At 68.5% G+C, this 56,299-nt stretch carries 49 protein-coding genes and 1 pseudogene (2 of these 50 only partly in view); 27 read left to right on the top strand and 23 right to left on the bottom strand.

Going from position 1 to position 56,299, the window contains the following annotated elements; all coding sequences use genetic code 11:
- The 8 genes from J2739_RS25900 to J2739_RS25865 form a co-directional block, all read left to right on the top strand.
- Positions 1-2,197 carry the 3' portion of a helix-turn-helix transcriptional regulator gene (locus J2739_RS25900; RefSeq protein WP_309907071.1) on the top strand. The gene continues 476 nt to the left of window position 1, outside the view, so 2,197 of the gene's 2,673 nt are visible here — the last part of the coding sequence; the start codon falls outside the window, past its left edge; it ends in the stop codon at positions 2,195-2,197.
- A gap of 69 nt (positions 2,198-2,266) precedes the next feature.
- Positions 2,267-4,912: a helix-turn-helix transcriptional regulator gene (locus tag J2739_RS25895; RefSeq protein WP_309907069.1), complete on the top strand. Its 2,646-nt coding sequence runs from the start codon at positions 2,267-2,269 to the stop codon at positions 4,910-4,912.
- Positions 4,913-4,975: 63 nt separating this feature from the next.
- Positions 4,976-7,621, top strand: a complete 2,646-nt coding sequence (locus J2739_RS25890; protein WP_309907067.1) for a helix-turn-helix transcriptional regulator — start codon at positions 4,976-4,978, stop codon at positions 7,619-7,621.
- A 115-nt stretch (positions 7,622-7,736) separates the two neighbouring features.
- A complete protein-coding gene (locus J2739_RS25885) occupies positions 7,737-10,112 on the top strand; it encodes an acylase (RefSeq protein WP_309907065.1) in 2,376 nt (791 codons plus the stop codon).
- A 93-nt stretch (positions 10,113-10,205) separates the two neighbouring features.
- Positions 10,206-10,820: a histidine phosphatase family protein gene (locus tag J2739_RS25880; protein WP_309907064.1), complete on the top strand. Its 615-nt coding sequence runs from the start codon at positions 10,206-10,208 to the stop codon at positions 10,818-10,820.
- Between the two features lie 42 nt (positions 10,821-10,862).
- Complete coding sequence (locus J2739_RS25875; RefSeq protein WP_309907062.1) at positions 10,863-11,834, top strand: DnaJ C-terminal domain-containing protein; 972 nt, start codon at positions 10,863-10,865, stop codon at positions 11,832-11,834.
- A gap of 4 nt (positions 11,835-11,838) precedes the next feature.
- Positions 11,839-12,162 carry a chaperone modulator CbpM gene (locus tag J2739_RS25870; RefSeq protein WP_309907060.1) on the top strand — a complete coding sequence of 108 codons (324 nt, stop codon included), beginning with the start codon at positions 11,839-11,841 and terminating at the stop codon, positions 12,160-12,162.
- A gap of 1 nt (position 12,163) precedes the next feature.
- A complete protein-coding gene (locus J2739_RS25865) occupies positions 12,164-12,901 on the top strand; it encodes a hypothetical protein (RefSeq protein WP_309907058.1) in 738 nt (245 codons plus the stop codon).
- Between the two features lie 85 nt (positions 12,902-12,986).
- Here the strand turns inward: J2739_RS25865 and J2739_RS25860 are convergent, their stop codons facing one another.
- The 5 genes from J2739_RS25860 to J2739_RS25840 form a co-directional block, all read right to left on the bottom strand.
- Positions 12,987-14,852, bottom strand: coding sequence for an ATP-dependent metallopeptidase FtsH/Yme1/Tma family protein (locus J2739_RS25860; RefSeq protein WP_309907056.1), 1,866 nt, complete (start codon positions 14,850-14,852; stop codon positions 12,987-12,989).
- A 214-nt stretch (positions 14,853-15,066) separates the two neighbouring features.
- A complete protein-coding gene (gene mmsB, locus J2739_RS25855; RefSeq protein ID WP_309907054.1) occupies positions 15,067-15,963 on the bottom strand; it encodes a 3-hydroxyisobutyrate dehydrogenase in 897 nt (298 codons plus the stop codon).
- A gap of 51 nt (positions 15,964-16,014) precedes the next feature.
- A complete protein-coding gene (locus J2739_RS25850) occupies positions 16,015-17,130 on the bottom strand; it encodes an enoyl-CoA hydratase/isomerase family protein (RefSeq protein ID WP_309907052.1) in 1,116 nt (371 codons plus the stop codon).
- A 78-nt stretch (positions 17,131-17,208) separates the two neighbouring features.
- Positions 17,209-18,363, bottom strand: coding sequence for an acyl-CoA dehydrogenase family protein (locus tag J2739_RS25845; protein ID WP_309907050.1), 1,155 nt, complete (start codon positions 18,361-18,363; stop codon positions 17,209-17,211).
- Positions 18,364-18,373: 10 nt separating this feature from the next.
- Positions 18,374-19,894 carry a CoA-acylating methylmalonate-semialdehyde dehydrogenase gene (locus J2739_RS25840; RefSeq protein ID WP_309907048.1) on the bottom strand — a complete coding sequence of 507 codons (1,521 nt, stop codon included), beginning with the start codon at positions 19,892-19,894 and terminating at the stop codon, positions 18,374-18,376.
- 115 nt (positions 19,895-20,009) lie between these two features.
- Between J2739_RS25840 and J2739_RS25835 the strand changes: the two genes are divergently transcribed.
- The gene (locus J2739_RS25835; RefSeq protein ID WP_309907046.1) at positions 20,010-20,906 is read left to right on the top strand and encodes a LysR family transcriptional regulator; all 897 of its coding nucleotides are present in this window, start codon (positions 20,010-20,012) and stop codon (positions 20,904-20,906) included.
- Between the two features lie 55 nt (positions 20,907-20,961).
- Here the strand turns inward: J2739_RS25835 and J2739_RS25830 are convergent, their stop codons facing one another.
- On the bottom strand, positions 20,962-23,601 hold the full coding sequence (locus J2739_RS25830) for a winged helix-turn-helix domain-containing protein (RefSeq protein ID WP_309907044.1): 2,640 nt from the start codon (positions 23,599-23,601) through the stop codon (positions 20,962-20,964).
- Positions 23,602-23,894: 293 nt separating this feature from the next.
- Between J2739_RS25830 and J2739_RS25825 the strand changes: the two genes are divergently transcribed.
- Complete coding sequence (locus J2739_RS25825; RefSeq protein ID WP_309907041.1) at positions 23,895-24,134, top strand: cupin domain-containing protein; 240 nt, start codon at positions 23,895-23,897, stop codon at positions 24,132-24,134.
- Positions 24,135-24,287: 153 nt separating this feature from the next.
- Complete coding sequence (locus J2739_RS25820; protein ID WP_309907039.1) at positions 24,288-24,530, top strand: hypothetical protein; 243 nt, start codon at positions 24,288-24,290, stop codon at positions 24,528-24,530.
- Positions 24,531-24,533: 3 nt separating this feature from the next.
- Here the strand turns inward: J2739_RS25820 and J2739_RS25815 are convergent, their stop codons facing one another.
- From J2739_RS25815 to J2739_RS25805, 3 genes are all read right to left on the bottom strand, one after another.
- Positions 24,534-25,913, bottom strand: a complete 1,380-nt coding sequence (locus tag J2739_RS25815; protein ID WP_309907037.1) for a CoA transferase — start codon at positions 25,911-25,913, stop codon at positions 24,534-24,536.
- A gap of 78 nt (positions 25,914-25,991) precedes the next feature.
- Positions 25,992-26,630: a 3-oxoacid CoA-transferase subunit B gene (locus J2739_RS25810; RefSeq protein WP_106560682.1), complete on the bottom strand. Its 639-nt coding sequence runs from the start codon at positions 26,628-26,630 to the stop codon at positions 25,992-25,994.
- Between the two features lie 91 nt (positions 26,631-26,721).
- A complete protein-coding gene (locus tag J2739_RS25805) occupies positions 26,722-27,528 on the bottom strand; it encodes a CoA transferase subunit A (protein ID WP_309907035.1) in 807 nt (268 codons plus the stop codon).
- 74 nt (positions 27,529-27,602) lie between these two features.
- On the opposite strand from J2739_RS25805, the gene J2739_RS25800 reads away from it, so the two are divergent.
- Together J2739_RS25800 and J2739_RS25795 are read left to right on the top strand one after the other, a co-directional pair.
- A complete protein-coding gene (locus J2739_RS25800; RefSeq protein WP_309907033.1) occupies positions 27,603-28,190 on the top strand; it encodes a LuxR C-terminal-related transcriptional regulator in 588 nt (195 codons plus the stop codon).
- Between the two features lie 459 nt (positions 28,191-28,649).
- Positions 28,650-30,281, top strand: coding sequence for a hypothetical protein (locus tag J2739_RS25795; protein ID WP_309907032.1), 1,632 nt, complete (start codon positions 28,650-28,652; stop codon positions 30,279-30,281).
- 138 nt (positions 30,282-30,419) lie between these two features.
- Here J2739_RS25795 and J2739_RS25790 read toward each other — a convergent pair whose 3' ends face one another.
- Positions 30,420-31,139, bottom strand: coding sequence for a nitroreductase (locus tag J2739_RS25790; RefSeq protein ID WP_309907030.1), 720 nt, complete (start codon positions 31,137-31,139; stop codon positions 30,420-30,422).
- 55 nt (positions 31,140-31,194) lie between these two features.
- Complete coding sequence (locus tag J2739_RS25785; RefSeq protein WP_309907028.1) at positions 31,195-32,187, bottom strand: LysR family transcriptional regulator; 993 nt, start codon at positions 32,185-32,187, stop codon at positions 31,195-31,197.
- Between the two features lie 98 nt (positions 32,188-32,285).
- On the opposite strand from J2739_RS25785, the gene J2739_RS25780 reads away from it, so the two are divergent.
- On the top strand, positions 32,286-33,278 hold the full coding sequence (locus tag J2739_RS25780) for a tripartite tricarboxylate transporter substrate-binding protein (RefSeq protein ID WP_309907026.1): 993 nt from the start codon (positions 32,286-32,288) through the stop codon (positions 33,276-33,278).
- An 11-nt stretch (positions 33,279-33,289) separates the two neighbouring features.
- Positions 33,290-33,820, top strand: a complete 531-nt coding sequence (locus tag J2739_RS25775; RefSeq protein WP_405053952.1) for a 4-hydroxylaminobenzoate lyase — start codon at positions 33,290-33,292, stop codon at positions 33,818-33,820.
- A gap of 67 nt (positions 33,821-33,887) precedes the next feature.
- On the opposite strand, the gene alkB is transcribed toward J2739_RS25775, so the two are convergent.
- From alkB to ada, 3 genes are read right to left on the bottom strand one after another with little or no spacing between them, the layout of a single operon-like run.
- Positions 33,888-34,544, bottom strand: coding sequence for a DNA oxidative demethylase AlkB (alkB, locus tag J2739_RS25770; RefSeq protein ID WP_309907024.1), 657 nt, complete (start codon positions 34,542-34,544; stop codon positions 33,888-33,890).
- Positions 34,545-34,549: 5 nt separating this feature from the next.
- Positions 34,550-35,233, bottom strand: coding sequence for a 2OG-Fe(II) oxygenase (locus J2739_RS25765; protein WP_309907022.1), 684 nt, complete (start codon positions 35,231-35,233; stop codon positions 34,550-34,552).
- Positions 35,230-36,309 (bottom strand): bifunctional DNA-binding transcriptional regulator/O6-methylguanine-DNA methyltransferase Ada, encoded by a 1,080-nt coding sequence (gene ada / locus J2739_RS25760; RefSeq protein WP_405053954.1) that lies wholly within the window; start codon positions 36,307-36,309, stop codon positions 35,230-35,232. The genes J2739_RS25765 and ada overlap by 4 nt, the downstream gene beginning before the upstream one ends.
- 181 nt (positions 36,310-36,490) lie before the next feature.
- Here ada and J2739_RS25755 point away from each other — a divergent pair, with 181 nt between their 5' ends.
- The gene (locus J2739_RS25755; protein WP_309907080.1) at positions 36,491-38,089 is read left to right on the top strand and encodes an OpgD/OpgG family glucan biosynthesis protein; all 1,599 of its coding nucleotides are present in this window, start codon (positions 36,491-36,493) and stop codon (positions 38,087-38,089) included.
- 12 nt (positions 38,090-38,101) lie between these two features.
- Here the strand turns inward: J2739_RS25755 and J2739_RS25750 are convergent, their stop codons facing one another.
- A complete protein-coding gene (locus tag J2739_RS25750) occupies positions 38,102-38,521 on the bottom strand; it encodes an FKBP-type peptidyl-prolyl cis-trans isomerase (RefSeq protein ID WP_309907018.1) in 420 nt (139 codons plus the stop codon).
- Positions 38,522-38,625: 104 nt separating this feature from the next.
- On the opposite strand from J2739_RS25750, the gene eat reads away from it, so the two are divergent.
- The 4 genes from eat (at position 38,626) to J2739_RS25730 (ending at position 42,924) form a co-directional block, all read left to right on the top strand.
- Positions 38,626-39,996, top strand: coding sequence for an ethanolamine permease (eat, locus tag J2739_RS25745; protein WP_309907016.1), 1,371 nt, complete (start codon positions 38,626-38,628; stop codon positions 39,994-39,996).
- Between the two features lie 16 nt (positions 39,997-40,012).
- Positions 40,013-41,404 carry an ethanolamine ammonia-lyase subunit EutB gene (locus J2739_RS25740; RefSeq protein WP_309907014.1) on the top strand — a complete coding sequence of 464 codons (1,392 nt, stop codon included), beginning with the start codon at positions 40,013-40,015 and terminating at the stop codon, positions 41,402-41,404.
- 118 nt (positions 41,405-41,522) lie between these two features.
- Entirely contained in the window at positions 41,523-42,314 is a 792-nt protein-coding gene (eutC, locus tag J2739_RS25735) for an ethanolamine ammonia-lyase subunit EutC (protein ID WP_309907012.1), read from the top strand.
- A gap of 28 nt (positions 42,315-42,342) precedes the next feature.
- On the top strand, positions 42,343-42,924 hold the full coding sequence (locus tag J2739_RS25730) for a peroxidase-related enzyme (protein WP_309907010.1): 582 nt from the start codon (positions 42,343-42,345) through the stop codon (positions 42,922-42,924).
- 14 nt (positions 42,925-42,938) lie between these two features.
- Here the strand turns inward: J2739_RS25730 and J2739_RS25725 are convergent, their stop codons facing one another.
- Together J2739_RS25725 and J2739_RS27950 are read right to left on the bottom strand one after the other, a co-directional pair.
- A complete protein-coding gene (locus J2739_RS25725) occupies positions 42,939-44,732 on the bottom strand; it encodes a phosphoethanolamine transferase (protein ID WP_309907079.1) in 1,794 nt (597 codons plus the stop codon).
- Between the two features lie 51 nt (positions 44,733-44,783).
- Positions 44,784-45,248, bottom strand: a pseudogene (locus tag J2739_RS27950) (phosphatase PAP2 family protein); the annotation flags it as partial.
- A 244-nt stretch (positions 45,249-45,492) separates the two neighbouring features.
- Between J2739_RS27950 and J2739_RS25720 the strand changes: the two are divergent.
- Both J2739_RS25720 and J2739_RS25715 read left to right on the top strand, forming a co-directional pair.
- The gene (locus J2739_RS25720) at positions 45,493-46,170 is read left to right on the top strand and encodes a response regulator (RefSeq protein WP_309907008.1); all 678 of its coding nucleotides are present in this window, start codon (positions 45,493-45,495) and stop codon (positions 46,168-46,170) included.
- Complete coding sequence (locus J2739_RS25715) at positions 46,167-47,534, top strand: sensor histidine kinase (RefSeq protein WP_309907006.1); 1,368 nt, start codon at positions 46,167-46,169, stop codon at positions 47,532-47,534. Before J2739_RS25720 ends, J2739_RS25715 begins: the two co-directional genes overlap by 4 nt.
- A gap of 57 nt (positions 47,535-47,591) precedes the next feature.
- On the opposite strand, the gene J2739_RS25710 is transcribed toward J2739_RS25715, so the two are convergent.
- Together J2739_RS25710 and J2739_RS25705 are read right to left on the bottom strand one after the other, a co-directional pair.
- Positions 47,592-48,500, bottom strand: a complete 909-nt coding sequence (locus J2739_RS25710) for a DMT family transporter (protein ID WP_309907004.1) — start codon at positions 48,498-48,500, stop codon at positions 47,592-47,594.
- A gap of 80 nt (positions 48,501-48,580) precedes the next feature.
- Positions 48,581-49,363, bottom strand: coding sequence for an SDR family oxidoreductase (locus J2739_RS25705; protein WP_309907002.1), 783 nt, complete (start codon positions 49,361-49,363; stop codon positions 48,581-48,583).
- A 119-nt stretch (positions 49,364-49,482) separates the two neighbouring features.
- On the opposite strand from J2739_RS25705, the gene J2739_RS25700 reads away from it, so the two are divergent.
- The gene (locus J2739_RS25700; protein WP_309907000.1) at positions 49,483-51,177 is read left to right on the top strand and encodes an electron transfer flavoprotein-ubiquinone oxidoreductase; all 1,695 of its coding nucleotides are present in this window, start codon (positions 49,483-49,485) and stop codon (positions 51,175-51,177) included.
- Positions 51,178-51,240: 63 nt separating this feature from the next.
- Here J2739_RS25700 and J2739_RS25695 read toward each other — a convergent pair whose 3' ends face one another.
- Entirely contained in the window at positions 51,241-52,482 is a 1,242-nt protein-coding gene (locus tag J2739_RS25695; protein WP_309906998.1) for a D-alanyl-D-alanine carboxypeptidase family protein, read from the bottom strand.
- Between the two features lie 160 nt (positions 52,483-52,642).
- Here J2739_RS25695 and J2739_RS25690 point away from each other — a divergent pair, with 160 nt between their 5' ends.
- Genes J2739_RS25690 through J2739_RS25680 form a run of 3 tightly spaced genes read left to right on the top strand, consistent with a single transcriptional unit; the run spans position 52,643 to position 53,834 of the window.
- Complete coding sequence (locus J2739_RS25690) at positions 52,643-52,918, top strand: PepSY domain-containing protein (protein WP_309906996.1); 276 nt, start codon at positions 52,643-52,645, stop codon at positions 52,916-52,918.
- A gap of 5 nt (positions 52,919-52,923) precedes the next feature.
- Complete coding sequence (locus J2739_RS25685) at positions 52,924-53,502, top strand: cytochrome b/b6 domain-containing protein (RefSeq protein ID WP_309906994.1); 579 nt, start codon at positions 52,924-52,926, stop codon at positions 53,500-53,502.
- Positions 53,484-53,834: a glyoxalase superfamily protein gene (locus J2739_RS25680; RefSeq protein ID WP_309906992.1), complete on the top strand. Its 351-nt coding sequence runs from the start codon at positions 53,484-53,486 to the stop codon at positions 53,832-53,834. The genes J2739_RS25685 and J2739_RS25680 overlap by 19 nt, the downstream gene beginning before the upstream one ends.
- Before the next feature lie 113 nt (positions 53,835-53,947).
- Here the strand turns inward: J2739_RS25680 and J2739_RS25675 are convergent, their stop codons facing one another.
- From J2739_RS25675 to J2739_RS25665, 3 genes are all read right to left on the bottom strand, one after another.
- Positions 53,948-54,265 carry a hypothetical protein gene (locus J2739_RS25675; protein WP_309906991.1) on the bottom strand — a complete coding sequence of 106 codons (318 nt, stop codon included), beginning with the start codon at positions 54,263-54,265 and terminating at the stop codon, positions 53,948-53,950.
- A gap of 88 nt (positions 54,266-54,353) precedes the next feature.
- Complete coding sequence (locus J2739_RS25670) at positions 54,354-54,710, bottom strand: DUF2917 domain-containing protein (RefSeq protein ID WP_309906989.1); 357 nt, start codon at positions 54,708-54,710, stop codon at positions 54,354-54,356.
- A gap of 234 nt (positions 54,711-54,944) precedes the next feature.
- On the bottom strand, positions 54,945-56,132 hold the full coding sequence (locus J2739_RS25665) for a helix-turn-helix transcriptional regulator (RefSeq protein WP_309906986.1): 1,188 nt from the start codon (positions 56,130-56,132) through the stop codon (positions 54,945-54,947).
- A 76-nt stretch (positions 56,133-56,208) separates the two neighbouring features.
- Between J2739_RS25665 and J2739_RS25660 the strand changes: the two genes are divergently transcribed.
- Positions 56,209-56,299, top strand: partial view of a hypothetical protein gene (locus J2739_RS25660; RefSeq protein WP_309906985.1) — the 5' portion only. Its footprint extends 347 nt past the window's final position; 91 of the gene's 438 nt are visible here — the first part of the coding sequence; the start codon lies at positions 56,209-56,211; the stop codon falls past the right edge of the window.

The following is a 56,299-nucleotide window of genomic DNA, read 5'->3' as shown; positions in this document are numbered from 1 at the left end:
GCAGAACTGGACGCTCGTGATCGCATCGCGCGTGGAGCCTCCGCTGGCCCTGGGTCGCTGGCGTGCGCGGCGTGAAGTGGCAGAGTTCGACGAGACAGCGCTCGGCTTCTCCAGGAAGGAAGTGCAGGCGCTGTGGCGCCATGCCACCGGAAGGGAGGACCCCGAGCAGGCGCAGCGCCTGCACGACCGCACGCAGGGCTGGGCCGCCGGGCTTTGCCTCAGCCTCGAGACATCCGAAAGAGCGGCGGCCAAGGCGCCCACAGGCGTGTGGCACAACCGGCGCCATCTCTTCGAATATCTGGCCAGCGAAGTCTTCGAAGACTTGCCGAGTGAACTGCAAGAGTTTCTTCTGCGCTGCTCGCCGCTTTCCGAGCTCACGGTCGCGCGCTGCGTACAGATCAGCGGCAATCCGCGCGCGGCCCGGCTGCTGGAGAACATCGAGCGCCGCCGGCTGTTCATCTCCGTGCTCGACAGCGACGAGCTGACGCTGCGACTGCACGACCTCTTCCGCGACTTCCTGGAGGAGCGCCTGCGCCGGCGCCATCCGGACGAAGTACCGGCGCTGCTGCGCCGTGCGGCCCAAGGCGAGGCAGATCCCGTGCGGCGCACGCACATTTACCTGCGCGCAGGCGCCTGGGACGAGGCGCAGCAAAGCCTGGCCGGCGCGACGGCAGACATGCTGGCCGACGACAAGCGCTCCCAGGTGCTTCGTGTGATCGAGCAGTTCCCTCCCGAGATTCAGGCGCACTCGCCCCTGCTTGCCTATGCCCGCGGCCTGTGCACCTGGCCGCTCTACCGGTACGGCGTAGTCCGCTCGGCCATGGCCGATGCCGCGGCCGGCTTCGATGCGCTGGGGCGGCACGAGGACGCGCAACGCGCACGGGCGACTGAGGCATTGGCCCTGCTGTTCTGCGAACAGATGGAAGATGCGCGGCGCCTGAGCCGGGCGGTCCGCGCCCAGCCCATGGACCACGAAGCCGAGGTGCTCAGCGAACTGTTCGACTTCTGGTACGAGGGCCACCACGGCCCTCTGAACGGACCGGCTGACCACCTTGGGCGGGTGATCGACTTGCTCATGCAGGGGGGCAGCGTCGAACTGTGGTCTCGCTGCATCACTCGCGTTGCCCTGTTCATCAGCCGCCCGGGCGTGACCACGCAGCTTCAGCGCATGGTCAACGGCGCCAGGGCCATTGCAGGCGACGGGCATTGGTCCCTGCAGATCGCGGCGAACGTCACCGAAGCCTGGCTCCATCTTTGGCAGGGCAGGATCGCCGAGCTGGAAGCCACGTTCCAGAGCGTCGAGGAAGATTCCCAGTGGCTGGGCCAGTCTGCTGGCTTGCGCATCCGGCTGCTGGCAGTCAAGGTCCTGTACCAGGCGGCCTGCGGCAACACGGACGCCGTGCACGCGACCCGCGACGCCATCGTGGCCCATGTTTCGTTGCTGAACCGCTCCGAAAGTCTGCCCCTGCTTTATTACGTCGCGCTCGTCATGGCATCCGCTGCGATTGAGGACTGGCCGACCGTGCGCATGTACTTGCCGGAGCTCCATCTCCAGCTCGGGCGTGAGACCCCCAGCATGCAGGGCCTCATTCGCGCCTTCGAGGCGCAGCTGGCCTTGCACGAAGGGCGGCTCGGCGAGGCACTGGCGGCGCTTCGCGAGCTGACGGCCGAATCGGCCTCGCTCGACACGATGTACCTCGATGCCACCGTCCGGACCCAGCTCGCCCTTGCCGAGCTCGCCCAGGGCTCGCCAGCAGCCGCCTGGGAATCGCTGGAACCCTTGATCGAACGCGTCGTGACCAGCGGCAATGTCGGCCAGGTGCTGGTGGTCGGCGTGCGGGTCCTGAGCAGGCTGTCGCTCGCCGCATGGGACGGTGCCGCGTCGAGCGAAGGGCTGGCGGTGTTGCGCCAATGGGTCGAGACTGCGCGGCAGCTCGAGGCCGGAACGCACGAGCGGCCGGAGGTGCCGGCCGCCAACGATGCGGGCCTCAGCGGCCGGGAACTCGAAGTCCTCGCCCTGCTGGCCGACAACCAGAGCAACAAGCTGATCGCACGTGCCCTGGACCTGAGCCCGCACACCGTCAAGCGCCACGTCGCGCGCATCCTCGACCGGCTCGACCTGAGCTCGCGCATGCAGGCCGCCGACTGGTACCGCTCACGGTTCACCGACCAGCACAAGCCTCCGTCGCAGGGCTGAAAGCGCTATCGCAGCGGCTGCGATCGTTATCGCAAACAATGGTTTGCAGGTCTATAGTCCGCTTCACCCATGCAGTCCGCCAGCCTGGCCAGAGCCAAGATCCAGACCCCGCGCTTTCGCGGCGGACTGATCGAGCGCGGCGAGCTCGAAGAGCAGCTCGGCGATGCACTCACGAGCCGACGCCTGGTGCTGCTGGTGGCGCCCGCCGGCTACGGAAAGACGGCCGCGCTGTCGCGCCAGCTGCAGCGGCTGCCTGCCGGTTGCGCCGTGGCCTGGCTCACCGCGGACGAGGAAGACGACCTCCAGCGGCTGCTGTCGCACCTGATCGAGGCCCTCGAACCGCTGGACCCGCCGTGGCGCCTCGCGCCCGAGGGTCTGCTCGAGCTGGTGGCCCAGGGACGGCTGCGCGAGGCGGCATCCGCCTTGCTCGGCGCATTGGAAGCCACCGACACGGAACAGGGCGTGATCGTGCTCGACAACCTGCATGCCGTGGCCGACGCGCGCCTCTACGAATTCCTGGGCCACCTGCTCGAAGGCCTGCCGCAAAAATGGACCTTCGCGATCGCGACGCGGGTGGAACCTCCCTTGTCGCTGGGGCGATGGCGCGCGCGGCGCGAGGTGGCCGAGTTCGACGAGACCGCCCTCGGCTTCTCCCGAAAGGAAGTGCAGGCACTGTGGCGCCACGCCACCGGCCATGAAGACCCCGAACAGGCCGAACGCCTGTTCGAACGGACCCAGGGCTGGGCCGCCGGGCTCAGCCTGAGCCTGGAAGCGTCGGAACGATCCGCCGCGAAGGCGCCCAAAAGCGTCTGGCACAACCGACGCCACCTCTTCGAATACCTGGCCAACGAAGTCCTCGAGGGCTTGCCGGACGAGCTGCAGGAATTTCTCCTGCGCTGCGCCCTGCTTCCCGAGCTCACGGTGCCGCGCTGCGAGCAGATCAGCGGCAATCGGCGCGCGGCCGATCTGCTGGAGGAGATCGAGCGCCGCCGGCTGTTCGTCTCCTTGCTCGACAGCGAAGCGCTGACGCTGCGCCTGCACGATCTCTTTCGCGACTTCCTGGAGGAGCGGCTGCGCCGGCTTTATCCCGAGGAGGTGCCGGCGCTGTTGCGCCTTGCCGCCCAGGGCGAAGAAGACCCCATGCGCCGCGCGCTCATGTTCGTGCGCGCAGGCGCCTGGGACGAGGCACAGCAGAGCCTGGCCGACGCGGCGGCGGACATGCTGGCGGGCGACCAGGGTGCCCAGGTGATTCGCATCGTCGAACAATTCCCGGCCGACATCCAGGCCCGGTCGCCCCTGCTGGCGTATGTCCGCGGCCTGTGCGCCTGGCCGCACTACAAATACGGCGCAGTTCGGTCGGCGATGGAACATGCCGCTGCCGGCTTCGACGCCATGGGGCGGCACGACGACGCGCAGCGCGCGCGCGCCGTGCAGGCGCTGGCCATGCTCTTCTGCGGCCAGATGGCGGATGCGCGGCGGCTCGGCCAGGTTGTTCGCTCGAAGCCGATGGACCTCGAGACCGAGACCCTCAGCGAGCTGCTCGACTTCTGGTACGAGGCCTACCACGGCCCGGCCGAGGGACCCGGCCACCGCCTGGCCAAGGTCGTCAATCTGCTGATGCAGGGGGGCAGCGCCGAACTGTGGTTCCGCTGCATGGCACGCGTGAACATCCTCATCAGCCGCCCGGGGGTGAGCGCGCAAATCCAGCGCATGGTCCACGGTGCTAGGGCCGCCACAGGCCACGAACACTGGTCGCTGGAGGCCAGCGCCAACCTGACGGAGGCCTGGCTGTTTCTCTGGCAGGGCAGGATCGCGGAGCTCGAGCTCGCGTTTCAGCGGATCGAGGAGGACTCCCAGTGGCTCGGCCAGCCCGCGGGTTTGCGCATCCGGCTGCTGACCCTGAAGGTCATGTACCACGTGGCCTGCGACGACCGGGACGCCGTGCGTGCGACCCGCGACGACATCGTGGCGCATGCCTCCCTGCTGGAGCGCTCGGGCGAATTGCCCCTGGCCTACCTGGCCATCGCCGTGCGCGCTTCCGCCGCCATCGGCGACTGGGCGGCCGTGCGCCTGCACCTGCCTGCGTTCCAGGTCGAAGTCGGCCGGGAAAATCCCAGCATGCAGATGTTCCTTCGCAGCTTCAAGGCGCAGCTGGCGCTGCATGAAGGGCGCGTCGGCGAAGCGCTGACGATCCTTCGCGAGCTGGCGACGAGGTCGACCCCACTCGACACGAACAGTCTCGATGCCACGGTACGGACCCGCCTTGCGCTCGCCGAACTCGCCGACGGCTCCCCGACCGCAGCCTGGCGAGCGCTGGAGCCGCTGATCGAGCGCGTCGCGGCCACCGGCAACGTGGGCCAGATCCTGGTCACGGGCGTGCCGAGCCTGACCGAGCTGTCGCTCGCTGCATGGGGAGGCGCGGCTTCCAGGGAAGGACTGGCGGTCCTGCGGCAATGGGTGGAGAGCGCGCGGCTGTTCAAGGGAGGCTTGCAGGAGAAACCGCGTGCCTCCGCCGCCAACGACGCGGGCCTCAGCGAACGCGAACTGCAGGTGCTCGCCCTGCTGGCCGAAGGGCAGAGCAACAAGCTGATCGCACGGGCCCTGGACCTGAGCCCGCACACCGTCAAGCGCCACGTCGCGCGCATCCTCGACCGGCTCGACCTGGCTTCGCGCATGCAGGCGGCCGACTGGTACCGCACGCAACGCCTTGGCTGAGACGCCACGCCGCGCCTCGCGGCGCGTGCGGACCTTCGAATGCAGCCCCTATAGTCCGCCTCCATGCAAACCGCCAGCCTGGCCAGAGCCAAGATCCAGACCCCTCGCTTCCGCAGTGGCCTGATCGAGCGCAGCGAGTTCGAAGAGCAGCTCGGCGATGCACTCTCAAGCCGCCGCCTGGTGCTGCTGGTGGCGCCCGCCGGCTACGGCAAGACGGCCGCGCTGTCGCGCCAGCTGCAGCGGCTGCCTGCCGGTTGCGCCGTGGCCTGGCTCACCGCGGACGAGGAAGACGACCTCCAGCGACTGCTGTCACATCTGATCGAGGCACTCGAACCGCTGGACCCGCCATGGCGCCTCGCCCCCGAAGCCTTGCTCGAGCGGGTCGCCCAGGGACGGCTGCGCGAGGCGGCGTCCGCCTTGCTCGGCGCATTGGAAGCCACCGACACGGCACGAGGTCTCATCGTGCTGGACGACCTGCATGCCGTTTCCGACGCCCGCGTTTTCGAGTTCCTGCGCCATCTGCTCGAAGGCCTGCCGCAGAACTGGACCTTCGTGATCGCGACGCGCGCGGAGCCGCCGCTGCCGCTGGGACGCTGGCGCGCACGGCGCGAAGTGGCCGAGTTCGACGAGACGGCCCTCGGCTTCTCCCGAAAGGAAGTGCAGGCACTGTGGCGCCATGCCACCGGTCATGACGACCCCGAACAGGCCGAACGCCTGTTCGATAGGACCCAGGGCTGGGCCGCCGGGCTCAGCTTGAGCCTGGAAGCATCGGAACGATCCGCGAGGAAAGCGCCCACCGGCGTGTGGCACAACCGGCGACGCCTGTTCGACTATCTCGCCAGCGAGGTGCTCGAAGACTTGCCGGATGAGCTGCAGGAATTTCTCCTGCGCTGCGCCTTGCTTCCGGAACTCACGGTGCCGCGCTGCGCGCAACTCAGTGGCAATCCGCGCGCGGCCGAACTGCTGGAGGAGATCGAGCGGCGCCGGCTGTTCACCTCCGTGCTCGACAGCGACAACCTGACGCTGCGCCTGCACGATCTCTTTCGCGACTTCCTGGAAGAGCGGCTGCGCAGGCTCCATCCCGAGGAGGTGCCGGCGCTCTTGCGCCTGGCCGCACAGGGCGAAGAAGATCCTGTGCGCCGCACGCTCATGCTCGTGCGTGCGAGCGCCTGGGACGAGGCACAGCAGAGCCTGATGGACGCGACGGGCGACATGCTGGCGCGCGATGAAGGGGCCCAGGTGATTCGCATCGTCGAGCAATTCCCCAGCGACCTGCAGGCAAACTCGCCGTTGCTGGCTTATGTCCGAGGCTGGCGCGCCTGGCCCTCCTACCAGTACGGCGCCGTCAGGTCGGCGATGGAGCGCGCCGCGGCCGGCTTCGACGCGCTGCAACGGCACGATGACGCGCAGCGGGCGCGCGCGATGCAGGCGTTGGCCATGTTCTTCTGCGGACAGATGGCGGATGCCCGGCGCCTCAGCGAGGCCATTCGATCGAAACCGATGGACCTCGAAACCGAGACCCTCAGCGAACTGCTCGACTTCTGGTACGAAGGCCGCAACGGCCCGGTCGGCGGCCCCGGCAATCACCTCGCCAGGATGGTCGACCTGCTGATGCAGGGAGGCAGTCCCGAACTGTGGTTTCGCTGCATCCCCCGCATCAATGTATTCATCAGCCGCCCGGGGGTGAGCGCACAGATGCAGCGCATCGTTCACGGCGCCCGGTCGGTCGCAAGCGACGGACACTGGTCTTTGCAAGCCAGCGCGAACTTGATGGAAGCCTGGCTGCTTTTCTGGCAGGGCAAGATCGCCCAGCTCGAAGGCGCTTTCCAGGTCCTCGAGGACGATTCCCGGTGGCTGGGCCAGCCCACGGGCTCGCGCATCCGGCTGCTGACGCTGAAGGTCAATTACCAGATCGTCTGCGATGACAAAGAGGCCGTACGCCAGACCCGCGACGCCATCGCCGAACACGCCTCTTCGCTCGACCCGACCAGCGACCTGCGCCTGGCATCCCTCGCCATTGCCGTGAGGGTCTCCGCGGCGATCGGGGATTGGCCGGCCGTGCGCATGCTCCTGCCCGCACTCGACGCCGGGATCGGCCGTGAGATCCCAAACATGCAGATGTTCATACGCAGCTTCAAGGCGCTGCTGGCACTGCGGGACGGGCGCATGGGCGAGGCGCTGACAACGCTGCGCGAACTGGCCGAAATATGCGCCGCGTTCGACACGATGTTCCTCGAAGCCATGGTTCGAACACGGCTTGCTCTCGCCGAGCTCGCCAATGGCTCACCGACCGCAGCCTGGCAAGCGCTGGAGCCCGTGATCGAACGGGCGATTGCCAGCGGCAACGTGGGCCAAATCCTGGCCACTGGCGTGCAGAGCCTGACGGAACTGTCGCTCGCCTCATGGGGCGCGTCCGCGACCCAGGAAGGGCTGGCAGCCTTGCGGCAATGGATCGAGACCACGCGTCGGCTCAAGGCAGGGTCGCACGACAGGCCGCGAGCGTCGACTGCCGACCATGCAGGCCTCAGCGAACGCGAACTGCAGGTGCTCGCGCTGCTGGCCGAAGGCCAGAGCAACAAGCTGATCGCACGGGCCCTGGACCTGAGCCCGCACACCGTCAAGCGCCATGTCGCGCGCATTCTGGATCGGCTCGACCTGGCTTCGCGCATGCAGGCGGCCGGCTGGTACCACGCCCGCTTCGGCAGCTGAGGCCGCGGGCGTGCAAGGGCTGGCACCTGCGCGACACGCGACCCGGGTTATCACGCAATCGTCGCCTGCACGGGAAACCTCTAATCAGCCTTTCTTTCACTCAGAAGTACTGAACATGACGTCCTTCCGCCTCGCCCCCTGCGGCATCGGCATCGCCCTGGCAACCCTGCTTGCGGCCTGCGCGACAGCGCCGGCAGCCGGCTCGCGCAGCGTCACCATCGAGCGCACCAGCTACGGCATCGCCCACATCACCGCCCCTGACGACGAGGGAATCGCCTACGGCGTGGCCTACGCTCACGCCCAGGACAACGTCTGTCAGACCGCCGAGCACCTGCTGACCGCTCGCGGCGAGCGATCCCGGTTCCTCGGCCCGCAGGGCACGGGCACGCTGGGCCTGGGCCAGTTGCCCAATGCCCAGATCGACCTGTTCGTGCGGGCCCACATGGACGGCGCCGCGCTGGCGCGCGCCTCGGCCTCGACCAGCGACGAAGTCAAGTCGGCGCTGCGCGGCTACGTCGCCGGCTACAACCGCTATCTGCAGGACACCGGCCCGGCAGGCCTGCCCGAGGCCTGCCGCAACAAACCCTGGGTGCGGCCGATGACGCAGGCCGACCTGTCGCGCACCACCGAGCTCTCGATGATCCAGGGTGGCCTCGCCGCGTTCGCCGGAGCCGTGCTCGCGGCAGCACCGCCGGCCCCGGGCACGAAGACCGGCGCGGCGCCGGTGCCGCTGGAGCAAGCGGTTGCGGAGATCGCCCGTCACGCCTTCAATGCCAACGTCGAAGGCGGCGAACTCGGCTCCAACGGCTGGGCCTTCGGCCGCAACGCAACCCCCGACGGCCGCGGCCTGGTGCTGGGCAATCCGCACTTTCCATGGACCGGCATCAACCGCTTCTGGGAAATGCACCTCACCATCCCGGGCCGGATGGACGTGATGGGCGTCACCGGCGGCCTGAGCCCGGTGGTGGCCATCGGCTTCAACAAGGACGTGGCCTGGACCCACACCGTGTCCACCGGCAAGCGCTTCACGCTGTACGAGCTCAAGCTCGATCCGGCCGACCCGACTGTCTACCTGGTCGACGGCCAGCGCCGGAAGATGACGGCGCGCCTCGTCAGCCTGCCCGACGCCGGCGGTGCGCCGGCGGCAAAGACCTTCTACGACACCGAATGGGGCCCGGTGCTCGTGCTGCCGCGTGCCGGCCTGGGCTGGAGCGCCACCACGGCCTACGCGATCCGCGACGCCAACACGCTGAATGTGCGCTCGGCCCAGAGCTGGATGCAGATGGCGCGGGCGCGCAACGTGGGCGACCTGCGCGCCGCGATGGGCAACCAGGGCATGCCGTGGATCAACACGATCGCCGCCGACCGCGAGGGCAACGCCATGTATGCCGACCTCTCGGTGGTGCCCGACGTTTCCGCCGAGATGCTGAAGTCCTGCGCGCCCTCGCCCCGCGCCGCCGCGCTGCTCAACGCGACCGGCCTGGCGGTGCTCGATGGCTCGCGCTCGGCCTGCGCCTGGCAGCGCGACCCGGCGGCCGCCATGGCCGGCGTGACGCCGCCGCAGCGCATGCCGGTGGTGCTGACGCCGGACTGGGTGCAGAACAGCAACGACAGCTACTGGCTCAGCAACCCGCACATCGCGCCGCCCGCCGGCATTTCGCCGCTGGTCGGCTTCGTCGGCACGCCGCAGCGGCTGCGCACGCGCAGCGGCATCCAGGAAATCGAGGCCCGGCTGGCGGGCAGCGACGGGTTGCCCGGCAACCGGATGGGCGCGGCGGAACTCCGCAGCGTGATCTTCCGCGACCGCAACACGGCCGGCATGCTGGTGATGGACGACCTGGCCAGCGCCTGCAGCGCCAACGCCGCTGCGCTCACGGTCGACCAGGCGCTCGGCTGCCGCGTGCTCGCTGCCTGGGACCGCACCAGCAACAGCGCATCGAAGGGCGCGCCGCTCTTCCGCGAGTTCTGGCGCAAGGCCAGGAACGTGCCCAAGGTCTGGCGCGTGCCCTTCGACCCGGCCCGACCCGTGGTCACGCCGACCGGCCTCGACATGGCCACGCCGGCGACGCGCGACGCGGTTTTCAAGGCGCTGGGCGAGGCGGTCGGCATCGTGCGCACTGCCGGCTTCGCGGCCGATGTGCCGCTGGGCGAGGTGCAGACCCGCATGGTGCGCGGGCAGAAGATCGCGATCCACGGCGGCGACGAGTTCGAGGGCGTGCTCAACAAGGTCGAGAGCCAGGGCCAGTCGCTGATCGATCCGAAGGGCTACGACATCAACTTCGGCAGCAGCTACATGCAGGTGGTGGGCTTCGACGAGCGCGGGCCGGTGGCGCAGGCCATCCTGACTTACGGTCAGAGCAGCGATCCTGCCTCGCCGCATGCCTACGACCAGTTGCCGCTGTTCGCCGCCAAGCAGTGGCATCCTCTGCCCTTTCACCGGGCCGACATCGAGGCGCAGCGCGTGGGCGCACCGCTTCGACTCGCTTACTGAAAATGAACCGCCTCCACACTCGTCACTTCGTGTATCGCTGCCCCCGAGGGGGCGCTGCGCCCTTCGGGCGGCCGGGCGAGCGCTGAAATGCACATGCAAGACGGCCTTGCCCGACTGATCGAACTGGCCGCGGCCCAGCCGCTGGCACCGGCCTGCGACCATTTCTACTTCCTGCGCCACGGCCAGACCGCAGGCAATGCGCAGCGCATCTTCCAGTCGGTCGACACGCCGCTGAGCCCGCTCGGGCTGGCGCAGGCGGCGCAGGCCGCCGAGCGGCTGGCCGGCGAACCCATCCGCAGCGTGGTGTGCAGCGATGCCCGGCGCGCCTTCGACACGGCCCATGCGGTCGCCACCGGCCTGGGGATGGCGCCGCTGCGCTTCGAAGGCCTGCGCGAGCGCAACTTCGGCGCGCTGATCGGCACCTCCTCCGCCGAGCTGGACTGGGCCTGCGCGCCCGAGGGCGGCGAAACCCTGCCCCAGTTCGTCGCGCGCAAGCGCGCGGCGCTGGCCGCGGCGCTGGCGCATCCGGCGCCGGTGCTGATCGTGGCGCACGGCGGCTCGCTCTTCGTGCTGGCGGCAGCGCTGGGCGTGCCGCTCGAGGCCGGCGTGCTCGGCAATGCCCAGCCCTTGCGCTTCGAGCGAAGCGGTCCTACATGGGCCGTGAAGCCGCTCCTGCACCATTCGGGGGGCGGCGCGGCCGTCGCTTGAGGCCTGCCCCCTGGCGGCTCCACCCAGCCATCCTCACCGAACATGGATTTCAAGAACTACTACCAGGCCCTCGGCGTCGAGCGCAACGCGTCGGAAGAAGACATCCGCAAGGCCTACCGCAAGCTGGCGCGCAAGTACCACCCGGACGTCAGCAAGGAACCCGACGCCGACCGGCGCATGCGCGAGATCAACGAGGCCAACGACGTGCTGCGCGACAAGGAGAAGCGCGCCGCCTACGACGCGCTGGCCGACCAGGTCGCGCACGGTCGCTATGCCGGCGCGGGCTCCGGCGATGGCTTCCAGCCGCCGCCGGGCTGGGACCAGGGCTTCGAGTTCCACCGCGGGCCGGGCCAGGGGCCTGCGGACCATGCCGAATTCAGCGAGTTCTTCTCCTCGCTCTTCGGCGCCGCGGAGCGGCGCAGCGCGGAGCGGCGCCAATACCGCGCGCGTGGCGAAGACCATCACGCAGCGATCGAGATCGCCCTGGAAGATGCCTTGAAAGGGGCCGAGCGCGAGATCACCCTTCGCTCCCAGACGCTCGACGAGCACGGCATGCCCCAGTGGAAGACGCGCACGCTCAGCGTGAAGATCCCGCCCGGCGTGCACCCGGGCCAGTACATCCGCCTCGCCGGGCAAGGCATGCCGGGGCATGGCGGCGAGCCGCCGGGCGACCTGTACCTCGAAGTGCGCATCGCGCCGCACGGGCTCTACCGCATCGACGGCCGCGATCTCTACATGACGCTGCCGGTCACGCCGACCGAAGCCGCGTTGGGGGCCCAGGTGAAGGTGCCCACGCCTGGCGGCGGCGTGGTCGAGGTGACGGTGCCGCGCGGCGCACGCAACGGCCTCAAGCTGCGGCTCAAGGAGCGCGGCCTGCCGGGCCAGCCGCCGGGCCATCTTTACCTGCTGCTGGAAATCGCTCTGCCGCCGGCCGATACCGAGGTCGCGCGCAAGGCCTACGAACAGTTGGCGCAGGCAGCCCCTTTTGCCCCGCGCCGCCATTTGGGAGTGTGACGACATGGCCAACCCGTCCTTCGACACCGCCACGCTCGGTGCCACCCATCCGCTGCGCGCCGGCGAACTCGCGCATGCCTGCGGCGCCGAAATTGACTGGGTCGTCCAGCTGGTCGAGGTCGGCATCGTCGAGGTGCGCAGCCCCGCCGAACGGCCGGACGACTGGTGCTTCCACAGCGTGGACCTGCAGTGCGCGCTCGACGCACGCCGGCTCGAGCGCGACTTCGGCGTCGGGCTCGATGCCGCAGCGCTGATCCTCGACCTCGAGCATGAAGTTCGGCGGCTCAAGGCCCTGCTGACTGCGCGGGGGCTCGCCCGGGAGATCTGAGATGCCGGTGGTCTGCGACCAGTGCGGGACGGAGAACCGCGAGAGCGCGAAGTTCTGCAAGGGCTGCGCGGCCAAGCTGCCGGCCTTTGCCGCCACCGGACCGTCCGCATTGCAGAGCATGAAGGCGCTCGGGAGCCGTCCACTGGCGCCGCCGTCCCCCGAGGCGCCGACGCCCGGCATGCTGCCGATCGAGACACGCGCCTTCTGGGTTCGCTTCGCCGTGCTGTCGGTGCTGATCACCACGGCCTTCGTCAGCTGGTATGCCTACGTGACGCGCAAGGTGCCGTCGAATCCGCCGGCCGGCCCGCCGCCCGCGGCTGTCGCCGCCGCCTCGCCGCAGCCGGCGCGGGTGAGCGTGGCGAAGCCTCCGCAAGCGCCCATGGATTACCAGAAGCCGCCGCCAACGGAACCGGTGCGCCCCGCGGAGGCGCTGGACCCGTTCGAGAGCTTCGTGGCCCCCGGGCCGGCGCAGCGCGAACTGGTGCAGGTGGTACCGGCGCCGCGCCGCGGCAACGACGCGCATGCCGTGCGCACGGAAGAGTCCCGCAAGGTCGTCGCCCGCCCGAGTGCGGCCGACCCGCGCCCCGGTTGCGCGCACCTCAACTTCATCGCAGCGGCGCGTTGCGAAGCGGAGCAATGCGCCAAGGCGCAGTTCGCCAGGCATCCGCACTGCAGCGTGGTGCGCGAACAGACGCGGCGCGACGTGGCGCGGCGCAATCCGCTGCAGTTGGGCTATTAGCCTGCCCCCGCGGCTTTACCGCATCGACTTCAGGTTGCCATCGCCGCCGGTTTCCTCGGTGGTCTCGAAGGAAGCGCGGGTCCTCTCACGCGGCGAGCGCCATGGGCTGGCATTGCGCGACCAGCGCCAGCACCCGTTCGCCCGAGACCGTCTCGTGGGCGAGCAGCTCTTGCGTCAGCGCGTCCAGCGCGCCGCGATGTGCGCGCATGAGCTGCTGGCACTGGAGGTTCAGGTTGTCGAGCAGCCGGTCGGCCTGCCGCACTGCCGCCGCGATCTGACGCGACGCATGCTGCGCCGGAAGCGCGCCGATGCTGAAGAGCGTGCCGTCCTGGCCGAAGCCGTAGCGGCCGACCATGTCCAGCGCCAGTTTGGACGCTTGCTGCAGGTCCTGGCTGGCGCCGCTCGACGCCTCGTCGAAAACGGCCAGCTCGGCGTTGCGCCCGCCAAGCAGCATCTGGATGTGCTTCTCCATGTCGCTCTTGAGCAGCAGCGTCTGGTCTTCCTCCTGCGTGACGAGCGTGACGCCCAGCGCACCGCCGCGCGGCAGGATGGTGACCTTCTCCACCTTGCCGTAGCCCAGCACCGCCGAGACCAGCGCGTGGCCCGCCTCGTGCACGGCGATGTAGCGGCGCTCGCGCTCGCCCAGCGCGCGTTGCGCGCCGTTGAGCTCGCCGATGCGTGTCGTCTCGATGGCTTCCATCAGGTGGCTCATCGTGACGACCCGGCTGTTCGCGCGCGCCGCCACGAGCGCCCCATGGTTGACGATGTGGGCGATGGTGGCCGGCGACAGGCCGGTGGTCAGCCGGGCGAGCTGTTCGTGGTCGATGGTGCCTTCGGTGCGCAGCTTGCCCGTGTACAGCCTGAAGATCGCCCCGCGGTCGCGCACGTCCGGCAGCTTGACGTGGACGCGGCGGTCGAAGCGGCCCTCGCGCAGCAGGGCTTCGTCGAGGTGCTCCTCGAGATTCGTCGCACCGACCACGATCACGCCCTCGTTGGCCTCGAACCCGTCCATCTCGACCAGCAGCTGGTTGATGATGCGGTTGCTTTCCGACTCGGCCGGCCCCGCGCCGGCCGACGTGCGCTTCGAGATGCCGTCCAGTTCGTCGATGAACAGGATGCAGGGCGCATTCTTGCGCGCGGTTTCGAAGAGCTTCTTGACCTTCTGGACACCGACGCCGTAGAACTTCGACGTGAACTCGCTGCCGTTGGTGGCGATGAAGCGTGCGCCGCATTCGGCGGCCAAGGCCTTCGCCAGCAGGGTCTTGCCCACGCCGGGGCCGCCGAGCATGAGCACGCCGCACGGCGCCCGCGCCCCGATCGCCCGGTAGCGGCCGGAGTCCTTCAGGTAGTCGACGATGTCCTGCAGCGCATGCTTGGCCTCGCCTGCGCCGATGACGTCGTCGAAGCCGACGCCGGCCGGCGCCTCGACCAGCTTCGCGCCGCCCCCGATCGACTCGCGCATCGTGTAGACGACGAACGCGATCAGCAGGAGCGGCAGGAAGATGCCGGCCAGGTCGCGCGCGGTCGCGAGCAGGCGGTTGTCCGCGGCCGGCGCACCCACCGTGCTGTCCGGCAGCACGACGAGCTGGAAGGGCTGCGCACCGGGTTCCTTGGCCTGCGCGACCGCCAGCGCGGCGAAGGAGCCGCGCCCGTCGACGACGAAGTAGCGCTCGCCCTCGATGGTGGAGACGAGCAGCGCGTTGGGCGCGAGGCCCACGGCGCCGACCCGGCCGGTGCGCAAGTCGCGCAGCAGGTCCGAACCATCCTTCTCGACCGCCGTCCAGGCCTCCGGCGCGCGGCGCATTTCCTGCGCGGGCCCGTCGAGCCGGCCGGCGGGCGAGGGGTCGTTCAGGTGGAGGAACACGGCTGCGGCGGCGAGCGCTGCCAGGGCGAGGACGAGTGCGAGGGCCAGGCGGCCCTTCGAGCGAAGGAGTCGATGGAAATGCTTCATATGCGGCAAAGGCGCGGGCGGGGATGCCGGATGGTAGGCACTCGCCCGTGCGCAAAGCCGCCTTTGGAGGCGCGGGGCGCAGGTAACAGTCAGGGTGCGTGCAATTGTTGGCGTGCGGGCACGTTGCGTTCCGCCGCGCGACCGGTCGGCCACGCCTGCGGGGGTACGGCACGGTTGGCGCGCGCCGGGCACTGCCCGTGCAAGCGGCGGCGGCTCAGCCGGCTTTCTGCAGCAGTTTGATCACGCTGGAGAAATCGAGCGCCCCATGCCCCGCCAGGCTGTGCGCCGCATAGAGATTGCGCGCCAGCCCGCCGAGCGGGGTCGAAGCCCGCACCGCCGCCGCGTTCTCCTGGGCCAGGCCCAGGTCCTTGAGCATCAGGTCGGTGCCGAAGCCGCCGGCGTAGGCCTTGGAGGCGGGCGCGTTCTCCATCACGCCGGGCAGCGGGTTGTACTTCTCGAGCGCCCAGTTGCCGCCCGAGCTGCGGCGCATGATCTCCGACAGCACCTTCGGGTCCAGCCCGTTGGCCACGCCCAGCGCGATGGCCTCGGAGGTGCCGATCATCAGGATGCCGAGCAGCATGTTGTTGCAGATCTTGGCCGTCTGCCCTGCCCCGGCCTCGCCGGCATGGAAGATGTTGGCGCCCATCTTCTCCAGGACCGGCCGCGCGCGCTCGAGGTCTGCCGCCGCGCCGCCGACCATGAAGGTCAGCGTGCCGGCAATGGCGCCACCGGTGCCGCCGGAGACCGGCGCGTCGATCACCGCCACGCCGCGCCGCGCACCGGCCTGCGCCAGCTTGCGCGAGGTCGCCGCTGCGATGGTGCTGCTGTCGATCACCAGCGTGCCGGGCGCGATCCGCTCCAGCAGCCCGGACTGGTTCTCGCCGCCGAAATAGAGCGATTCCACATGCTGGCTTGCGGGCAGCATGCTGATCACCACCTCGGCACCCGCCAGGGTGTCGGCCGCCGAACCGGCGATGGGCACGCCTTCGGCAGCGAGCGTCTTGCAGGCCTCGGCCGAGAGGTCGAAGGCGCTGAGCGCGTGGCCGGCCTTGTGCAGGTTGAGGGCCATGGGGCCGCCCATGTGGCCGATTCCGATGAATGCGATCTTCATGTGATGTCTCCAGTGAATGCGGGTCCCGGACGCAGTGGACGCGAAGCTTGGCTACACAAGCCCGGCCAGTTCGCCCGGCATCTCGCCGCGCGCGCGCAGGTGATCCGCGACGAATTCCGGCGTGATCTCCTCGAGCGTGGCCGGGCTCCATCTGGGGTTGCGGTCCTTCTCGATCAGCAGCGCGCGAATGCCCTCCGCGAAATCCTCGTGCGCGCAGCAGCCCAGCGAGGCCCAGTACTCCAGGCGGAACACCTCGGCCAGCGACATGCGGTGCACGCGCTGCCACAGCTCGAAGCTGAGCGCGGCCGAACTCGGCGCGCCCGTGGCGAAGGTCTTCGCCGCAGCCTGAAGCCATGGGTCTTCGCTTTGCAGCGCCCGCAGCCGCTGCGCGATGTCGTGCAGGTCGTCGCCGGCCATCAGGGCGTTGATCGTGTCGAAGTGCTCGCGAACCTTGGAAGACGGCAACGCCGCGTCCTCGCCCGCCTGGGCAAGGATGCGCGAGAGCGCGGCGCGATCGGCTTTCGCCTCGCCGGTCCATCGTCCCTCGGCGATCGCGTCGAGCACCTGCGGCTTGCGCTCGTGCGGCACCAGCAGGTCGGCCAAGCCGCAGAAGATCGCATCGGCGGCGTTGAGGTTGGCCCCGGTGAGCGCGAGGAACAGACCCACGCGGCCCGGCATGCGGCGCAGGAACCAGCTGCCGCCCACGTCGGGGTAGAGGCCGATGCTGATCTCGGGCATCGCCAGGCGGCTTTGCGCCGTGACGACACGATGCGAAGCACCCGCCATGAGGCCGATGCCGCCGCCCATCACGATGCCATGGCCCCAGCACAGGATGGGCTTGGGGAAGGTGTGGATCAGGTAGTCGAGCTCGTACTCTTCGGCGAAGAAGCGCTCGGCGTAGCGGTTGCGTTCGGGCCCGCACTCGCGCAGCGTCTGGTAGAGCTGTCGCAGGTCGCCGCCGGCGCAGAAGGCCTTCTCGCCCGCGGCCTGGAGCAGCACGCCGGCCACGGACGGATCGTGCGCCCATCCGCGCAGCTTTGGCGTGAGCAGGCGCACCATCTCCACCGACAGCGCGTTGAGCGAAGCCGGCGCGTTGAGGGTGGCCACGCCGAAGCGCTTGCCGCCGGCGGTCGTGATTTCTTGGAAGAGGACGACGGGGTCGGTCATGGTTGTTGAATCAGGACTCTCTTGGGCGAAGCGCGCAAAGGACTCGCGAAGGATGCGGAAAAGACACAGGGATTCTGCTCAGCGAATATCGCTATCGCCCTCCAGCAGCTTGCGCGAGACGATCACGCGCATGATTTCGTTGGTGCCCTCGAGGATCTGGTGCACGCGCGTATCGCGCACCAGCCGCTCGAGGGGGAATTCGCTCAGGTAGCCATAGCCGCCGTGCAGCTGCAGCGCCTCGTTGCAAATGCGGAAGCCGGCATCGGTCGCGAAGCGCTTGGCCATCGCACAGTAGGTGCTGGCGTCGGCATGGCCGGCATCCAGCTTGCTGGCGGCCAGGCGGACCATCTGCCGCGCGGCGACCAGTTCGGTCGCCATGTCGGCCAGCTTGAACTGCAGGGCCTGGAAGGTCGCGAGCGGCTTGCCGAATTGCTGGCGCTCGTGCAGGTAGCGCCGTGCCGCATCGAGCGCGCCCTGGGCCGCACCGACGGAGCAGGTCGCGATGTTGATGCGGCCGCCGTCCAGCCCCTTCATGGCGATGCGGAAGCCCTCGCCTTCGCTGCCGAGCAGGTTTGCGGCCGGGACGCGCACGTTGTCGAAGCTGATGGTGCGGGTGGGCTGGCTGTTCCAGCCCATCTTGTGTTCCTTCTTGCCATAGCTGACGCCAGGCGCATCGGCGGGTAGCGCAAAGGCCGAGATGCCGCCGGCGCCGCCGCCGCCCGTGCGCGCCATCAGCACCAGCACGTCGGTCGAACCGGCGCCGGAGATGAAGGCCTTGCCGCCGTTGATGACGTACTCGGCGCCCTGCAGTTCGGCACGCGTCTTGAGCGAGCCCGCATCCGACCCGGCGCCCGCTTCGGTCAGGCAATAGGAGGCCAGCTTGCGCCCGCTGGTGAGATCCGCTCCCCAGCGCTCGCGCACCGCCGGCCCGCCCCAGGTGCCGAGCATCCAGGTGGCCATGTTGTGGATCGTGATGAAGGCGGTGGTCGACGGATCGACCGCAGCCATCTCCTCGAACACCAGGGTGGCATCGAGCCGCGGCAGTGCCAGGCCTTCGATGCTCTCGGGCGCATACAGGCCGCAGAAGCCCAGCTCGCCGGCCTTGGCAATGGCCTCGCGCGGGAAGATGCCTTCCGCGTCCCATTGCGCCGCATGCGGTGCGAATTCGGCGAGTGCGAATTCGCGCGCGGTCTGGGCGAAGGCGCGCTGCTCTTCGGAGAGTTCGAAGTCCATGCGCCCGAGATTACTTGAGGCTGATGGTGGTGTTCAGCCCATGCGCCGTGGCATCGTCGAACCAGCGCGACGTCACCGTCTTGGTCTGCGTATAGAACAGGACCACCTGCTTGCCATAGGGCCCCAGGTCGCCGAGCTTGGACGCGCGCGAGCCGGTGAAGGAGAACATCGGCACCGGCACCGGAATCGGCACGTTGATGCCCACCTGACCGATATCGATGTCTTCCTGGAAGCGTCGCGCCGCCGCGCCGGACTGCGTGAAGATCGCAGTGCCGTTGCCATTGGGGTTGGCGTTGATCATCTCGATCGCCTCGTCGATGCTTTCCGCGCCCGCCACGCACAGCACGGGGCCGAAGATCTCCTGGTCGTAGATCGTCATGCCAGGCTTCACGCCGGAGAAGATCGTCGGGCCGACGAAGTTGCCCTTTTCGTAGCCGGGCACCGTCGGTTTGCGGCCATCCAGCTCCAGCGTGGCGCCGTCGGCGATGCCGCGTTCGATCAGGCCGGTGACGCGCTCATAGGCCGCACACGACACCAGCGGACCGACGTCCACGCCCTTCTCGGTACCGGCGCCGATCTTGAGCGTCTTGGCCTTCTCGACCAGGTCCGGAATCCATTTGCGCGCATCGCCCACCAGCACCGCGACCGACACCGCCATGCAGCGCTGGCCCGCCGCGCCGAAGCTCGCGCCGACGAGCGCATTGAGCGACTGGTCCTTGTGCGCGTCGGGCATGACGATGGCGTGGTTCTTCGCACCCATCATGCATTGCACGCGCTTGCCGGCGAGCGTGGCGCGGTGGTAGACATGGGTGCCGACCTTGGTGGAGCCGACGAAGGAGATCGCCTTGATGTCCTTGTGGTCGCAGATCGCGTTGACCACGGCCTCGCCGCCGTGCACGACGTTGAGCACGCCCGGCGGGATGCCGGCTTCCAGCGCCAGCTCGCAGAGACGCATGGTCACCATCGGGTCCTGCTCCGAGGGCTTGAGCACGAAGGTGTTGCCGGTCACGATGGCCATCGGGAACATCCACAGCGGGATCATGGCCGGGAAGTTGAAGGGCGTGATGCCCGCGCACACGCCGAGCGGCTGCAGCAGCGTATAGGTGTCGACGCCGCCGGCCACGTTGTTGGCCAGTTCCCCCAACTGAAGGTTGCCGATGCCGGCCGCATGCTCGACCACTTCGAGGCCGCGGAACACGTCGCCCTCGGCATCGGGCAGCGTCTTGCCCTGCTCGGCCGTGAGGATGGCAGCCAGCTCGCTCATGTGCTCGCGAATCAGCTGCTGGTACTTGAGGAAGATGCGCGCCCGGGCGCCGATGGCGGTCTTGCGCCACGTCTTGAAGGCGTCCTGGGCCGAGGCCACGGCGGCATCGACCTCGGCCGGGGTTGCAAAGGGAACGCGCGCCAGGACTTCCTGTGTCGCAGGGTTGACGATATCGCGCCAATCGCTGGTCTTCGACTCGACGAACTTGCCGCCGATCAAGAGCTTGACAGTCGCGACCTGGGTCGCGGGCGTGGTGGTGGCATCCATGAATTTGTCTCCTGAAAAGTGACCCTTGAAAAGGACCGCAGCGACCGATGCTAGCTTTGCACTTTTGCCATGGCAATAGACAAATACGCACCCGACATCTGCATAATTGCAAAGCATGGATTGGGACAACCTGCGCTTCTTCCTGGAGCTGGCGCGCACCGGCACGCTGGTGAGTGCAGCGCGCCGGCTGGCGGTCGACCACACCACGGTCGCACGGCGCATCCAGGCGCTGGAGAAGGAGATCGGCACCGCCCTCTTTGCGCGCGAAGCCGGCGGCCATCGGCTGACCGAGGCAGGCCGCCGCCTGCAGCCGCAGGTCGAGGCCATGGAGGGCGCCTTTCTCGCCGTCGAGAGCGCGGCGCCGGCGGCGCACGAAGGCTTGTCGGGCCTGGTGCGCATCGGCGCCACCGAGGGCTTCGGCACGATGGTGCTCGCGCCGCAGCTCGCGCGCTTCGCGCAGCAGCACCCGAAGCTGGTGATCGACCTGCTCGCCATGCCGCGACTGGTGCACCTCTCGCGCCGCGAGGCGGACATCGTGATCTCGCTGGAGCGGCCGGCGCGCGGGCCCGTGGTGGTCAGCAAGCTGACCGACTACGTGCTGCGGCTCTACGCGTCGGTGGACTACCTCGCCGCGCACCCGCCCATCGCCTTGCGCGAGGACCTGCGCGGCCACACCTTCATCAGCTACGTGGATGACCTGCTCTTCAGCAAGGAGCTGCACTACCTCGACGAGCTCTACCGCCCCGACGCCTTCTCACTGCGCAGCACCAGTATCCTGGCGCAGCACCAGGCGGCATTGGCCGGCGCCGGGATCGCGGTGCTGCCGGCCTTCATCGCCGAGCGCGACGCATCGCTGTGCCGCGTGCTGCCGGGGGAGGCGAATTTCACACGCACCTTCTGGATGTCGATGCCCGCGGAGAGCAAGCACCTGGCGCGGATGCAGGCGGTGTGGCAGTTCCTGCGGGAGACGGTGGAAGCACAGCGGACGGTGCTGCTGCCGCAGGAAGCGTGAGCCCGCCGGCCGCAGACCAGATCTCTCGAGCAGCATCTCCGCCGGCTGCCGAAGATCAGCGGCGCAGGTGCTCCTGGTACCAGGCCGCGGCCTCGCCGCGCGACGACAAATCGAGCCGGTCGAGGATGCGCGCCACGTGGCGCTTGACCGTGTGCGGGCTCAGGTCGAGCGCGCGGGCGATCAGCTTGTTGCTCTGCCCGGCGGCGAGGCACTGCAGGACTTCGATCTCGCGCGCGCTGAGCCAGGGCTCGCCGCCTGCCGCCCCTTCGTGCCGCTCCGTGGCTTCGGATCGCCATCGTCGCGCGAGTGCCGCCCAGTCGCCGATGACTGCCAGGCCCTCCACCGGCGCCGCCGTGCCCCAGTGGCCCTGCGCCAGCTCGGCGAGCATCGCCGCCCCGCAGAGCAGGACGCCGCCCACCTCGCCCGTCTGAGTTGCGGCGCCGACCAAGGGTTCGATCACCCGCCACGCGGCATTCGGCGAGCCTCCCCGCAGTTCGGCCAGCGCCAGCGAAACGCGCACGAACGCGTCGAATCCCACCCGGTCCACGCCGGCCGAACTTTCGGCGGCGAGCCTCAGCGCTTGAAGCGCATCGTCATTGCGCCCATCGTGCAGGTACAGGCGACCCCGCAGCGCGTACACGCCGAGCCGCGGAAATGCGGTACTCCCGTTCGATCCTTCGAGCACCTGCAAGGCCTGGCGCACGGCCGGCCAGTCGTCCGCAGCCGCCGCCTGGCGCCCCGCCCACGCCGTGATGTTCGTGCGCCAGTCCGCGTGGATCGCCGAAGTGAGCATCTTGGCCATCAGGGCTTCGCAGCCCGTCCGCACGCCCTCCTTGTCTCCGAGGATGGCGTTGAATGCCACCACGGCGCCCATCAGCGGCACCCGCAGGCTCCTGGGTTGGCCTAGCCAGCGGCTTTGCGCCTTCAGGCGATCGATGGCCGCGCGAGCGGTCTCGCGGTGGCCGCGCCATAACAGCAGCCAGGTGTCGAGCACGGTCGCCGCCGCCTCGAGCGGCTCGCTGGATTCCCGGGCGGCCGCGCGCGCGCCCTCGACGAAACGCCGCATGGGCGCCGCAACACCGGGCCGGCCGATCATCAGGTAGAGCCTTGGCGTGCATCGATGCCAAAGCTCTGCGGACGCACCTTGCGCGAGAAGATCCACCATTCTTGCGAGATGCCCGGCCGGGCCGCCGACGGGGCCATAGATCCCTGTGCGCCAATACCCGAAGAGTTCGATGAGAACCTCCGCCTCGGGAACCCCGGGGTCGGCATGGATCGCCTGCGCCCGGCTGTCCGCCTCGTCGAGCCGCCCCAGGAACATCAGCGAGATCGCCTCGAAGATGCGCGCCTCCAGTGCTTGCCGGGGTCGGCCCAAACGCTCGAAACCCAGGCCCGCCATGCTCATCGTTTCGACCACCACCGGGTCTTCGAATTCATGCCACGCACACAGCCCGCGGGCATAGGCGAGCTCCGGCGAAACCTTCCTCTCGTGCGGGGGAAACTGGTCGACGAGCCGCGCCACCTGGGCGCTCTCGCCGGACGTGACGAGGGTCGGAGCGAGGTCCGCAAGCAAACGCTCGGCCTGGGACCAATCGCCGGCCCGCAAGAGAAGATGCATCTTCCGGACCAGATCGCGCTCGGACTGCGCCGCTCTCTGTTGCAGCAGCAACGTCTCGCCTGGAAACTGCCGCCTGAGCCGATCATCCAGGAAGTCACGGAACAGGTCGTGCAAGCGCAAGGTGAGCTCTTCGCCTTCGAGGACGGAAGCAAACAGGCCGCGCTGCTCGATCTCCTCCAGCAACTCGGCCGCATTCGGATTGCCGCTGACCTCCGTGCACTGGCTGACGGAAAGCTCGGGCAGCACGGAGCAGCGCAGCAAAAAGTCGCGCAGTTCCTGCGGCATCGTGTCAAACACCTCGGTGGCCAGGTAGTCGAAAAGGCGCCGCCGGCTCCGGCGACCCTCCGGCGCATTCGGTCCCGAAGCGGCAGGCGTCCCCAGGCTCAGGGACACCCCCGCGGCCCAGCCATCCGTGAGTTCGAGCAGGCGATCCGCGGCCTCGTCGCTGACCGCGCCCGAGCCGCCGCACAGCAACTGAATTTCCTGTCGACTGAAGCTGAGGTCCGCTTGCCGGAACTCGGCTAGCTCGCGCCGGGCGCGCAGCCGCGCCAGCGAGAGCGGCGGATCGACGCGCGACGCAATCGCGATGGTCCAATTCTCGGGTAGGCCCGCCACCAGCAGCCCCACGAACTCGAACACCCGGACGTCCGCGACGGCATGCAGATCGTCCAGCGCAATGACGCCACGGTCGACGGGGATGGCTCCCAGCACGCTCAGGAATTCGTCGGCGCCGGCCCTCAGGGCGGAGCCTGCCGACAACTGGTTGGCCAGGGCCTCGGGCGAAGTGCGCCAGGGCGGATCGTAGGGCTCCAGGGCATCGCTCAGGCAGGTCAGGAAGCGCAGGAGGTCGTCATCCCCGTCGACCGTCATCCATACCGCCGCACAGCCTTCCGGCAGGCGCCGGAACTCGCGGGACAGGGCCGCCGTCTTGCCGAAACCCGCCGGCGCGACCAGCAGAACCAGTCGACGGGTGCTCAGCGCGACGCTCATGCGCCGTTCCAGCTCGCTGCGCTCGATCAAGCCGGCGCGAAACCGCGGCGGCTGGATCTTGGTTCGAGCAAAGGTCGCGAGCTGCATGGTCCTTTCAGTCGACGTTCTGACTATAGAGCCAAGACCATCCCCCTTGAACAGGCCGATTGGCTCGCCATTGGCTCTCGATTGGCCTAGGCACCCGGCCCGGGACGGGGAACACTGGCGCCAGACCCACAAGAGCAAAAGGATGCGCCGCGCCATGACGGAGCGCGCCAGCCACCCAGCTTCGAACCATGCACGTCATCGATCACACCACACTGCCACGCCTCCAATCCGAAGGGCGGCAGCGCTTTGCCGCAGCCCATCGAGGGCTCGGGTTCGCGCCTTTCGAGCTCTGGATGGAAGTCCTCGAGATCGACGCGCGCATAGACCTCCTGCCCATCGAATGCGCACGGGTCGTGCTGGTGCTCACGGGCCACGGCAAGCTGATGATCGACGGCGCATCCCAGCGCTTTCATGCACCCTGCAGCCTGGTGCTGCCCGCCGGCGTCGACAGCCAGGTGGTCAATATCGGGGCCGAGCCCATGCAGCTCGTGACAGGGTTCACACCAGCCGCCGCGCGTCCGCCGCAGGCTTGAGCCGCGGTGCAAGCCCATGGCCTTTCGCCATGGCCCTCCGTCGCGACCGAACTGGCTCCTCTGGTCGATGTGCCAAGAGCCTGGAAACCAAATACTTCGTTCATGCGCAGGACAGATGAATTGCTCTTCGCGCCCCACTGATCGGAGATTGCCATGAGTTCAGCCGCCTCGACTTCACTGGATAACCTGCATTCCGGCCTTCAACCCCTGCATCGCGAGCCGCCCGAAGGGGATCGCGTCACCACCTTCCTTCAATCCGTGTTGAGCCAAACCGCGAACCGATCTGCCGAGATCTGGCACAAGCTCTCGCGCAAGACGCAAATCCTTCTTGTCGCGCTGTCGATGACCTTTACCAGCTTCGCTCTGTCGATGATCGTGGCCGCGCTTGCACGCTGAGCTTCAGGGCCAACGAGGGGGGTGGGTTCCGGGCGGCATCGAGGGCCGCCGCCAGGCAACCGGAGTTCGGGCCAGCTGTGCGCTGAGCCGCATGCTCCGGAGCTCGCCGAAACCCGAAGCAGCGCTTTCCAGCCAGGGTTCGATGTCGGGTCTCGGCACCTCGAATCCATTCGACAACCGGCCCAGGCCGCGTAACCACTGGCCGGTCTGCGCCAATGAAACCTGGACGAGCCAGCTGCCGCCCTCGCGCTGCTGGCGCCACAGCGCCGCAGCGGCGCCCATCGCGATCAGGTAACCCGTCGCCTCGTCGAGGATTTGCATCGGCAAAGCCCGCGGCCGGCCCTCCCCGGCTGCTTCGCCCTCGGCATGGTTGAAGCCCATGGCCGTCTGCACCAGCGAATCGAAACCACGCCGCGGCGCCCAGGGACCCTCGGTGCCGTAAGCCGAGAGCGAGACATGCACGATGCCAGGACGCCGCTGCGCGTTCTGCGCCGCACCGAAGCCTCGTTGCGCCAGGCCACCGGGCCGGTAGCCCTGCACGAACACGTGGGCATCGGTCAGCAGCCCGGCGAGCGTCGCGCGCCCGGCATCGCTGTTCAATTCCAGATGCGCCGAGAGCTTGCCTCGGCTGGTGTCGGCAATGGCTTCGATGTTCGGCAGATGCGGCGCGTTGACAAGCATGACGTCCGCGCCAAAGGCTGCCAGTGCGCGGCAGCCGACGGGACCGGCCAGCACGCGCGTGAGGTCCAGCACCCGCAAGCCCGCGAGCGGTGGGAGCGATTCGTCGATCGGCGGCAGCTTTCGCGGCGGCGCGTCGCCGATGCGCTCGAGGGTGAACAAGGGCTGGGCTGCAATGGCCCGGCCTTGCGGGGTCGCATCCCATTCGTCGAAGCGCCGCAGCGCAGTGGCCACCACGCCGGCGTCGGCTGCGGCCGTCTCGAAATCGATCGCCTTCCAGCGCGACATGGCCGTCTCGGCGTCGGCCCGCTGCGCGGTGGACGGATCCAGCCCCATCAGGCGCAGCGCGCCGTCGCGGTGGTGGGCAAAGTTCGCGTGCACGCGCACCCAGCCATCGGCGCAGCGGTAGAGGCCGGAGAAAGGATCCCACTGCGGCGGCACCCGGCCGTCGAGACTGAACCAGGCGGTGCATTCCAGCGCTGCGTGCAGCATGTCGACCGTGACCTGCTGCCTCGGCGCGCCGCGGAGGTGCCCCAGCTCACAGGCAGCGAGCGCGGCGGCAGCAATGCTGGCCTGTGCGGCGGTGCCGACGGCGAAGGACGATGGCAGCGCCGGTTCGGCGCCGGTCAGGCGGGCGAAGCCGAGGGCCTCCGGCGGCAGCCCGGCCAGGTCCCAGAGGCGCCGGAGGGTTTCGTCGGGGTGCATGGCGTTGTCGTCAGGGTTCGGGCGCCGCTGCCCTCACCCCGCCGTCTCCCGCAGGGAGAGGGAACGGCGCCCGGCACTTCAGTGCAGGAGCTTGACCCCGGTCTTGGCCTGCAGCGCCTCGAAAGTGACGCCCTCGGCCAGCTCGACCACCTTCAGGCCTTCGGGCGTGACGTCCATCACGGCCAGGTCGGTGATGATGCGGTCCACCACGCCCACGCCGGTCAGCGGCAGCGTGCACTCCTCGAGGATCTTGAGGTCCTCGGTGCCGTCCTTCTTGCGCGCCACGTGCTCCATCAGCACGATCACGCGCTTCACGCCGGCCACCAGGTCCATCGCGCCGCCCATGCCCTTGACCATCTTGCCGGGGATCATCCAGTTGGCCAAGTCACCCTTGGCGCTCACCTGCATGGCGCCGAGGATCGACAGGTTGATCTTGCCGCCGCGGATCATCGCGAAGCTGTCGTGGCTGCCGAAGATGGCGGAGCCGGGCAAGGTGGTCACGGTCTGCTTGCCGGCGTTGATCAGATCGGCGTCGACCTGGTCCTCGGTCGGGAAGGGACCGATGCCGAGCATGCCGTTCTCGCTCTGCAGCCAGACTTCCTTGTCGCCGACGAAGTTGGCCACCAGCGTGGGGATGCCGATGCCGAGGTTCACGTAGAAGCCGTCTTCCAGCTCCTGGGCGGCGCGCGCCGCCATCTGGTCTTGGGTCCAGGGCATTCAGGCCTCCTGCCGGGCCGCCCCGAGGGAGGCGTGCGCCCCCTCGGGGGGCAGAGAGGACACGAAGTGCCGAACGTGGGGGCGTTTCATCTCAGGCTCCTTTGCTGCTGCTGTTCTTGACGGGGGCCGGCACCTCGCTGCCGGCGGCGGCCTGGGCGATGGCGGCCTGCGCCTCGACCTTGGCGGCGGCCACGTCGACGGCGGCGCTCACCGTGCGCTTCTCGATGCGCTTCTCGGGGTGGGCGTTGAGCACGATGCGGTGCACGTAGATGCCCGGCAAATGAATATCGTCCGGCGCGAGTTCGCCGATTTCGACGATCTTCTCGACCTCGACGATGCAGATCTTGCCGGCCATCGCCGCCGCCGGGTTGAAATTGCGCGCGGTGAGGCGGAAGCGCAGGTTGCCGGACTTGTCGGCCACATGGGCCTTGACCAGCGCCACGTCGGGCACCAGCGAGCGTTCCATCACGTAGGTTTCGCCGTCGAACTCGCGCAGCTCCTTGCCCTCCGCCACCAGGGTGCCGACACCCGTCTTGGTGAAGAAGGCCGGGATGCCTGCGCCGCCGGCGCGCAGCTTCTCGGCCAGTGTGCCCTGGGGCGTGAATTCGAGCTCCAGTTCCTTCGCCAGGTACTGGCGCTCGAATTCCTTGTTCTCGCCCACGTAGCTCGCGATCATCTTCTTGATCTGGCGCGTCTCGAGCAGCTTGCCCAGGCCGAAGCCGTCGACACCGGCGTTGTTGGAGATGCAGGTCAGGTTCTTCACGCCCGAGTCGTGCAGTGCATCGATCAGGGCTTCGGGAATGCCGCACAGACCGAAGCCGCCGACCGCGAGCGTCTGGCCATCGGCGACGACGCCCTTGAGCGCCGCATCGGCGGAGGGATAGATCTTGTTCGCCATGATTCCTCGTTCGGAAATGGTGGTTGATGGAGAACCCGCACGATACTACGTATGCGCATACGTAGTATTTCGTAATGGAGACACCCGACGCCGCCCTCGCCGCCATCGACTACCGGCTCGCCTTCGAGGAGGCGCCGGTGGGCATGGTGCTGTCGCGCCACCGGATCATCGTCGATTGCAACGCGCGCCTGTGCGAAATGTTCGGCGCCACGCGCGACATGCTGATCGGCCAGTCCTTCCGCGTGCTCTACCCGAGCGTCGTCGAATTCGAGCGCATCGGCAAGCGCATGGAGCCGATCCTCAACGCGAGCGGCCGCTATGCCGACAACCGCATGATGCGGCGCGTCGGCGGCCTGCACGGCGCCTTCGCGGGCGAGACCTTCTGGTGCCACGTGAGCGGCCAGGCGCTCAATCGCGCCGCGCCGCACGAGGCCGGCATCTGGACCTTCGAGGACCTGGGCTCGCGCCGCGTGGCCAAGGCCGAGCTCACGCCGCGCGAGCGCGAGGTGGCCGCGCAGCTGATGAAGGGCCTGACCTCGAAGGAGATCGGACGGGCGTTGGGCATCAGCCACCGCACGGTCGAGATCCATCGGGCCCGTTTGATGCGCAAGTACGCCGCGGCGACGACGGCGGAACTGGTGCAGAAGCTCATCGCGGCTTAGCGCATGGAACCTTTGTCGAGCCCGTGCCACTCAGCTTGGGTCAACGAGGCATGTTCGTCGCCTGCAGTTGAAGAATGATCGTGTGGGTCTGATGGCGCAATCCGCCGGAAGTCCCTGAAGCTTGAAATTCAAGTGTGTCGGACGGGGGTTCGATTCCCCCCAGCTCCACCAGAGTGCGGATGCGCATGCGTCCGCAGTCTCGTGGGGCTGAATGGTTTCGACGACGCATGGCGGTCGAGGGCGACGATCCGAGAGGCGACTGCCGTAAGCAGAGCAAATCCAGTAAATGCTAATGAAAGCTTTTACCTGAAGCAGGCCTAAAGCCCGCTCGGAGTAGCCCGAAAGGGTTCCCGGCCCCTGCAGTTTCTGCAGGCTCGGCAACAGAAAGGCCGGGACCTCGTCAGCCCGCCGCGTCGCCCCGCACTTGAAGGCTCGGGCGCACCGGCGCATCATGCCGCCGTGCCCCAAGTCGTATGCCGCCTTCGAAGAAGCGCGGCGCTGGCGCTGCTCGTCGTTGCCGGCTGTGCCCTTCCCGGCAGCGACGGCGCGTCGTCCCGCGCCGCGCCGCCACCCACCGACTGCAGCGCATTCGTGGGGGCCGACCGCAATGCAGTGCTGCCCGGCTACCTGCTCCCCGGTGCCGCCGGCCAAGCCGTCTGCGTGCCCCTGCTCCTGAGCGCCTATCGACCGCCCGCGGACTACGGCGGCCGAGACTTCTATGTCGACGAATTCACCGACGCGCAGCTCAAGGCCCGCTGGCGCGGGTGCAAGGCAGACGCCGATTGTTTCCGGCGCATCGATGCCCAGATCCAGCGCTGGCTGCCGCCCAACAAGGAGCGCACCACGCGCTCCATCGGCGTGGTCGATCCGTCCGGCAGGATCGACCCGGATGGCGAGGTCGACTTGCGGCACATCCGGCGCCCGGCCTTCTTCGCCAGGCCGCCCTACCGCGAGGCGATCGCCGAGGCGGAGCCGCGCACCTTCATCGTCGAGTTCAGTGCGCCGCGCGACACCTACGAGCGCATCGACCTGAACATGCAGGACACCCTCAAGCTGCGCGGCTGGTACATCGAGGGCGAGGGCGTGGATGACGGCAAGGGCGGACGGCAGCGCGCACTGGTGATCATGGCCAATGGCGGCGGCGGCCAGATGACTGCCATTCAGCATCCGGACGAGCAGGCCTACCGCATCGATCCCGCCACGGGCCGGAGCGTCGCCGTCGCCTTTCCCAACGCCAAGACCGAGACGATGGGTCAGCGCTGGTGGCGCGAGAACCTCCATGCGCTGAACGCGGCCGGCTTCGATGTGCTCGCCTGCGACCGCCGCGGCGAGGGCATCTCCGGCGGCTTCAGCGACACCAACACGCTCGAACAGGGCGAGGACGTGTTCCGCATGCTCGAGCAGTTGGAAAGCGGCGAAGGTCTTCGCCTGCTCACTCCCTCGGGGCAAGTGCTCGAAGGCCGTGCGGCAGGCGGGCGGCTGCTGGCCGGCATGAAGGCGAAGCAGATCCCCCTCCTGCTCGGCGGCTACTCCCGCGGCTCGATGTCCGCGGCCTGGGCGATGACGAAGAACTTCGTCGAGTCCTGCAGCTACGACGTGCCGGTGGTCACGTGCACGCCGCCCAGGGGCTACACCAACATCAAGGGTGCCATCCTGCTGGCGTCGTTTGCGAGCGGCGCGGGCTATGTACCGGACGCGTCCGACCTGCGCGACCGCAACCTCTTCCTCGGCGGCATGGCGGCCGACCATCACATCGTCTTCTACCCGAGCTCGGCCACGCTGGCCGGCATGGCGCGCTGGCCAGCCGCCTTCTTCGGCAAGGGACTGTGGGACCGCGCAGAGAGCCTGGAGGGCACGATCGCCGCCTACGACCGCATCCAAGGCCTGAAGGAGATCGTGGTCGCGCGCGGCCCGCATTCCATCGAGACCTGGGACCCGGCCGACCTGCGCTACCTGCGCGAACGCATGGTCGCCTTCGCCAAGGCCGCGGTGACGGACTCGACGACCCTGCCGGGCGCCAAGCCGTGGTCGGACCTGCGGGGCCTGGTCGCAACGACGCTCGATCGCCGGGAGACGTCCTCGCGGCCGTAGCTGGATCGATTCGGGATCTGACATCCGAACGCAGAAGACGCAACGGAAAACCAAGGAAAAGGCTCCGCGTCCGGCACGTCCGGCACGTCCGGCACGTCCGGATGTTCCGGAGCTCCGATCCGGAATGCGCCGACCGCGCTATTCGTCTTCGAAGCCCCAGAAAACCGCGAAGTTGTCGATGCCTTCACGGGGCATGCCCAGCCGGTTGACCGTGGCCTCGGTGTCCGCAAAGCCGAGGGACATGCCGCACACCACCGTCTGCGTCGCGGGCAGCCCGAGGAATGCGGCGACGACCGGCTCATGCCGCACGAAGGAGACCTGCGGGCAGGTGTCCAGGCCGCGGGCCCGCGCGGCGATCATCAGCGTTTGCAGGAACATGCCGTAGTCCGCCCAGCTGTGGCGCGTCAGCCGGCGGTCGATGGTGAAGATCAGTCCCACGGGTGCGTCGAAAAAGCAGAAGTTGCGCGCCGACTGCCTGGAGCGCGCGCCCGCGTCCGCGCGGTCGATGCCGAGCGCGGCGTAGTAGCGGGCGCCGAAGTCCGCCTGTCGCGACGCGCAGGCGACCGGCAGCTCGTCCGGAAAGTGGGCCGAGGGCGGCAGCGCATCGCGCTCGTGCGATGCATGCAGGAGCGCGCTCAGCCGCTGCTTCGGCTCGCCCTCCAGCACATGCACCGACCAGGGCTGGGTGTTGGAATTGCTGGGGGCCATGCGCGCGAGGTCGAGGATCTCCGCCACCACGGACCGGGGGACCGGTGTCGACCGGAAGGCGCGCACGCTTCTTCGCGACCGGATCACGGCATCCACGATGCCTGCGAAGGCCTGGCCATCGGCCGCCACCACGGGGTCTGCGTTCTTCATGCCGCGATCGTGCACGAGCACCGGCGCGAAATCCAATGAAGCCTGCGCAAGATCCTCATGCACCAAAGGACATGGCCAGCTCCGCGAGCAGCTCGCGCAGCCAGAGATGCGCCGGATCGTGTTCATGGCGCCGGTGCCAGACGGCGCGCACGATCGCGTGCTGCGTCGCATAGGGCAAGGCCTTCGCCACCAGCTCGCGCCGCTCGACGAAAGCCCGCGCCAGCGGCGCCGGGACGATTGAGAGCATGTCGCTGCCCGCGAGCAGATCGGGCACGGCCAGCGAATGCGGCACGGTGAGCCGGTAGCGGGGCCGCAGCCCGGCCGCGGCCAGCGCATCTTCCAACGCCGAACGATCGAACATCTCCGACTGTCGCGCCAGGCCGCGCTCGACGATGAAGCCGCTCACCGCGCCCTCCTCCTGCCCGCCCAGCGACACCGTCAGCAGCGGGTGGTTCGCCAGGTCGCGGACCCCCGGCTTGCGCCGCGCGAGCGGATGTCCGCGCCTGAAGACCAGAACATCCTCCTGCAGCCACAAGCGGACGCTTTGAAAGCGCGCCGGGACCTCCGCGAAGATGCCCAGCGCGATGTCGATGCGCCCGACGTCGAGCTGCTCCGCCAGGTCGAGCCGCGTCGAAGGGCGGACCACCAGGTCGGACAAAGGCGCCTCCACCTGCATGCGCCCGGTCAGCCGGGTGAGCAGCACCGAGGTCACGTAGTCGTTGGCCGCCACCACGAAGCGGCGCGCGCTGGTCGCGGCATCGAAGGCCTGTACGCCCAGCGTGTCCTCGATGCTGCGCAAGGCCTCGCGCAGCGGCGGGGCCATGGCCAGCGCACGCGCGGTCGGCTCCATGCCCTTGGCCGTACGCACGAAGAGCTCGTCCTCCAAGCCTTCGCGCAGACGCCCGAGCGCATGGCTGATCGCCGACTGGCTCAGGTGCAGGCGCTTGCCCGCGCGCAACAGGTTGCGGTCCTCGAACACGGCGTCGAAGACGCGCAGCAGATTGAGGTCGATGCGCCTCAGGTTCAGCGCCGGCTGCGCTTTCGTCATGTTGCACCTCGTGCATGTTGCCGTTGCAGATTCGTCGCTTCCGGCGGCTGCGGGGCGGTGGCAATGTCCACCCCACACCGCATCACATGGAGCCCGCGATGACCGAAATCACCCGGCGACGTTTCGCCAAGTATGTGGCCTGCCTGGCGCCGGCCCCCGCCTTGTTCACCGCCACGGCGCGGGCGCAGGGGGACGGCACGATGGGCCGCATCGTCGTGGGCTATCCGGCCGGCGGCACGCTGGACCAGACCGCACGCCGCCTGGCGGAATCGTGGCGCACGCAGAACCGCCCATTCCTGGTGGACAACCGTCCCGGCGCCGCAGGCCGCATCGCGAGCGCCCAGATGAAGCGCGAGCGCGCCGACGGCAGCGTCGTGCTCTGCACGCACACCTCGGCGATGACGATCTATCCGCACGTCTACACCCGGCTGGCGTACGACCCGGACAAGGATCTTCGGCCGGTCGCCAATCTCGCCTCGGCCACCTGCGTGCTGGCGATCAGCACCGCGGTTCCCCCGGAGGTCCGCACGCTCGCCGATTACGCGCGCTGGCTCAAATCGAACGAGGCGGCCCGCACGTATGCGTCGCCCGCGGCGGGATCGCTGGCGCAGTTCCTCGGCTACCGCTTCTCCCAGGCCGCGGGTGTCGGCCTGACCCACGTGGCCTACCGGGGCTCCGCGCCGGCCATGCAGGACCTGCTGGGTGGCCAGGTGCCCGCCTACATCGGCTTCGCCGGGGACTTCCTGCAATACCTCGGCAGCGGGAAGCTCCGCCTGCTGGCCGTGAGCAGCGATCGGCGCTCGCGCTTTCTCCCGAACGTTCCAAGCTTCGCCGAGCAGGGCTTCGGGTCCGTGACGGGCCTGGAGAGCTATGGCGTCTTCGTACCGGCCGCGACGCCGGATTCGACGGTGGCCGCGCTCGCGGCCGCGACACAGGCCGCTGCCAGGGACAAGACGCTGATCGCCGGCCTGGAGCAGATCGGCCTCGAGCCCGCCTACGCCGGCTCCGGTGACTACGCGCGACTCATCGCGACCGAGCGCGAGCACTGGAAGCCCATCGTGGCGGCATCCGGCTTCAAGGCGGACGAATGATGGAGCCCGTCATGAACGATCGAGACAAGCTCATCGCGGCCAGCCTGCCTTTCCTCGCGGAGATCCAGAACATGACCGCCGGCACCGCCGTCGAGCAATGGCTGAATGCGAAGTACGGCCCCGGCAGCGCGCTCTACGAGGAGCTGGCCGCGCTGGTGAAGGCGGGCGTAGAGGCGGGCTGGGCCGCCAGCACCGAGATCCAGGGGCGCCGCTATCGCCGCAGCCGCATCTGCGAGCCGACGCCGGAGACGCTGGGCTTCAGCATCACGGCCGTGTACATGGACAGCACCGGCAACACGCAGGGCAATCCGGAGCAGAGTTTTCGCGGCGACTACCACGCCCACCCCTACGGCGAGTTCAACATGGTGATCCCGCTGAATGAAGGCGCGGCGCTGGCCGGTCCCAATGGCTGGTGCTACGGCGGATGGACCGCACCGTCGCCGGGGAGCCACCACTATCCCGAGGCCAAGGGGGGTGCCGTGATCGCGTTGTTCTACCTGCCGGCGGGACGGATCTCCTACGACATCGCGCCTCCGGCTTGAGCGCCGCCCGGCCCTTCCCGAATCGGTTCGCACACAGCGCGGAGCACGGAGCCGGCCCGAGGAACGCTCAGCCTGCTTTGCGAAAGGTCAGGTTGATACGGCAGGCGCCCGTCAGCGGATGCTCGCCCTCCTTCATCGGCAGCACGCCGTGGTAGTGCAGCCGCGAAGGCCCGCCCCACACCACCACGTCGCCGTGCACCAGCGGGACGCGCTGCGCCTTGTCCGAACGCTTCGGGCCGCCGAACAGGAACACGGCCGGCAAGCCCAGCGAGACCGAGACGATGGGCCAGTCGTAGTTGCCCTCGTCGCGATCCTGGTGCAGCGAGAGCCGGGTGCCGGCCTCGTAGCGGTTGATCAGGCACGCGTCGGGGACGAAGCCCTCGAAGCCGCTCGCGCGCGCGGCGGCCGCGGCCAGGTCGAGAAAGATGGCGGGCATCGCGGGCCAGGGCCGCCCGCTGTCGGGATCGATCGCGTCGTAGCGGTAGCCGCTCCGGTCGGAAACCCAGCCCAGCCGGCCGCAGTTGCTCATCGCCACGGACATCCGAAAGCCGCCGGGCGTGACCAGGTGACGCAGCGGCGCCTGCGCCAGCACCGCGTCGACACCGGCCAGCAGTGGCGCTTCGCGCGAGCGCGCAAAGCCGCGCAGCAGCACCGCGCCAGGCGCGAGCGGCTGCGTCGCTGGCAGCGCGGGCACCTCGAGTCCATCGAACAGATCGGGCGTCATGGCGTTCAGGCCGCGTCGTGGAAGATGATGCCCGCCGTGTGGCGCTGCCCCGAGCGCACCCGGCTCACGCCATGCCGCAGGTTGACGCGATAGATGCCGCGCGTGCCCTGCACCGGCCGCTGGTGCACCGCGATCACCGCCGCATCGCCCTGCCGCAGCGGCAGCACCATCGGCCGCGACTGCATGCGCGGGCGTTGCTCGGTCATCACGAATTCGCCGCCGGTGAAGTCGCGGCCCGGCTCGGACAGCAGGATCACCAGCTGCAGCGGGAACACATGCTCGCCGTAAAGGTCCTGGTGCAGGCAGTTGTAGTCCCCCTCGCCGTATTGCAGCAGCAAGGGGGTGGGCCGCGTCTGCCCCGCGGCATGGCAGCGCGCGATGAAGTCCGCATGCCGGGGCGGGTAGCGCACGTCGATGCCCATGGCCTCGTTCCAGCGGTTGGCGATGGGCGCGAGTCGCGGGTACATCGCTTCGCGAAGGCGTGCCAGCCGCTCGGGCAGCGGGTAGTCGAAGTACTTGTATTCGCCGCGGCCGAAGCCGTGGCGCTCCATCAGCACGCGGCTGCGGAACAAGGGGTCGAGCGGATAGAGCGCCGCCAGCGACTTGCACTCGTCGCGCGACAACAAGGCCGGAATGAGGGCGCTGCCCTCGCCGTCGAGATCCAGCGCCACCTGTTGCCAATCGATCATGCGGCGCCGGCCTCCCGCTTCAGCAGTGCGCTCTTGCGCTCCACGCCCCAGCGATAGCCGGAGAGCGCGCCGTCGCTGCGCACCACGCGATGACAGGGAACCGCCACAGCGAGCAGATTGGCGCCGCAGGCCTGCGCCACCGCGCGCACCGACTTCGGACTGCCGATGCGCACGGCGATCTCGGCATAGCTCGCCGTGCTCCCCGGCGGGATCTCGCGCAGCGCCTGCCACACGCGCTGCTGGAAGGCGGTGCCGCGCACGTCCAGCGGCAGGTCCAGGCCCACGCCCGGCGCCTCGACGAAGCCGACCACGCGCGCCACCAGCTGTTCGAAGGCAGGGTCGCCGCCGATCAGCCGCGCCTGCGGAAAGCGGTCCTGCAGCTCGCGCGCCAGCGCATCGGGATCGTCGCCCAACGCGATCGCGCAGACACCGCGCTCGCTCTGCGCCACCAGGATTGCACCGAGCGCGCACTGGCCGATGGCGAAGCGGATCTCGGTGTCGGCGCCGCCGGCGCGAAAGCGCGTCGGCGTCATTCCCAGCACCTCGTTCGAGCGCTCGTAGAAGCGGCCATTGGAGTTGTAGCCCGCGTCGTAGATCGCATCCGTCACCGTCCCGCTGCGCGCCAGCGCCTCGCGCACGCGCCGGTCGCGATGGGCCGCGGCGTAGGCCTTGGGCGTGAGCCCCGTGGCTTGCTTGAAGATGCGATGCAGGTGAAAGCGGCTGAGCCCGGCGCGCTCGGCCAGCTCATCGAGCGTCGGCGACTCGCCGGCGTTCTCGATGTAGCGGCACAGCTCGGCCACCTGCGCCGCCTGCTGCTCGTTGCGCGCCGGCTGGTCCGGCTTGCAGCGCTTGCAGGGACGGAAGCCCGCGCGCTGCGCGTCGGCGGCGGTCGCGTGGAAGGCCACGTTCTCGGGCCGCGGCTGCCGCGCCCCGCAGGAAGGCCGGCAATACACGCCGGTGCTCTTCACCGAATAGAAGAACTGCCCATCGGCGGTCGCGTCGCGCGCCGCCACCGCCGCCCAGCGCGGGTCGCTCGCGGTTTCGAGGGCGCGGATTTCGTCGGGGTTGCTCATCATGTTCATTGCAAGTCCTTTCGGCTTCATGGATCGATGCACCGATTCTGGAGATCGGCCTTCGCATGCGCACTCCGGGTCTTGCTTTCGAATTCGATCGTAGGACGAGGCCGCCATCATGGCTTTTTTCATCGCGCCTTCGGCCTACGGGGGTCAGGCCCGGGCCTCGTTACCATCCTGGCCGATGATCGATCGCCGTTCACTCCTCACCGCCGGTGGCGCCTCCGTGGCGCTCGCCGCCCTCGGATTCCCCGCAGATGCCCTCGCGGCCGGGGGAATCAAGCTCAGTCAACCCCGTCCCTTCTCTTTCGAACGTCTTGTTACCGAAGCCAAGGGGCTCGCGAGCCGGCCCTACGTGGCCGATACCTCGCTGCCCGCCGAGGTGCTGCAGCGCATCGACTACGACGCGCATGGCAAGATCAAGTACAACCCCGACCTGGCCCTGTTCCGCGACGGCCCTGGCCAATTCCCGGTCACCTTCTTCCACCTGGGCCGCTACTTCCAGTTGCCGGTCCATATGTTCGTGACCGAAGCCGCCAGCGGCGACGGCTTCGCGCGCGAGGTCCTCTACGACAGCGACTACTTCGCGATGCCCGCCGACAGCCCGGCACGCCAGCTGGGCGAAGGCGCCGGCTTCGCGGGCTTCCGGCTGCAGGAGAGCCGCCTGGGCGACCAGAAGAAGCTGCCCTGGCAGACCAACGACTGGGTCGCTTTCCTCGGTGCCTCCTACTTCCGCGCCATCGGCGAGCTCTACCAGTACGGGCTCTCGGCGCGCGGCATCGCGCTCGATGCGGCCATGCCCGACCGGCCCGAGGAATTCCCCAACTTCACGCGCTTCTATTTCGAGCCGCCCGCCACGCCCGATGCCAACACCATCACGGTGTACGCCCTGCTCGAAGGCCCCAGCATCACCGGGGCCTACAAGTTCCTGATGCAGCGGACCAAGGCGGTGTTGATGGACATCGAAGCGCGCCTGTTCCTGCGCCGCGATGTCGGCCGGCTCGGCCTGGTGCCGCTGACCTCGATGTTCTGGTATGGCGAAACGGTGAAGCCCACGGGCATCGACTGGCGGCCCGAGGTGCACGACTCCGACGGCCTCGCGATCTGGAACGGCGGCGGCGAGCGCATCTGGCGCCCGCTCAACAACCCCGCGCAGACCCGCGCCTCGGCCTTCACGGACACGCGCCCGCGCGGCTTCGGCCTGCTGCAGCGCGATCGCAATTTCGACCACTACCAGGACGGCGTGCTCTACGAGAAGCGGCCGAGCCTGTGGGTCGAGCCGCTGGGCGACTGGGGCGAGGGCTCGGTGCAGCTGATCGAGATCCCGACCGACGACGAGATCCACGACAACATCCTGGCCTGCTGGGTGCCGAAGGCGCCGGCCAAGGCCGGTGCGAGCTTCGCGCTGAAATACCGGCTGTACTGGACCGACCAGGAGCCCTTTCCCTCGCCGCTGGCACGCTGCATCGCCACGCGCATGGGCCGCGGCGGCGAGCCGGGCACGGCCCGGCCGCCGGGCGTGCGCAAGTTCATGGTCGAGTTCATCGGCAAACCGCTCGAAGCCATCCCCTTCGGCATCAAGCCCGAGCTGGTGCTCACGGCCTCGCGCGGCAAGTTCTCCTACATCTTCGCGGAGGCGGTGCCCAACGGCGTGCCGGGCCACTGGCGCGCCCAGTTCGACTTCACGGCCGAAGGCACGGAGCCGGTGGACATGCGCCTCTACCTCAAGACCGGCGACCAGACGCTGACCGAGACCTGGCTCTACCAATACCAGCCGGGCTGAACTTCGCGAGCGTCAGCGCTTGGTCACGGAGATCAACTCGATCTCGAAGTCCAGCGTCGCATTCGGCGGAATCACCCCGCCCGCCCCGCGCGCACCGTAGGCGATGGCGGGCGGGCAGGTCAGCTTGGCCTTTCCGCCCGGCTTCATCTTCTGCACGCCTTCGGTCCAGCAGGGAATCACGCCGTTCAACGGAAACTCCGTCGGCGCATTGCGCTTGTAGGAGCTGTCGAACTCCTTGCCGCTGTCCGGAAAGGTGCCGCGGTAGTGGACCTTGACCACGTCCGTAGCCGAGGGCGAGGCGCCGCTGCCCTCCTTTAACGACTGGTAGACCAGCCCGCTCGGCGTGGTGACGGGGGCGCTCTGCGCCAGCGCGGCCGGCAGTGCGCACAAGGACACGAGGGCTGCTGCAGCAAGACGAAAGAAGGAATGCACGAGACGGTCTCCCGGGTTGGTTGAAAACAGTCCATTATTGCGGCGCATGCCGCCATGGCATTGCTCTTGCTGTGAGCCTCCATCCGCATCAACGAGGAGTGTGCATGTCCACAGGCTTGAAGAAAGTGCTCGGCCCCATCCAGCTCTGGGGCATTGCGGTCGGGCTCGTGATCTCGGGCGAGTACTTCGGCTGGAGCTACGGCTGGAACACCGCCGGCACGCTCGGCTTCCTGGTCGCCACCGTGCTGGTCGCGACCATGTACACCACCTTCATCTTCAGCTTCACCGAGCTCTCCACCGCCATCCCGCATGCGGGCGGCCCCTTCGCCTATGCCCGGCGCGCCTTCGGGCCCAACGGCGGCTTCATCGCGGGCTTCGCGACGCTGGTGGAGTTCGTCTTCGCGCCGCCGGCCATCGCACTCGCGATCGGCGCCTACCTCAACGTGCAGTTCCCCGGCATCAATCCCAAGTGGTTCGCGCTCGGCGCTTACGTGATCTTCATCGGGCTCAACTGGATCGGCGTCGGCATCGCGGCGGCCTTCGAGCTGTTCGTCACCGTGCTCGCGATCCTCGAGCTGCTGGTCTTCATGGGTGTGGTCGCCCCCGGCTGGTCGCTCGCCAACTTCGCCGCCAACGGATGGTCGGGCAGCTCGGCCTTCGGCAGCGCGGCCGTTCCGGGCATCTTCGCCTCCATCCCCTTCGCGATCTGGTTCTTCCTGGCCATCGAGGGCGCGGCCATGGCGGCCGAGGAGGCACGCGATCCGCACCGCACCATCCCGCTGGCCTACACCACGGGCATCCTCACGCTGGTGGTCCTGGCCTTCGGCGTGATGATCTTCGCCGGTGGCGTCGGCGACTGGCGCCGGCTCGCCAACATCAACGATCCCCTGCCGCAGGCGATGAAGGCCGTCGTGGGCGAGCAGAGCGGCTGGCTGCACATGCTGGTGTGGATCGGCCTGTTCGGGCTGGTCGCATCCTTCCACGGGATCATCATGGGCTACTCGCGCCAGATCTTCGCGCTGGCGCGCGCCGGCTACCTGCCCGCCACCTTCGCCGCGCTGAGCCCGCGCTTCAACACGCCGCACCGCGCGCTGATCGCCGGCGGCGTGGTCGGCGTCGCCGCGATCTTCAGCGACGAGTGGGTGCAGTTCGGCGGCCAGACGCTCACCGCCAACATCGTCACCATGTCGGTGCTGGGCGCGATCGTGATGTACCTGGTCTCGATGGCGGCGCTCTTCAAGCTCCGGCGCAGCGAACCGCAGCTGGAGCGCACCTACCGCGCGCCCTTCTATCCCGTCTTCCCCGCCATCGCCCTGCTGCTCGGCCTGGTGTGCCTGAGCGCGATGATCTGGTTCAATGGCACGCTGACGCTGCTCTTCCTGGTGCTGATGGCATTGGCCTACGGCTATTTCCGCCTCACCGCCGGACAGCGCGAGGCCGCCGCACCCGACAAATTGCTCTCCACCCTGGGCTGAACTTCTTCTCGCCGCGATGCGCTACCGGACCACCCTCGATTCGCAGGTCTTCGCCTTCGACGACCTGCGCCAGGTCATGGCCATCGCCAGCCCGGCGCGTTCGGGCGACTACCTGGCAGGCATCGGCGCAGCCACGGCGCAGCAACGCATGGCGGCACGCCACGTGCTGGCGGAAACACCGCTGAAGCAGTTCCTGCGCGAGGCCCTGGTCCCCTACGAAGAAGACAACATCACCCGCCTCATCATCGACGGCCACGATGCAGCGGCCTTCGCGCCGGTCGCCCATCTGACGGTCGGCGACTTCCGCAACTGGCTGCTTTCGGAACAGGCGAGCACCCCGGCCCTGGCGGCGCTCGCGCCCGGACTCACGCCCGAGATGGCGGCCGCGGCCTCCAAGCTGATGCGCAACCAGGACCTGATCGCGGTGGCGCGCAAGTGCCGCGTGGTCACGCGCTTTCGAGACACCATCGGCCTGCCGGGCCACCTCGCGGTCCGCCTGCAGCCCAACCATCCCACCGACGATCTGCGCGGCATTGCCGCGTCGATGCTCGACGGCCTGCTGATGGGCGCCGGCGATGCGGTGATCGGCATCAACCCCGTGACCGACAGCCTGCAGCACCTCGGCGACCTGCTGCGCATGCTCGACGAAGTCATCCAGCGCTTCGAAGTGCCGACGCAGAGCTGCGTGCTGACCCACGTGACCCATGCGATCAAGCTCGTCGAATCCGGCGCGCCCGTGGACCTGGTGTTCCAGTCCATCGGCGGCACCGAGAAGACCAACCGCTCCTTCGGCGTCACCCCGGAACTGCTGGACGAGGCGCACGCCGCCGCGCAGTCGCTCGCGCGCGGCACGGTGGGCCGCAACCTCATGTACTTCGAGACCGGCCAGGGCTCGGCGCTCTCGGCCGACGCCAACTTCGGCGTCGACCAGCAGACCTGCGAGGCGCGCGCCTATGCGCTGGCGCGGCGCTACCAGCCGCTCCTGATCAACACCGTGGTCGGCTTCATCGGGCCGGAGTACCTCTACGACGGCAAGCAGATCATCCGCGCCGGCCTCGAAGACCACTTTTGCGGCAAGCTCCTGGGCCTGCCGCTGGGCTGCGACGTCTGCTACACCAACCATGCCGAGGCCGACCAGGACGACATGGACACCCTGCTGGTGCTGCTGGGCACGGCCGGGATCAACTTCATCATGGGCGTGCCCGGCGCCGACGACGTGATGCTCAACTACCAGAGCACCTCCTTTCACGACGCGCTCTTCCTGCGCGAGTCGATGGGGCTGAAGCGCGCGCCCGAGTTCGAAGCCTGGCTGCAGCGGATGCAGATCACCGATGCGGCCGGCCGCCTGCAAGCGCCCTCTTCGAATCGCCTGCTCGCGGACATGCGTTCGCTGAAGGCGTTGACATGAGCGCCGCCCTGCCGCTTGAAGGCGCTCGCACCGCAGTGCGAAGCACGGAGGTTGCCCAATGAGCGCCGCCCGGCCGCGCAAAGGCGCTCGCAGCGCAGACGGAAGCGAAGGGACGCCCTTGCCCGATCCCGTCACGCACAGCCCCTGGGCCGGCTGGCGCAGCGCCACGCCCGCACGGCTCGCGCTCGGCCGCGCCGGCGCCGGCATGCCGACCGACGAGGTCCTGCGATTCGGCTGGGCCCATGCCATGGCGCGCGACGCGATCCATGCGGCCCTCGACGTCGAGGCCCTCGAGACCGCGCTGCGCAGCGAGGGATGGGACGTGCTGCGGGCGCGCAGCCGCGCGCCGGACCGTGCCGCCTACCTGCGGCGCCCCGACCTGGGCCGCCAGCTCGATGCCGGTGACGCGCAGGCCCTGCGAACGCACGCAGGTACGCCGGCCGATGTCTGCATCGTGATCGGCGACGGCCTGTCTTCTCTGGCCGCGACCCGCCATGCACTCCCGCTGCTGTCCGCCTTGCGCCCGCAACTGCCGGCCGGACTCCGGCTCGCGCCCCTCGTGATCGCCACCCAGGCGCGCGTGGCGCTCGCGGACGAGGTGGGCGAAGCCTTCGGCGCCCGGTTGGCGGTCATGCTGATCGGCGAGCGCCCCGGCCTGAGTTCGCCCGACAGCCTCGGCATCTACATCACCCACGCGCCACGCCGCGGCCGGCACGACGCCGAGCGCAACTGCATTTCGAACGTGCGCCCAGAGGGGCTGCCTTATGAAGCCGCGGCGTTCAAGCTTGCCTGGTTCGTGCGCGAAGCCTTGCGCCGCGGCCTGACGGGCGTGGCGCTCAAGGACGAAAGCGCATCGGCCGTGCTCGCGCCGGTGGATTCGAACCCGGCGCTGGATCGTCCCCACCCTTGATGGACCGCTGCAACCCACGGAGACCCCCATGACCGCATCCCGCTATCCCCTCGCCGAGCTCAAGGACCTGCCCGAAGACATCCGCGCCAAGGTGCTCGAGGTGCAGGAGAAGGCCGGCTTCGTCCCCAACGTGTTCCTCGCCCTCGCGCGGCGGCCGGCCGAGTGGCGCGCCTTCTTCGCCTACCACGATGCGCTGATGCTGAAGGAGGAAGGCAGCCTCACCCAGGGCGAGCGCGAGATGATCGTCACCGCCACCAGCGCGGCCAACCGCTGCCTCTATTGCGTGGTGGCGCACGGCGCGCTGCTGCGCATCTACGAGAAGAAGCCGCTGGTGGCCGACCAGGTGGCGGTCAACTGGCGCAAGGCCGACATCACGCCGCGCCAGTACGCGATGCTGGAATTCGCGATGAAGGTCTGCGAGCGTTCGCACGAGATCGACGACAGCGACTTCCCATCGCTGCACGCGCACGGCTTCAGCGACGAGGACATCTGGGACATCGCGGCCATTACGTCTTTCTTTGGCCTGTCCAATCGCATGGCCAGCTTCAGCGGCATGCAGCCGAACGCGGAGTTCTATCTGCTGGGGCGGGTGCCGCGCGAAAAGAAGTAGCGTCTCTTGCGCGCTCAGCCGGGACTGCGGCACGACGCGAGCGCATCCAGGCCCGCCTTGTAGCTCGGCGTCTTCACATCCATCAACCCGAGCACCGTGTGATAGAGGTTGTCGTGCGTGAGCGGCGCATCCAGCCCCGACTCCATGCAGTGACGCGACAGCCCGGCGCGCTCGGCCGTGCGTGCGCCGAACCACATCACCATCGGGATGTGCTTCTGCACTTCCGGCGCAAAGCTGTAGGGCACACCGTGCAGGAACAGCCCGTACTCGCCCAGCGACTCGCCGTGATCGCTCAGGTAGAGCAGGGCCGGGTCGTAGCGGCCCGACTGCGCCTGCAGCCAGTCGATGGTCTTGCCGAGAAAGCGGTCGGTGTAGGCGATCGAATTGTCGAAGCCGTTCACCAGCTCGGCGTGGCTGCACTCCGCCAGCGCATTCGTCTTGCACTCGGGCAGGAAGCGCTTGGCATCCGGCGAGGAGCGCTTGTAGTAGGCCGGGCCATGGCTGCCCATCTGGTGCATCACCAGCACCACGCCCTTGGCGCGGCGCTCGGGCGGCAAGGCGGCCAGGCGATCGTCGAGGCCCCTGAGCATCACGTCGTCCAGGCATTCGTCGCCGTCGCAGAGCGCGCTCTTCACCGCCGGGGCGAGTGGATCGAACGCCGAGGCATGCGGAATGCGGTCGCACACGCCCTTGCAGCCGCCGGGCTGGTTGTCCAGCCAGAACACCGCAAGGCCGGCGGCCTGCAGGACGTCCATCAGGTTTTCGTAGTCGTCCTTCCGCGCCTCGTAGCCGGCCTTGCCCAGCGGCGAGAACATGCAGGGCACCGAAGCCAGCGTGTTGGTGCCGCAGGAATGCACGTCGCGCCACGACAGCACCTTGTGCGCCGCCAGCGCCGGCGTGGTGTCGCGTACATAGCCGTTGAGTCCGAAGTGATCGGCCCGCGCGGTCTCGCCCACCACCAGCACGAAGAGCTGCGGCCGAGCCTGCGCGGCATAGCTGGCGCCGAGCGCGGTGCCGGCGGTGACCGGCACCAGCTTGCGGCTGTGCTTCAAGAGGGGCTTGAGCGCCACCGCACCCACCGAATAGAGGCTGGCGAGCGGGTTCATCATGTAGCGCAGGTGCACGTTGTTGCGCATCAGCGGTGCCACTTGCCGGTTCATCGCCAGGGCGCCGCCGGCCGCCAGCGACACCGCCGCCAGCAGCAGCGCGGCGTTGCGCCAGGCGTGCGACCAGAGGCGCATGGGCAGCACGCGCATGCGCCACAAGGCCCAGCCCGGTAGCGCCGCGACCAGCAGCATATGGACGAGCAGGCGCCAGCCCAGCAGGTCGCTCGCCTCGTGCATGTCGGTCTGAACTGCGTTGGCCAGCATGCTCGGGTCCATCACCGCGTGATAGCTCGACATGAAGTGCTGCGCCACCGCGGCCACCAGCACGACGGCAAACCACAGCGGCTTCATCCAGCGCGACCACGCACTGAAGGCGAGCAAGGCCACCATGCCGCAGACGGTGAACAGCGCCATCGTCGCGATCGTCGGCAGATAGACGCTGGGCGCGCCGCCGATGCGCGCCAGCTCCGCCCACAGCGGCCAGTTGGCGGCCACCGCGAGGTAGACGCTGAGCCAGACGACCACCTGCCGCGCCGAGCGCGGCCGCGTCAGCCAGGCATCGATGCGCTGCCACGGGGACGAAGCTGCCTCTTCGGCGGGCGCTTGCACGCGGGGCGCGGCGACTGCGTGATCGGAAGGAAAGACCGAGGACCGGCCAGGCGTGCTTTCGTCCGGCTCGGGCACGGAACCCGCGATGGCCATGTCGGGACGGCGTGACCGCGTCAAGCCCATCAGCGCATCGATGGCCAAGGCGGTGCTCCAGCAGAGCCAGCCGGTCCAGAGGGTGTGGCTCATGTAGTGGGCGCCGCGCAGCTGCTGCGCCAGGCCCAGCAGCAGCCCGGCCGCCAGCGCGCCAGCCAGCCATGCGCGCGCCGCGGCCGGCGCGCTGCGACGCAGCGCGAACCAGCCGCCCACGAAGGCGAAGCCCGCGGAGGCGTGGCCGGCCGGAAAGCAGCCCCCTGGCCCGCCGTCGCGCACACCCCAGGCCCAGTGCGACACGTGCCGCGCCATTCCGCCGAAGGCCTTCAGGTCCCAGGGGCAGCTGGTGGTGCTCGCCTGCTTGACCAGCGTCACGACCAGCACGCCGGCCAGCACGGTGAAGGCGAGCTGGACGCGCTCGCCCGTCCGAAGCCGGCGCAGCACGCCGACGGGCCAGCGAATGGCGGCGAAGAGCGCGATCAGCAACAGCCAGCTCAGCGCCCTCGCGCCCTCATGCATCATGTGCACCAGGAAGCCGTTGTCGCGCAATGGGAAGCCTGTCGGCGTGCCCGCCAGGCGGGCCAATGCGAGGTCGAGGCCGCTGGCGTCCCAGAGCAGGAGCAGGAGGAAGGCCAGGAGGGTCCAGGCGAGAGGCCGGGCGAGCAGGGATCGGAACATGGACGCGCGAGCCTAAGGCCGCCCGCTGAACGTTGGCTGAAGCGTCTCGCCTAGACTCGGGTTCTTTGGAACAGAGGAAGGCGACGTGCGCATATTGCTGGTCGAGGACGACGCCGCGCTGGCCAGCGCGGTCTGCAGCTACCTCGAGGCCAAGGCCTTCGTGGTCGACGTGACGCCCGGCCTGGCACAGGCGCGGGCCGCGCTGGCGGCCGTGCAGTACGCGGCGGTGCTGCTCGACCTGCACCTCGCCGATGGCGAAGGCCTGTCGCTGCTGCCGGACGTGCGCGCCCTGCGCGACCGGCCGATCGTGATCGTGCTCACCGCGCGCGACCAGGTCACAGACCGCATCCGCGGCCTGGACGCCGGCGCCGACGACTACCTCATCAAACCCTACGACCCGGCCGAGCTGCTGGCGCGGCTGCGTGCCGTCGAGCGCCGCCGCAGCAGCACCAGCACGCCCGTGCTGCACTTCGGCAAGCTCGAAATCGACCTGGCGCGCGACCTGGTGCGCAAGGACGGCCTGCCGGTCACGCTCACGCAGAAGGAATGGGCGCTCCTGCGCGTGATGGCCACGCGGCCCGAGCGCATCCACACGCGCGAGAACCTGGCCGATGCGCTCTACGGCTTCGGCGACGAAGCCGACAGCAACACGCTGGAGGTCTTCATCAGCCGCCTGCGGCGCAAGCTGGGGCGAAGCCATATCCAGACGCTGCGCGGCCTGGGCTACCGGCTGTCGTTCTCGCCCGAGGAAGAGGACGAATGAAGCTCGGCCTCCTGCAGCAGGCAGAGGCCGAGCTCGGTTCTCGCGATTCGCTCGCCGGGCGGCTGACGCGCACGCTCATCGTCTGGGTCGGCGGCGTCTGGCTGCTTTGCATGCTGGGCATGGCCTGGTACGTGGACCGCGAGATCAACCACAACTTCGACAGCGAGCTGGCCGAGGTCGCGCACCGCACCTTCGACACCGCGGTGCACGAATACGACAAGCTGCGCGCCGAGCGCCCCGGTGCCTCCTTGCCGCTGATCCCGCCGCCGCAGCTGTATCCCACCGACGCGGTGCGCTACCAGATGGTCGACCTGCACGAACGCGTGCTGCTGCGCTCGGCCGAAGCGCCGCCCGATGCCTTCGACGTGCCGCTGGCGCAAGGTTTCGCCGACAGCGAGGCTTGGCGCATCTACACCGCGCGCCATCCGACACTCGGTCTCTACCTCCAGGTCGCCGACCCGCTGGACGAGCGCCGCACCACGCTCAACCGCACCCTGCTCGGCCTGAGCATTCCGCTGATGGCGGTGCTGCCCCTGCTGGCCCTGGTGCTGCGAAACGTCGCGCGCAGCGAGCTGCGCGGACTGCAGGTGCTGGCCGGCGAGATCGCGCTGCGCAACGGGTCGGACCTGCGGCCGATCCGGCTCGAGGGGCTGCCGCGCGAGCTTCGATCGGTGGGCGACGACGCCAACCGGCTGCTGCAGCGGCTCTCGCATGCGCTCGATGTGGAGCGTGCGCTTGCGGCGAACGCGGCGCACGAGTTGCGCTCGCCGCTCGCGGCCGCCCGGCTGCGCCTGCAGACCGCGCTGGAGCACGACCTGCGGCGCCACGACGTCGAGGCCGCGCTCGATGCGCTGGAGGTCCTGGGCCATCGCGCCGAGAAGCTGCTGCAGCTCTCGCGCGCCGAATCGGGTGCCTCGCTGACGCGCGCCAGGGTCAACCTGGTCCAGCTCGCGGGGACCGTGGCGCAGGAGTTCTGGAAGGACCCGCGCGTGAACGAGCGCCTGTCGCTGAAGCTGCCCGACACCGACCCGCCCATGGCGCTGGGTGACGTGGATGCATTGGCGATCGCGCTGCGCAACCTGGTCGAGAACGCCATTCGCTATGGTCGAGGCCGCGTCGTGATCGAGGTGACGGCGACCGGCACGTTGGCCGTGCGCGACTTCGGGCCCGGCGTCGGCAACGCACAGCTGCGCACGCTGCGTGAGCGCCATGTGCGCCACGGCTCCGACCGCGCGGGCTACGGGCTGGGGCTCTCGATCGTCAACACCATCGTCGAGAAGCATGGGGCGAGGCTCGAGCTGTATTCGCCGCCGCCGGGGGCGGCGACGGGGTTCGAGGCGCGCATCGTGCTGGATGCGGCGTGAGCGGCCCTCTTTTCGCGAGGCACATTCAGGGCGTCTTGGCCTCTGCAATTTCGGTTCTCATCGGTGTGCCTTGATGGACGCGAGGATCCCCAGGACGAACAGCAGCGCCGCCGCGAGCTCGCTGGCGTGCGGCCAGCGGCCATCCCACAGGAAGGAGTAGAGCAAGGCGAACAGGGTCTCGCTCACGATCAGCTGGCCGCACAGGCTGGCGGACAGGCGCTGGCTGGCGATGTTCCAGAGCACGGTCGCCAGCCACGAGGAGCCCAGCCCGCCGGCCAGCGCGAGCATTGCGAACAAGGCGCCGTCCGGCTGCGCGCGCAGGGTCGCCACGTCGGAGCCGGCGGCCAGCCACAACGCGAAGGCGCCCAGGCCGGTGGCGATGCCGAGCCAGTTGGCCCAGTCGGCCGCGTGCACCCCGGGGTGGCGCTTCAGCCAGGCGGCGTTGAGCAGCCCAAAGGCCGTCCAGCTCGCCATCGCGAGCATGGCCAACAGCAAGCCCTGCCCGAAATGCGGCCGCGCGGCGCCGATGCCCTCCTGCGGCCATGCCGCATGGACCATGAGGGCGATGCCGGCCGCGGTCAGCGCCAAGCCGGGCAACAAGGCCTGCATGCGCAGCCCCGCGGGTCGGCCGAGCAGCATCATCCAGACCGGAATGGTGCCGATGATCAGGCTCGGCACCTCGGTGCCTGCATTCATGATGGAGAAGGCCAGGAGCAGGTAATAGCCGCTGAAGCCCAGCCCGCTCAAGCCCAGCACGGTGAAGGCCTGCCGCGCGTCAGGCCAGCGCTGTGCGGCCGGACGCCACCAGACCGCCAGCCCGGCGACCATGCCGAAGACGATGAAGCGAGCTGCCGTGATGTCCACCATGCCGAAATGGCCCACCATGCGCGGCGCCACGAAGACGAGGCCCCAGAGCGCCCCCGCGGCCAGGCCGGCCGCCACACCGACAAGCGCACCCGGGTTCATGCTTCGCCGCCGAAGCCGAACTCTTGCGGATGGCTCGACGTGCTCCTGCACTTGGTTCGCGCGTCGCGAGTCGCCGCGATTCAGAGCGCGTATCCGTCGTCGGCCGCGATCACTGCGCCATTGATGAAATGGCCCTGGCCGCTGGCCAGCAGCACGATCAGGCCGTCGAGATCCTCCGGCTTGCCCAGGCGCTTGCGCGGCAGGCCGCCGACCAGCTTCTGGCCATCGTCGGAAGTCCAGTGGTCCTCGTTGTTGTCGGTCGTGATGAAGCCGGGGCACAGCGCGTTGACGTTGATGCCGAAGCGCCCCCATTCGAGCGCCATGGCCTTGGTCATCTGCACCACGGCGGCCTTGCTCATGCAGTAGACGCCGATCTTGGGGATCACCTTCAGCGCCCCGACGGAAGCGATGTTGACGATGCGCCCGCCGATGTAGGTGCCCGGCGCCGCCCCGCGGGCGCGCGCCAGCATGCGCTTGCCCACCTCCTGGGCGATGAAGAAGGCGCCCTTGACGTTGGCATCGAAGATGAAGTCGTAGTCCTGCGGCTTCACTTCCTCCAGGCGCTGGGTGGTGCTCACGCCCGAGTTGTTGACCAGGATGTCGATGGGCCCGACCTCGGTCTCTGCGCGCGCCACCGCGGCCTTGATGCTGTCCATGTCGGTCGCGTCGAGCTCCACCACGTGGGCATCGCCGCCCTCGCCTTCGATGCGTGCGCGCAATTCCTTGAGGCGGTCGGTGTGGCGGCTGGCCAGCACCACTGCGGCGCCGGCACGGGCCAGGGTCTTGGCGAATTGCGCGCCGAGACCGCTCGACGCGCCGGTGACAAAGGCCACGCGGCCCGAAAGATCGATGCTGTAAGCCATGAGGAAAGGTCCTGTTGGGGTCGCCGGAGCGACTGCCGGAGGCATGTGGAGCGCCGCATAAAATGGCCCGGCCCTTCGCGACGCCTCGCCCCCTCAAACCATTATCGACGAGACCCCACATGACGCACGACGAAATCCTCGCCCAGTTCGGCCCCCGCGAAGCCATGGAATACGACGTGGTGGTGGTGGGTGCCGGCCCCGGCGGGCTGGCGACTGCCATCCACCTCAAGCAGCTGGCGGCCTCGCACGGCAAGGACATCTCGGTGGTGGTGCTCGAGAAGGGCTCCGAGCCCGGCGCCCACATCCTGTCGGGCGCGATCATGGACCCGCGCGCGCTGTACGAGCTGCTGCCCGACTGGGAGGAGCAAGGCGCCCCGCTCAACCAGCCGGTGACGCAGGACACCTTCCTGATGCTCAGCGAGACCGGCGCCTACCGCACGCCCAATTTCCTGCTGCCCAAGAATTTCCACAACGAAGGCAACTACATCGTGAGCCTGGGCAACGTGGTGCGCTGGCTGGCGCAGCAGGCCGAGGCCCTGGGCGTGGAGATCTTCGCGGGCTTCCCCGCCGCCGAGGTGCTCTACACCGAGGACGGCAAGGTGCGCGGCGTGGCCACCGGCAACATGGGCATCGGCAAGGACGGCGAGCCGACCGAGAACTTCCAGCTCGGCATGGAACTGCATGCCAAGTACACGATCTTCGCCGAGGGCGCGCGCGGCCACCTGGGGCGCCAGCTCATCGCCAAGTACAAGCTCGATGCCGGCAAGGACCCGCAGAGCTACGGCATCGGCATCAAGGAGCTGTGGGAGATCGACCCAGCCCGCCATGAGCCCGGCCTGGCGGTGCACACCGCGGGCTGGCCGCTGCCGCCCGACACCTACGGCGGCTCCTTCCTGTACCACGCCGAAAACAACCAGGTGATCGTCGGCTTCGTGGTGGGCCTGGACTACCAGAACCCGCACATGAGCCCCTTCGAGGAATTCCAGCGCTTCAAGACGCATCCGAACATCCGCTGGTACTTCGAGGGCCAGGACAAGGGCCTCAAGCCGGCCAAGCGCATCTCCTACGGTGCGCGCGCCATCACTGCCGGCGGCCTGCTCTCGCTGCCCAAGACGGTGTTTCCGGGCGGCGCGCTGGTAGGCGACGACGCCGGCTACCTGAACGCAAGCCGCATCAAGGGCAGCCATGCCGCCATCAAGACCGGCATGCTCGCGGCCGAGGCCGCCTACGACGCGGTGATGGCCGGCCGCCAGCAGGACGAGCTCAGCGCCTACCCGGCCTCCTTCGAGAAGAGCTGGCTGTACCGGGAGCTGAGCAAGGCGCGCAACTTCAAGCAATGGTTCAAGAGGGGCTTGACCGTGGGCACCCTGATGACCGGCATCGAGCAGTACGTGCTGCGCGGCCACATCCCGTGGACGCTGCACCGCCATCAGGCCGATCACGAACGGCTCAAGAAGGCCAGCCACTGCAAGAAGATCGTTTACCCGAAGCCGGACGGCCAGCTCACCTTCGACCGGCTCTCCTCGGTGTTCATCAGCAACACCAACCACGAGGAAAACCAGCCGTCGCACCTGACGCTGAAGAACGCCGCGGTGCCCATCGAGATCAACCTGCCCGAGTACGACGGCCCCGAGGCCCGCTACTGCCCGGCCGGCGTCTACGAGTTCGTGGCCGGGGAAAACGGCAAGCAGCGGCTGCAGATCAATGCGCAGAACTGCGTGCACTGCAAGACCTGCGACATCAAGGACCCGACGCAGAACATCGTGTGGGTCACGCCCGAAGGCGGCGGCGGGCCGAACTACGTGGGGATGTAGCCCCTCGGGGGAGACACGACACGGCGGCGCGCGAAATCAGGGCACCTCGCGCGCTGCCGCCGTTCATTTGCCGAACAACTTGGCCACGTGCTGCCACGTGCGCAGCATCAAGCCCGCGCGTTCGACATCGGCCTGCGCGATCAGCGGCGCTTCTCCCACCGGCTTGCCGTTGGAGTCGGCGACCACCTTGCCGATCACCGCACCCTTGGCCACCGGCGCCTCCAGGCCCGGCTTGAGCTGCACCGAGGTGTGCACCTGCTGGCCGCGCGGCACGGTCACCGACCATGGCGACGCCAGTGCCGCGGCAACCGTATCGACCTTGCCGAAGTTGACCTTGGCGGTCGCTACCACCGTGTTCGGCTGAATGGGGGTGGCCTTCTCGAAGTTCCCGAAGCCCCACCCGAGCAGGGTACGCGTCTCGTCGGCACGCGCCTGCGCGCTGTTGGTGTTGAGGATCACCGTGATGAGGCGCATGCCGTTGCGCTTGGACGACGTGACGAGACAGTAGCCCGCCTCCTGGGTGTGGCCGGTCTTCAGTCCGTCGACTGTCGGATCGGTGTAGAGCAGCGCATTGCGGTTCCCCTGCTTGATCCCGTTGTACTTGAACTCGCGTTCCGCGTAGATCGGGTAATAGTCGGCACTGTCGCGGATGATCGCGCGCGCCAGGATCGCGAGGTCGCGCGCAGACGCCTTGTGCTCGGGGTCGGGCAGGCCCGTGGCGTTCATGAAATGCGTGTGCGTCATTCCGAGCCGCTGGGCTTCGGCATTCATGAGCTTGGCGAAGCCCTCTTCGGAGCCGGCCAGATGCTCGGCGATCGCCTTGGACGCGTCGTTGCCCGACTGGATGATGATGCCGCGCAGGATGTCGATCACCGTGGCCTGGCTGTTCAGCGGGAGGTACATGCACGACTCGGTGCTCGAGCCCCGGCACCAGGCGTTCTGACTGACCGATACGAGATCTTCCTTCTTGAGCTTGCCCGAGCGAAGTGCCTGTTCGACCAGGAAGCTGGTCATCATCTTGGTCAGAGACGCCGGCGGCAGCGGTTCATCGGGGTTGGCCGAGGCGAGCACCTCGCCGGAGTCGAAGTCCATCAGCAGCCACGCCTTGGCGGGGAGCGCCGGCGGTCCGCCGGCGACAGCGGTCTGCGCAGCGACTGGCGCCGAAGCAGGCGCGTCGGCCGTGGGCTTGGCATGCGTGGCACGCTTGGCGGCGTGGGAGGCCGCGAAGGACATCGAGCTGGGAGCCAGGGCGCCCGCGGCGATGGCGAAGACGACCGGGAGAATGGAGAAAGTCTTGGGTTGCATGGGTGTTCAGGGGGCAGAGCGGAGATTGTCGGGGATCGAGCGTCGATTTTCGATCGTGCGGAGAAGCTGGCGGCCCTTGACCGCGCCGAAGAGCGCCGGTGGCTGCCTTTCCGGGAGCGATGCTAAGCTGTTGCTCTCTTCAGCGTCATCAGGAAAGTCAATGAAGCAAGTCATCTTCGCCGTCGTATTCGGTTTATGTGCTGTCTCGACGATGCCGGCATTCGCCAAGGCAAACTGCAAGGCCTATCCGAAGGCCGAGTGGATGAAGGAAGCCGACGCCAAGGCCAAGATCGAAGCACAGGGTTACACCATCTCCAAGTTCAAGGTGGACGGCAACTGCTATGAGATCTACGGCAGGAACAAGGCCGGCAAGAAGGTCGAGATCTATTACGACGCGAAGACGCTCGAACCGGTCAAGAGCGAAATCGAAAAGTAGTCTCCATGTCGGTGCCCGACGGCGAGGCGCCGGCACCCCGTGGCAGCGTCCCCGTGTGGGATGTGGCTGTGCGTCTGCTGCACTGGTTGCTCGCGGGCCTGGTGATCTTCTGTTGGATCCAGGACGACGGCGGCCAGGTGCATCGCACCGCGGGCTACGTGGCCGCCGGCGCGGTCGTCGCGCGGTTGCTGTGGGCTGCGACGCTGGCGAGAGGACATGGCAGCCTCGCGTCCCTCAAGCCGTCGGTGTCCGCCACGCTCGCCTTTCTTCGCGCCCGTGCGCCACGCTGCATCGAGCACGATCCGCTCGGCCGGTGGATGGTGTGGCTGCTCTGGCTGCTCGTGCTGCTGCTCGCGCTCACGGGATGGATGAGCCGCCTCGACGCATTCTGGGGTGACGAGCGCGTGCAGAACATCCATGCCTGGCTGGCCGATGGTTTGCTCGCCGCGGTGGCCCTGCATCTGCTCGGCGTCGGCGCGATGAGCTGGCGGTGGCGCGAAAACCTGCCCGGCGCGATGCTGACCGGCCGCAAGCGGAATGGCCACGCCGGCGCAGGAGCTCAAACATGCAAGTCAAACGAATAGTTGCCAACGTCGAGGCGCTCGACCTCAGCCGGGCCAGGACGTTCTATCAGGACGTTCTTGGCCTGGAAATCTTGATGGATCATGGCTGGATTCAGACCTATGGCTGTCAAGCCAAGGCGACCGTCCAGGTGAGCTTTGCCACGGAGGGTGGCAAAGGGACACCGGTGCCGGACCTGTCGATCGAAGTGGATGACGTGGACGAAGCGCTGCGGCGGATGACGGCTGCCGGGTTCAGCATCGAATACGGCCCTGCTGACGAACCTTGGGGTGTCCGCCGGTTTTTTGTTCGGGACCCGTTCGGCAAGCTGGTCAACATCCTGGTGCACGCATGACCGCCGAGGGCTCGACTGGCACACCTGCGCCGTGCTTGGGCAACCAGGGGGTCGCCCTATGCATCTTCAGGATGACCGGGGGCCCGTCTTTCGGCATGGACCCGCCGCGGGCCTCAGAAGGTAGGTGAGTTCAACTCTGGAGGCTTGGAGGCCAGTGCCTCTTCCTCTCTCGAGAACATGTCGCCGAAGTAGGCGGCGGAGCGCGCTGCGATCGAGCTCGCTTCCGTCTGCCCGACGCGTCCGGCCAGAGTGTCCACATTTCCCGCGCCAATGGACGATCTCTGCGGCTGACACGCGGAAATCACGATCACCAAGCCTGCGAACACCATGGGGCGAAATACTCGAGTGAACATGACAAGCTCCTGCACGCGAAACGCCGGCTTGGCGAACTTTCCCCTGAGCACCCTTCGCGCTGGATGCAGGGTACGCATTTGCCCCGTTTGTGACGTCCTCTGAACGGAGGATGAGGGAAGGCCCAAGCATTCGCGCATCAACAGCGCCGAATGCCCGTCTGGAGGGCTACGGTCGAACGGGCAGTGGCCGGTGCTCGCGCTGGCTCGCCTTCATGCGTACGACCAGCCGGCGCAGGCGCTCACCCAGTTTCGGCGCCGTGGCGACGGACGGCTCGAGCATCACCAGCGTCAACGGAGCGTATTGGCATGCCACCACCAGCGTCCGGCCGCTGCGCGCGACACAGAAGGACTCGCCCGCATTGAGACTGACGTCGTCGCGGCAACCATCTTGCGTGACCCACACCATTCCACGCATGACCCGCAGGCTCATGCCCTGCACGTTGTCCAGGCGAACCATGCCTCCACGCGGGACCGTGATTTCCCGTGGGTCCGCACAGTCGATGAGATCCGGATTGGCAAGCATGGTCGGCTCCTTCGTGGCGCATGGATGGCAAGACTCGCATGCGCTGGGAGCTTAGGCGATCACCGTTGCCGAAGCGTCATCGGAAGCAATGAGGACGCAACTGCTGCCGCCTTGGTGGAGGGGCTTCGCTGTCATCGCGGTCGCAGACATGGCGCGACGAGTCGGCCATGCTGGCGAACGTTGCCTGCCTGCGCCCCGCTCGCATCGGGACGGGCGCCGCAAGCGTCGACTGCTTCAAAGCACGCGATTCTCGTTGCGAACAGGCGGGGTGGAGCGATGCAGCATGTTCAGAAGATCGGACTGCCTGGAGGTCCCAGTCTTGGAGAAGATGCGCTGCAGGTGCGTGCGAACGGTAGGCTCGCTGATGCCGAGCATCCCTGCCGACTTCATGCCGTCGAGCCCTTGCGAGAGCGCCAGCAGAACGCGCAGTTCGCCGCCCGTCAGGCCATGCAGCCGCGCAAAGGCTTCGCCCGGCATGAGCGGGACCTCGACCGGGTCCTGCATGAACACGGCGACCGATGCGGCGAAGGGTGCAAGGATTCCGCTGCGCTCACCGTTCTCGATCGGCAACAGGGTGGCGACGTAGCCGCCGCCACGGCCATCCGGAATTGCCACCGAGTGCTCACTCGAAAGTGATGCGGCATCTGCGGATGTCGCGGCCTCGATTTTTTCCGCGAGTGCAGCGCGAGCCGCGGGATCGACCGCGGACAGCCGGTTGTGAGCGAGGCGGATCGAATGGCCGGCTCTGACCTGCCGCTCGGCCGCTGCGTTCATGTAGACGACGTGGCCGTCGCGCGCCGTGAGGAAGACGCCGGCGGAGAGTCCGTCCAGCGTCTTCTCGAGCAGCTCCGACCGGAGCGCGCGGATGTCGAGCGCATCGGAAATCGCGAGCGCGCGGCAGACGTGCGGAGACAGCAGCTTGAACAAGTGCACGTCATGCAGCTGGTAGTAGGGCTTCTTGTCGTTGCGGGACGCATGCAGCGACGCCATCCGCCCGCCGGTCCGCAACGCCGGAAACCAGATCATGTCCGTCAGCCCGAAAGGCTCCATCACTTCGCGGTAGAAGCGGCTTTCGAGCAATTGCTGGGGCACCGCCGCAAGCGAGTTGACGTCGCCCACATTCGAGATGATGTCCGAGGCGGCCATCGGGCTTTCGGCGAACCGGCTTCCCAGCTTCTCGAGGAATTCCGGCTGGTAGCCGAACACGAACAACTGGTCGTTCTGCACCTGCTTGAGGTCATGCACGCAGATACCGCCTCCCGTGCTGGCGCAGCGGTCGGCGATGGTGCGGCAGGTGGCGGGCCATCGTTCGGGGTCGAGGGCGCAGTCGTAGATCGCGCCGATCACGTCGGAAAGCTGCTGGGCCGTCACTCCTTCCAAGCCGACCATATCGATTTCCCTTTCATGAGCCTGGTTCGTCATCGCTTCGGATGAGGCGCTGCCGGGGACGACTCCCTATGCTTGCAAGCGCCAAGGAACTCCCGAAGAAAGGTTGCCGATGTTCGACCGCGCCATTCAAAGCCTCACGACGACTGCCAAGCGAACGCCTGCTGGCTATGTGGTCACGCTGATCGCCTGCATTCTTCTGG

Source organism: Variovorax soli, assembly GCF_031454625.1.
Lineage (GTDB): Bacteria > Pseudomonadota > Gammaproteobacteria > Burkholderiales > Burkholderiaceae_C > Variovorax > Variovorax soli_A.
Note: the sequence above shows the minus strand (reverse complement) of the source record. Positions and strands in the feature narration are given on the sequence as shown.

What these genes read in the sequence shown, in the direction of transcription:
- J2739_RS25895 (WP_309907069.1), top strand. Translation starts at nt 2,267, where the DNA reads ATGCAGTCCGCCAGCCTGGCCAGAGCCAAGATCCAGACCCCGCGCTTT.
- J2739_RS25890 (WP_309907067.1), top strand. Translation starts at nt 4,976, where the DNA reads ATGCAAACCGCCAGCCTGGCCAGAGCCAAGATCCAGACCCCTCGCTTC.
- J2739_RS25885 (WP_309907065.1), top strand. Translation starts at nt 7,737, where the DNA reads ATGACGTCCTTCCGCCTCGCCCCCTGCGGCATCGGCATCGCCCTGGCA.
- J2739_RS25880 (WP_309907064.1), top strand. Translation starts at nt 10,206, where the DNA reads ATGCAAGACGGCCTTGCCCGACTGATCGAACTGGCCGCGGCCCAGCCG.
- J2739_RS25875 (WP_309907062.1), top strand. Translation starts at nt 10,863, where the DNA reads ATGGATTTCAAGAACTACTACCAGGCCCTCGGCGTCGAGCGCAACGCG.
- J2739_RS25870 (WP_309907060.1), top strand. Translation starts at nt 11,839, where the DNA reads ATGGCCAACCCGTCCTTCGACACCGCCACGCTCGGTGCCACCCATCCG.
- J2739_RS25865 (WP_309907058.1), top strand. Translation starts at nt 12,164, where the DNA reads ATGCCGGTGGTCTGCGACCAGTGCGGGACGGAGAACCGCGAGAGCGCG.
- J2739_RS25860 (WP_309907056.1), bottom strand. Translation starts at nt 14,852, where the DNA reads ATGAAGCATTTCCATCGACTCCTTCGCTCGAAGGGCCGCCTGGCCCTC.
- mmsB (WP_309907054.1), bottom strand. Translation starts at nt 15,963, where the DNA reads ATGAAGATCGCATTCATCGGAATCGGCCACATGGGCGGCCCCATGGCC.
- J2739_RS25850 (WP_309907052.1), bottom strand. Translation starts at nt 17,130, where the DNA reads ATGACCGACCCCGTCGTCCTCTTCCAAGAAATCACGACCGCCGGCGGC.
- J2739_RS25845 (WP_309907050.1), bottom strand. Translation starts at nt 18,363, where the DNA reads ATGGACTTCGAACTCTCCGAAGAGCAGCGCGCCTTCGCCCAGACCGCG.
- J2739_RS25840 (WP_309907048.1), bottom strand. Translation starts at nt 19,894, where the DNA reads ATGGATGCCACCACCACGCCCGCGACCCAGGTCGCGACTGTCAAGCTC.
- J2739_RS25835 (WP_309907046.1), top strand. Translation starts at nt 20,010, where the DNA reads ATGGATTGGGACAACCTGCGCTTCTTCCTGGAGCTGGCGCGCACCGGC.
- J2739_RS25830 (WP_309907044.1), bottom strand. Translation starts at nt 23,601, where the DNA reads ATGCAGCTCGCGACCTTTGCTCGAACCAAGATCCAGCCGCCGCGGTTT.
- J2739_RS25825 (WP_309907041.1), top strand. Translation starts at nt 23,895, where the DNA reads ATGGAAGTCCTCGAGATCGACGCGCGCATAGACCTCCTGCCCATCGAA.
- J2739_RS25820 (WP_309907039.1), top strand. Translation starts at nt 24,288, where the DNA reads ATGAGTTCAGCCGCCTCGACTTCACTGGATAACCTGCATTCCGGCCTT.
- J2739_RS25815 (WP_309907037.1), bottom strand. Translation starts at nt 25,913, where the DNA reads ATGCACCCCGACGAAACCCTCCGGCGCCTCTGGGACCTGGCCGGGCTG.
- J2739_RS25810 (WP_106560682.1), bottom strand. Translation starts at nt 26,630, where the DNA reads ATGCCCTGGACCCAAGACCAGATGGCGGCGCGCGCCGCCCAGGAGCTG.
- J2739_RS25805 (WP_309907035.1), bottom strand. Translation starts at nt 27,528, where the DNA reads ATGGCGAACAAGATCTATCCCTCCGCCGATGCGGCGCTCAAGGGCGTC.
- J2739_RS25800 (WP_309907033.1), top strand. Translation starts at nt 27,603, where the DNA reads ATGGAGACACCCGACGCCGCCCTCGCCGCCATCGACTACCGGCTCGCC.
- J2739_RS25790 (WP_309907030.1), bottom strand. Translation starts at nt 31,139, where the DNA reads ATGAAGAACGCAGACCCCGTGGTGGCGGCCGATGGCCAGGCCTTCGCA.
- J2739_RS25785 (WP_309907028.1), bottom strand. Translation starts at nt 32,187, where the DNA reads ATGACGAAAGCGCAGCCGGCGCTGAACCTGAGGCGCATCGACCTCAAT.
- J2739_RS25780 (WP_309907026.1), top strand. Translation starts at nt 32,286, where the DNA reads ATGACCGAAATCACCCGGCGACGTTTCGCCAAGTATGTGGCCTGCCTG.
- J2739_RS25775 (WP_405053952.1), top strand. Translation starts at nt 33,290, where the DNA reads ATGAACGATCGAGACAAGCTCATCGCGGCCAGCCTGCCTTTCCTCGCG.
- alkB (WP_309907024.1), bottom strand. Translation starts at nt 34,544, where the DNA reads ATGACGCCCGATCTGTTCGATGGACTCGAGGTGCCCGCGCTGCCAGCG.
- J2739_RS25765 (WP_309907022.1), bottom strand. Translation starts at nt 35,233, where the DNA reads ATGATCGATTGGCAACAGGTGGCGCTGGATCTCGACGGCGAGGGCAGC.
- ada (WP_405053954.1), bottom strand. Translation starts at nt 36,309, where the DNA reads ATGATGAGCAACCCCGACGAAATCCGCGCCCTCGAAACCGCGAGCGAC.
- J2739_RS25755 (WP_309907080.1), top strand. Translation starts at nt 36,491, where the DNA reads ATGATCGATCGCCGTTCACTCCTCACCGCCGGTGGCGCCTCCGTGGCG.
- eat (WP_309907016.1), top strand. Translation starts at nt 38,626, where the DNA reads ATGTCCACAGGCTTGAAGAAAGTGCTCGGCCCCATCCAGCTCTGGGGC.
- J2739_RS25740 (WP_309907014.1), top strand. Translation starts at nt 40,013, where the DNA reads ATGCGCTACCGGACCACCCTCGATTCGCAGGTCTTCGCCTTCGACGAC.
- J2739_RS25730 (WP_309907010.1), top strand. Translation starts at nt 42,343, where the DNA reads ATGACCGCATCCCGCTATCCCCTCGCCGAGCTCAAGGACCTGCCCGAA.
- J2739_RS25725 (WP_309907079.1), bottom strand. Translation starts at nt 44,732, where the DNA reads ATGGCCATCGCGGGTTCCGTGCCCGAGCCGGACGAAAGCACGCCTGGC.
- J2739_RS25715 (WP_309907006.1), top strand. Translation starts at nt 46,167, where the DNA reads ATGAAGCTCGGCCTCCTGCAGCAGGCAGAGGCCGAGCTCGGTTCTCGC.
- J2739_RS25710 (WP_309907004.1), bottom strand. Translation starts at nt 48,500, where the DNA reads ATGAACCCGGGTGCGCTTGTCGGTGTGGCGGCCGGCCTGGCCGCGGGG.
- J2739_RS25705 (WP_309907002.1), bottom strand. Translation starts at nt 49,363, where the DNA reads ATGGCTTACAGCATCGATCTTTCGGGCCGCGTGGCCTTTGTCACCGGC.
- J2739_RS25700 (WP_309907000.1), top strand. Translation starts at nt 49,483, where the DNA reads ATGACGCACGACGAAATCCTCGCCCAGTTCGGCCCCCGCGAAGCCATG.
- J2739_RS25695 (WP_309906998.1), bottom strand. Translation starts at nt 52,482, where the DNA reads ATGCAACCCAAGACTTTCTCCATTCTCCCGGTCGTCTTCGCCATCGCC.
- J2739_RS25690 (WP_309906996.1), top strand. Translation starts at nt 52,643, where the DNA reads ATGAAGCAAGTCATCTTCGCCGTCGTATTCGGTTTATGTGCTGTCTCG.
- J2739_RS25685 (WP_309906994.1), top strand. Translation starts at nt 52,924, where the DNA reads ATGTCGGTGCCCGACGGCGAGGCGCCGGCACCCCGTGGCAGCGTCCCC.
- J2739_RS25680 (WP_309906992.1), top strand. Translation starts at nt 53,484, where the DNA reads ATGCAAGTCAAACGAATAGTTGCCAACGTCGAGGCGCTCGACCTCAGC.
- J2739_RS25675 (WP_309906991.1), bottom strand. Translation starts at nt 54,265, where the DNA reads ATGCGTACCCTGCATCCAGCGCGAAGGGTGCTCAGGGGAAAGTTCGCC.
- J2739_RS25670 (WP_309906989.1), bottom strand. Translation starts at nt 54,710, where the DNA reads ATGCTTGCCAATCCGGATCTCATCGACTGTGCGGACCCACGGGAAATC.
- J2739_RS25665 (WP_309906986.1), bottom strand. Translation starts at nt 56,132, where the DNA reads ATGACGAACCAGGCTCATGAAAGGGAAATCGATATGGTCGGCTTGGAA.